Source organism: Cohnella baijiui (assembly GCF_020731285.1).
In the GTDB taxonomy this organism is placed as follows: Bacteria; Bacillota; Bacilli; order Paenibacillales; family Paenibacillaceae; genus Cohnella.
Map to the genome: position 1 here is coordinate 1 of NZ_JAJFOW010000040.1, position 56,207 is coordinate 56,207.

General features: G+C 62.2%; 54 protein-coding genes and 1 pseudogene (1 of these 55 running past the window's edge). 39 read left to right on the plus strand and 16 right to left on the minus strand.

The genetic code is table 11. From position 1 onward, the window contains the following. Positions 1-416: 416 nt before the first annotated feature. Positions 417-821 carry a LysM peptidoglycan-binding domain-containing protein gene (locus LKX83_RS25880; RefSeq protein ID WP_227885739.1) on the minus strand — a complete coding sequence of 135 codons (405 nt, stop codon included), beginning with the start codon at positions 819-821 and terminating at the stop codon, positions 417-419. Between the two features lie 342 nt (positions 822-1,163). On the opposite strand from LKX83_RS25880, the gene LKX83_RS25885 reads away from it, so the two are divergent. The 9 genes from LKX83_RS25885 (at position 1,164) to LKX83_RS25925 (ending at position 11,178) form a co-directional block, all read left to right on the plus strand. Beyond that, positions 1,164-2,210 carry a LacI family DNA-binding transcriptional regulator gene (locus LKX83_RS25885; RefSeq protein ID WP_227885740.1) on the plus strand — a complete coding sequence of 349 codons (1,047 nt, stop codon included), beginning with the start codon at positions 1,164-1,166 and terminating at the stop codon, positions 2,208-2,210. Beyond that, complete coding sequence (locus tag LKX83_RS25890; RefSeq protein ID WP_227885741.1) at positions 2,207-3,679, plus strand: extracellular solute-binding protein; 1,473 nt, start codon at positions 2,207-2,209, stop codon at positions 3,677-3,679. Before LKX83_RS25885 ends, LKX83_RS25890 begins: the two co-directional genes overlap by 4 nt. 100 nt (positions 3,680-3,779) lie before the next feature. Next, positions 3,780-4,655 carry an ABC transporter permease subunit gene (locus LKX83_RS25895; protein WP_227885742.1) on the plus strand — a complete coding sequence of 292 codons (876 nt, stop codon included), beginning with the start codon at positions 3,780-3,782 and terminating at the stop codon, positions 4,653-4,655. A 1-nt stretch (position 4,656) separates the two neighbouring features. Beyond that, a complete protein-coding gene (locus LKX83_RS25900) occupies positions 4,657-5,529 on the plus strand; it encodes a carbohydrate ABC transporter permease (RefSeq protein WP_227885743.1) in 873 nt (290 codons plus the stop codon). A gap of 15 nt (positions 5,530-5,544) precedes the next feature. After that, complete coding sequence (locus tag LKX83_RS25905) at positions 5,545-6,840, plus strand: CehA/McbA family metallohydrolase (protein ID WP_227885744.1); 1,296 nt, start codon at positions 5,545-5,547, stop codon at positions 6,838-6,840. A gap of 203 nt (positions 6,841-7,043) precedes the next feature. Beyond that, on the plus strand, positions 7,044-7,829 hold the full coding sequence (locus LKX83_RS25910; RefSeq protein WP_227885790.1) for an RNA polymerase sigma factor: 786 nt from the start codon (positions 7,044-7,046) through the stop codon (positions 7,827-7,829). A 135-nt stretch (positions 7,830-7,964) separates the two neighbouring features. Continuing rightward, positions 7,965-8,858 carry a hypothetical protein gene (locus LKX83_RS25915; protein WP_227885745.1) on the plus strand — a complete coding sequence of 298 codons (894 nt, stop codon included), beginning with the start codon at positions 7,965-7,967 and terminating at the stop codon, positions 8,856-8,858. A 242-nt stretch (positions 8,859-9,100) separates the two neighbouring features. Continuing rightward, complete coding sequence (locus tag LKX83_RS25920) at positions 9,101-9,775, plus strand: response regulator transcription factor (protein ID WP_227885746.1); 675 nt, start codon at positions 9,101-9,103, stop codon at positions 9,773-9,775. Next, positions 9,772-11,178, plus strand: coding sequence for a HAMP domain-containing sensor histidine kinase (locus tag LKX83_RS25925; RefSeq protein WP_227885747.1), 1,407 nt, complete (start codon positions 9,772-9,774; stop codon positions 11,176-11,178). Before LKX83_RS25920 ends, LKX83_RS25925 begins: the two co-directional genes overlap by 4 nt. A gap of 222 nt (positions 11,179-11,400) precedes the next feature. On the opposite strand, the gene LKX83_RS25930 is transcribed toward LKX83_RS25925, so the two are convergent. After that, positions 11,401-12,342, minus strand: coding sequence for a helix-turn-helix transcriptional regulator (locus LKX83_RS25930; RefSeq protein WP_227885748.1), 942 nt, complete (start codon positions 12,340-12,342; stop codon positions 11,401-11,403). Between the two features lie 90 nt (positions 12,343-12,432). On the opposite strand from LKX83_RS25930, the gene LKX83_RS25935 reads away from it, so the two are divergent. The 4 genes from LKX83_RS25935 to LKX83_RS25950 all read left to right on the plus strand — a co-directional run bounded on the left by LKX83_RS25935 (position 12,433) and on the right by LKX83_RS25950 (position 17,166). After that, on the plus strand, positions 12,433-14,736 hold the full coding sequence (locus LKX83_RS25935; protein WP_227885749.1) for an ATP-binding cassette domain-containing protein: 2,304 nt from the start codon (positions 12,433-12,435) through the stop codon (positions 14,734-14,736). A 71-nt stretch (positions 14,737-14,807) separates the two neighbouring features. Beyond that, positions 14,808-15,728: an ABC transporter ATP-binding protein gene (locus tag LKX83_RS25940; protein ID WP_227885750.1), complete on the plus strand. Its 921-nt coding sequence runs from the start codon at positions 14,808-14,810 to the stop codon at positions 15,726-15,728. Then, the gene (locus tag LKX83_RS25945) at positions 15,725-16,438 is read left to right on the plus strand and encodes an ABC transporter permease (protein ID WP_227885751.1); all 714 of its coding nucleotides are present in this window, start codon (positions 15,725-15,727) and stop codon (positions 16,436-16,438) included. Before LKX83_RS25940 ends, LKX83_RS25945 begins: the two co-directional genes overlap by 4 nt. Before the next feature lie 2 nt (positions 16,439-16,440). Beyond that, positions 16,441-17,166: an ABC transporter permease gene (locus LKX83_RS25950; protein ID WP_227885752.1), complete on the plus strand. Its 726-nt coding sequence runs from the start codon at positions 16,441-16,443 to the stop codon at positions 17,164-17,166. A gap of 120 nt (positions 17,167-17,286) precedes the next feature. Here the strand turns inward: LKX83_RS25950 and LKX83_RS25955 are convergent, their stop codons facing one another. Next, the gene (locus tag LKX83_RS25955; protein ID WP_227885753.1) at positions 17,287-17,697 is read right to left on the minus strand and encodes a hypothetical protein; all 411 of its coding nucleotides are present in this window, start codon (positions 17,695-17,697) and stop codon (positions 17,287-17,289) included. A gap of 196 nt (positions 17,698-17,893) precedes the next feature. On the opposite strand from LKX83_RS25955, the gene LKX83_RS25960 reads away from it, so the two are divergent. From LKX83_RS25960 to ku, 5 genes are all read left to right on the plus strand, one after another. Further along, positions 17,894-18,091, plus strand: coding sequence for a hypothetical protein (locus LKX83_RS25960; protein WP_227885754.1), 198 nt, complete (start codon positions 17,894-17,896; stop codon positions 18,089-18,091). Between the two features lie 323 nt (positions 18,092-18,414). Next, the gene (locus LKX83_RS25965; protein WP_227885755.1) at positions 18,415-19,884 is read left to right on the plus strand and encodes a sensor histidine kinase; all 1,470 of its coding nucleotides are present in this window, start codon (positions 18,415-18,417) and stop codon (positions 19,882-19,884) included. After that, positions 19,881-20,570 (plus strand): response regulator transcription factor, encoded by a 690-nt coding sequence (locus tag LKX83_RS25970; protein ID WP_227885756.1) that lies wholly within the window; start codon positions 19,881-19,883, stop codon positions 20,568-20,570. Before LKX83_RS25965 ends, LKX83_RS25970 begins: the two co-directional genes overlap by 4 nt. A 156-nt stretch (positions 20,571-20,726) precedes the next feature. After that, on the plus strand, positions 20,727-21,101 hold the full coding sequence (locus tag LKX83_RS25975) for an IDEAL domain-containing protein (RefSeq protein ID WP_227885757.1): 375 nt from the start codon (positions 20,727-20,729) through the stop codon (positions 21,099-21,101). A gap of 131 nt (positions 21,102-21,232) precedes the next feature. Further along, positions 21,233-22,066, plus strand: coding sequence for a non-homologous end joining protein Ku (ku, locus tag LKX83_RS25980; RefSeq protein WP_227885758.1), 834 nt, complete (start codon positions 21,233-21,235; stop codon positions 22,064-22,066). A 24-nt stretch (positions 22,067-22,090) separates the two neighbouring features. Here the strand turns inward: ku and LKX83_RS25985 are convergent, their stop codons facing one another. Then, on the minus strand, positions 22,091-22,951 hold the full coding sequence (locus LKX83_RS25985) for a metallophosphoesterase (RefSeq protein ID WP_227885759.1): 861 nt from the start codon (positions 22,949-22,951) through the stop codon (positions 22,091-22,093). 188 nt (positions 22,952-23,139) lie between these two features. Next, positions 23,140-23,352, minus strand: coding sequence for a hypothetical protein (locus tag LKX83_RS25990; RefSeq protein ID WP_227885760.1), 213 nt, complete (start codon positions 23,350-23,352; stop codon positions 23,140-23,142). A gap of 156 nt (positions 23,353-23,508) precedes the next feature. Here LKX83_RS25990 and LKX83_RS25995 point away from each other — a divergent pair, with 156 nt between their 5' ends. The 5 genes from LKX83_RS25995 (at position 23,509) to LKX83_RS26015 (ending at position 28,212) form a co-directional block, all read left to right on the plus strand. Beyond that, a complete protein-coding gene (locus tag LKX83_RS25995) occupies positions 23,509-24,756 on the plus strand; it encodes an MFS transporter (RefSeq protein ID WP_227885761.1) in 1,248 nt (415 codons plus the stop codon). 102 nt (positions 24,757-24,858) lie between these two features. Then, positions 24,859-25,623 (plus strand): enoyl-ACP reductase FabI, encoded by a 765-nt coding sequence (fabI, locus tag LKX83_RS26000; RefSeq protein ID WP_227885791.1) that lies wholly within the window; start codon positions 24,859-24,861, stop codon positions 25,621-25,623. 2 nt (positions 25,624-25,625) lie between these two features. Then, positions 25,626-26,285, plus strand: a complete 660-nt coding sequence (locus LKX83_RS26005) for a pentapeptide repeat-containing protein (RefSeq protein WP_227885762.1) — start codon at positions 25,626-25,628, stop codon at positions 26,283-26,285. Positions 26,286-26,558: 273 nt separating this feature from the next. After that, positions 26,559-26,969, plus strand: coding sequence for a MarR family winged helix-turn-helix transcriptional regulator (locus LKX83_RS26010; RefSeq protein ID WP_227885763.1), 411 nt, complete (start codon positions 26,559-26,561; stop codon positions 26,967-26,969). A gap of 25 nt (positions 26,970-26,994) precedes the next feature. After that, positions 26,995-28,212 carry an MFS transporter gene (locus tag LKX83_RS26015; protein ID WP_227885764.1) on the plus strand — a complete coding sequence of 406 codons (1,218 nt, stop codon included), beginning with the start codon at positions 26,995-26,997 and terminating at the stop codon, positions 28,210-28,212. Positions 28,213-28,246: 34 nt separating this feature from the next. Here LKX83_RS26015 and LKX83_RS26020 read toward each other — a convergent pair whose 3' ends face one another. The 3 genes from LKX83_RS26020 to LKX83_RS26030 all read right to left on the minus strand — a co-directional run bounded on the left by LKX83_RS26020 (position 28,247) and on the right by LKX83_RS26030 (position 32,568). Beyond that, positions 28,247-29,014: a DUF6492 family protein gene (locus LKX83_RS26020; protein WP_227885765.1), complete on the minus strand. Its 768-nt coding sequence runs from the start codon at positions 29,012-29,014 to the stop codon at positions 28,247-28,249. 102 nt (positions 29,015-29,116) lie between these two features. After that, positions 29,117-30,739, minus strand: a complete 1,623-nt coding sequence (locus LKX83_RS26025; protein WP_227885766.1) for a response regulator — start codon at positions 30,737-30,739, stop codon at positions 29,117-29,119. After that, entirely contained in the window at positions 30,736-32,568 is a 1,833-nt protein-coding gene (locus LKX83_RS26030) for a sensor histidine kinase (RefSeq protein ID WP_227885767.1), read from the minus strand. The genes LKX83_RS26025 and LKX83_RS26030 overlap by 4 nt, the downstream gene beginning before the upstream one ends. Positions 32,569-32,757: 189 nt before the next feature. Between LKX83_RS26030 and LKX83_RS26035 the strand changes: the two genes are divergently transcribed. The 6 genes and pseudogenes from LKX83_RS26035 to LKX83_RS26060 form a co-directional block, all read left to right on the plus strand. Beyond that, the gene (locus LKX83_RS26035; protein WP_227885768.1) at positions 32,758-34,191 is read left to right on the plus strand and encodes an extracellular solute-binding protein; all 1,434 of its coding nucleotides are present in this window, start codon (positions 32,758-32,760) and stop codon (positions 34,189-34,191) included. A 67-nt stretch (positions 34,192-34,258) separates the two neighbouring features. After that, positions 34,259-35,176, plus strand: a complete 918-nt coding sequence (locus LKX83_RS26040) for a carbohydrate ABC transporter permease (RefSeq protein WP_227885769.1) — start codon at positions 34,259-34,261, stop codon at positions 35,174-35,176. A 30-nt stretch (positions 35,177-35,206) separates the two neighbouring features. Continuing rightward, complete coding sequence (locus LKX83_RS26045; RefSeq protein WP_227885770.1) at positions 35,207-36,520, plus strand: carbohydrate ABC transporter permease; 1,314 nt, start codon at positions 35,207-35,209, stop codon at positions 36,518-36,520. Between the two features lie 18 nt (positions 36,521-36,538). Next, complete coding sequence (locus tag LKX83_RS26050; protein WP_227885771.1) at positions 36,539-37,303, plus strand: SDR family NAD(P)-dependent oxidoreductase; 765 nt, start codon at positions 36,539-36,541, stop codon at positions 37,301-37,303. Positions 37,304-37,322: 19 nt separating this feature from the next. Continuing rightward, positions 37,323-38,456, plus strand: coding sequence for a galactonate dehydratase (gene dgoD / locus LKX83_RS26055; RefSeq protein WP_227885772.1), 1,134 nt, complete (start codon positions 37,323-37,325; stop codon positions 38,454-38,456). Positions 38,457-38,475: 19 nt separating this feature from the next. Then, a pseudogene (locus tag LKX83_RS26060) lies at positions 38,476-38,697 on the plus strand (LysR substrate-binding domain-containing protein); the annotation flags it as partial. Positions 38,698-38,719: 22 nt separating this feature from the next. Here LKX83_RS26060 and LKX83_RS26065 read toward each other — a convergent pair. The 5 genes from LKX83_RS26065 to LKX83_RS26085 all read right to left on the minus strand — a co-directional run bounded on the left by LKX83_RS26065 (position 38,720) and on the right by LKX83_RS26085 (position 43,791). Next, entirely contained in the window at positions 38,720-39,352 is a 633-nt protein-coding gene (locus LKX83_RS26065; RefSeq protein WP_227885774.1) for a carbohydrate-binding family 9-like protein, read from the minus strand. A gap of 271 nt (positions 39,353-39,623) precedes the next feature. Then, entirely contained in the window at positions 39,624-40,916 is a 1,293-nt protein-coding gene (gene uraA, locus LKX83_RS26070) for a uracil permease (protein WP_227885775.1), read from the minus strand. Between the two features lie 236 nt (positions 40,917-41,152). Next, positions 41,153-42,010 (minus strand): SDR family oxidoreductase, encoded by an 858-nt coding sequence (locus LKX83_RS26075; protein ID WP_227885776.1) that lies wholly within the window; start codon positions 42,008-42,010, stop codon positions 41,153-41,155. Next, complete coding sequence (uxuA, locus tag LKX83_RS26080; protein WP_227885777.1) at positions 42,007-43,092, minus strand: mannonate dehydratase; 1,086 nt, start codon at positions 43,090-43,092, stop codon at positions 42,007-42,009. Before uxuA ends, LKX83_RS26075 begins: the two co-directional genes overlap by 4 nt. Before the next feature lie 21 nt (positions 43,093-43,113). Beyond that, complete coding sequence (locus tag LKX83_RS26085) at positions 43,114-43,791, minus strand: GntR family transcriptional regulator (protein WP_227885778.1); 678 nt, start codon at positions 43,789-43,791, stop codon at positions 43,114-43,116. 93 nt (positions 43,792-43,884) lie between these two features. On the opposite strand from LKX83_RS26085, the gene uxaC reads away from it, so the two are divergent. Then, entirely contained in the window at positions 43,885-45,285 is a 1,401-nt protein-coding gene (gene uxaC / locus LKX83_RS26090) for a glucuronate isomerase (RefSeq protein WP_227885779.1), read from the plus strand. On the opposite strand, the gene LKX83_RS26095 is transcribed toward uxaC, so the two are convergent. Next, positions 45,270-46,208, minus strand: a complete 939-nt coding sequence (locus LKX83_RS26095) for an AraC family transcriptional regulator (protein WP_227885780.1) — start codon at positions 46,206-46,208, stop codon at positions 45,270-45,272. The genes uxaC and LKX83_RS26095 overlap by 16 nt on opposite strands. A 221-nt stretch (positions 46,209-46,429) precedes the next feature. Between LKX83_RS26095 and LKX83_RS26100 the strand changes: the two genes are divergently transcribed. Beyond that, positions 46,430-48,478: an alpha-glucuronidase family glycosyl hydrolase gene (locus LKX83_RS26100; RefSeq protein ID WP_370639136.1), complete on the plus strand. Its 2,049-nt coding sequence runs from the start codon at positions 46,430-46,432 to the stop codon at positions 48,476-48,478. Between the two features lie 69 nt (positions 48,479-48,547). On the opposite strand, the gene LKX83_RS26105 is transcribed toward LKX83_RS26100, so the two are convergent. After that, positions 48,548-49,321 carry an alpha/beta fold hydrolase gene (locus tag LKX83_RS26105; RefSeq protein ID WP_255654898.1) on the minus strand — a complete coding sequence of 258 codons (774 nt, stop codon included), beginning with the start codon at positions 49,319-49,321 and terminating at the stop codon, positions 48,548-48,550. Between LKX83_RS26105 and LKX83_RS26110 the strand changes: the two genes are divergently transcribed. The 8 genes from LKX83_RS26110 (at position 49,301) to LKX83_RS26145 (ending at position 55,610) form a co-directional block, all read left to right on the plus strand. Continuing rightward, positions 49,301-49,831 carry a TetR/AcrR family transcriptional regulator C-terminal domain-containing protein gene (locus tag LKX83_RS26110; RefSeq protein ID WP_227885783.1) on the plus strand — a complete coding sequence of 177 codons (531 nt, stop codon included), beginning with the start codon at positions 49,301-49,303 and terminating at the stop codon, positions 49,829-49,831. The genes LKX83_RS26105 and LKX83_RS26110 overlap by 21 nt on opposite strands. Before the next feature lie 89 nt (positions 49,832-49,920). Beyond that, positions 49,921-50,709 (plus strand): Nif3-like dinuclear metal center hexameric protein, encoded by a 789-nt coding sequence (locus LKX83_RS26115; protein ID WP_227885784.1) that lies wholly within the window; start codon positions 49,921-49,923, stop codon positions 50,707-50,709. A 92-nt stretch (positions 50,710-50,801) separates the two neighbouring features. Beyond that, a complete protein-coding gene (locus LKX83_RS26120) occupies positions 50,802-51,383 on the plus strand; it encodes a hypothetical protein (protein ID WP_227885785.1) in 582 nt (193 codons plus the stop codon). Between the two features lie 121 nt (positions 51,384-51,504). Beyond that, on the plus strand, positions 51,505-52,494 hold the full coding sequence (locus tag LKX83_RS26125; RefSeq protein ID WP_227885786.1) for a Gfo/Idh/MocA family protein: 990 nt from the start codon (positions 51,505-51,507) through the stop codon (positions 52,492-52,494). Positions 52,495-52,561: 67 nt separating this feature from the next. Next, a complete protein-coding gene (locus LKX83_RS26130) occupies positions 52,562-53,026 on the plus strand; it encodes a SulP family inorganic anion transporter (RefSeq protein ID WP_370639137.1) in 465 nt (154 codons plus the stop codon). A 160-nt stretch (positions 53,027-53,186) separates the two neighbouring features. After that, positions 53,187-53,417 (plus strand): FeoA family protein, encoded by a 231-nt coding sequence (locus LKX83_RS26135; protein ID WP_370639135.1) that lies wholly within the window; start codon positions 53,187-53,189, stop codon positions 53,415-53,417. Then, the gene (gene feoB / locus LKX83_RS26140) at positions 53,414-55,417 is read left to right on the plus strand and encodes a ferrous iron transport protein B (RefSeq protein WP_227885787.1); all 2,004 of its coding nucleotides are present in this window, start codon (positions 53,414-53,416) and stop codon (positions 55,415-55,417) included. Before LKX83_RS26135 ends, feoB begins: the two co-directional genes overlap by 4 nt. A 19-nt stretch (positions 55,418-55,436) precedes the next feature. Then, on the plus strand, positions 55,437-55,610 hold the full coding sequence (locus LKX83_RS26145; protein WP_227885788.1) for a FeoB-associated Cys-rich membrane protein: 174 nt from the start codon (positions 55,437-55,439) through the stop codon (positions 55,608-55,610). A 66-nt stretch (positions 55,611-55,676) separates the two neighbouring features. Here LKX83_RS26145 and LKX83_RS26150 read toward each other — a convergent pair whose 3' ends face one another. Beyond that, positions 55,677-56,207, minus strand: the 3' portion of a protein-coding gene (locus LKX83_RS26150; protein ID WP_227885789.1) for an aldo/keto reductase. 447 nt of this gene lie beyond the right edge of the window; the window shows 531 of its 978 coding nt (coding positions 448-978); its start codon lies off the right edge, out of view — the gene reads right to left on this strand; its stop codon occupies positions 55,677-55,679.

Below are 56,207 nucleotides of genomic sequence, written 5' to 3' on the forward strand. Positions count from 1 at the left end.
GGTTTTTCCGATTAACTCCGACCGCCAACGGTACCTCCAGCTCGAGTTATGCGGTCTTTCCGATTAACTCCGACCGCCAACGGTACCTCCAGCTCGAGTTATGCGGTTTTTCCGATTAACTCCGACCGTCAACAGTACCTCCGACGTAAGTTATGCGGTTTTTCCGATTAACTCCGACCGCCAACGGTACCTCCAGCTCGAGTTATGCGGTTTTTCCGATTAACTCCGACCTCCAACGGTACCCCCAGCGCGAGTTATGCGGTTTTCCGATTAACTCCGACCTCCAACGGCACCTCCGACGCGAGTTATGCGGTTTTTCCGATTAACTCCGACCGCCAAAAGTACTTCCGGTTCGATCGAAGCCCTGTCAGCGCCGTCCCGAGGCGTCCGACAGGGCTTCTTGTTTTGGTCCAGGGTCAGCCGTGCGTTGACATGTACCCCGTCGAAGTCGGATGCTGCTGCATCGGCGCCGACATTTCGGAATACGTTTTTTGGCAGAGCATGTGCGAGATGCGCGGGATAAAGACGGTCTCGCCCGCGGTCAGCTGGTTCGGATTCGACAGGTGCGGATTGGCTTCCTCGAGGATGGCGTGAGGGATGTTGTATTTGTGCGATACCGTCGCGAGCGTATCTCCGGCTACGGCTTGATGCTGCGCGAACAGCGCGTCCTCCGATTGTCCGTCCCGGAAGAACGGAAAGCCGAAAGGCGAAAACCAGAAGAAGGGAAACAAGAAGCGGTTCGGGAAAAACGGATGCGGAAACGGGCGGAAGAAGGGACGGGGACCAAACCCGAATCCAGGGAAAAAGCCGCGATTCTCCATTCGTGCTACCTCCAGCAAGGTTCGATTTTCCCTATAGGCTATAACACAGATCGCTTGTTGGTTCCTCTTCGCGGCAAAAATGGGCGCAGGCAAATAAGGGTAAGCGCTTCATTCAATCGGTCTATTCGGCAAAAAGCTAACATAGGGATAACCATCCGATCATTCGCGGTTAATAAAACCGGTTTAATATCGTTCTTGTGCGCGCAAGACGCGAACGGCAACGCCGGGGGGTGAGCGAATCGCTAGGCCGGAGTCTGCTCCATCGTTAAACCGGTTTAACGATGGCGCCGCGCGACGCCTACTACCAACTTCCGAGAGGGAAGCCAAGAAAGGCCTGCGTACATGGCAACGATCGAAGACGTCGCGAAAGCATCCGGCGTATCCAAGGGCACCGTCTCCAACGTGTTCAGCAAAAAGCGCCCGATCAGCCGGGAAGTCGCCGAACGGGTGATGGCGGCGGCCAAAGCGCTCCATTACAAGCCGAATTATTGGGCGCGCAGCCTCGCGAACAAAGAAACCCGGATTATCGGCATCAGCATTCCGGGCGAGAAATTCAAGTTCAGCCAATTCCACCTGTCGCTGCTCAACGGCGTCCTCGGCGTCTGTTACGACCACGGCTACCGGCTGCTCGTAAACACGCTGCCACCGTCCTTCTTGACCCGGCCGGAACATCTGGCCACCGATCCGATCGACGGGGAGATCTTGCTCGATCCCGAATCCGGGGACGCCCGGATCGCGGAACGGCTCACCAGCGACGTCCCCGTCGTCGTGGTCGGCCGCCCGTCGCCCGAGTTCGAGAACCGCGTCGCCTACGTGGACAACGACAACGTCGGCATGACGCTCGAGACAACCCGCTATCTGCTCGGCCTCGGCCACCGCAGCTTCCTGTTCCTGAACGCGCCGGCCCACCGGACCGTCGCGGACGACCGCGCCCGCGGCTTCCTCGCCGCGACGGGCGAGGCCGGCGTCCCGGAGGCGAGCCGCCGCATCGTCTACAAGCCCGATACCGACGGTTCGTCGCGCGACTTCGGGTACGAGACGACGCTTCGTGCGATCCGGGAGTCGCCGGACATCACGGCCGTCATCGCGGATACGGACACGATGGCGCTCGGGGCCTACAAAGCCGCCGAGACGCTCGGCATCCGCATTCCGGACGCCCTGTCCGTCCTCGCGTTCAGCGAAGATTCGGTGTTCGCGCCGGAGTTCGCGCCGCCGCTGACGGGCGTCCGGCTCCACGCCGAGCGACTGGGCCGGGAAGCGGCACTGCTGCTGCTCGAGCGGATGCGCCATGACGACAAGACGGTGAAGCGCACGCTCGTGCCGACCGATATGGTCATCCGCAGCTCGTGCGCCATGCCTACCATTCCGAATGGAGGGAATCCAAAGTGAATCGCAAATCAAGAAACGTCCTGCTGTCCGCTACCGCCATCTCCGCCCTGCTCTTGTCCGCTTGCGGCGGCAACGACGGCGGCTCCAACGCTTCTCCGTCCGCTTCTCCGTCCGCTTCGTCGCCCGCCGAATCCGCCTCCCCTTCGCCTTCCGGCGGGGCGGAGACGCCAGCCGCCGGCGGCAAGCTGACGATTCTTGCCGGCAACGTCGGCGGCAAGACGCCCGAGGGCAATACGCAGTTCGCCAAAGCGATCGGCAGCCTGACCGGTCTCGACGTGACGCTCGACAAGCCTGCCAGCGATTACGACCAAAAGGTGCTGACGGCGCTCAGCTCCGGCGCCAAGTACGATCTGATCGAAGTCAGCGACGTCGCCAAGCTGCGCGCGTTCATCGCGCAGGGCGTCGTCACCGACGTGACGGATTTCGTTCAAGGCTCGAGCCAGTTGTCCGATCCGACGGTCATCCCATCCGGCGAATGGGATCAGCTGAAAGGGCCGGACGGCAAAATTTACGGCGTGTTTTCCAAGTTCCAGGGGGCGACGATGCCCATCGTCCGCAAGGATTGGCTGGACAAGTTGAACCTGCAGGAGCCGAAGACGCTGGATGAGCTGTACAACGTTCTGAAGGCGTTCAAGGACGGCGACCCGGACGGCGACGGCAAACCGAACACGTACGGTCTCAGCACCGCCGGCCTCTACGACATCCAGGGCATCATGAGCTCCGCCGGCCTCAAGTACCGCTACGTCATGAAAGACGGCAAGCGGACGATCCCGTACGCATCGGACGCCGCGATCCCGATGTACGAATGGTTTGCCAAGCTGGTCAAGGAAGGCATCATGGATCCGAACTTCATTACGAACGACACGGCCAAAATGCGCAACCTGTTCCTCACCGACCGCGTCGGCATGATCACCTATTGGGACGCCTGGGTCGGCATGTTCAACAATTTGAAACAGCAGGAAGATCCGAAGACGACCTTCGTCGCCGCCGGCATGGCGAGCATCCCCGGCCCCGACGGGACGATCCTCATGCGCCGCGGGGATCCGGACTTCTGGATCATCCCCACGAATGCGCCGCATCCCGACGCCGCGAAGAAATTTTTGGAGTTCTGGCATACGAAGGAAGGCATTACCCTCGGCAGCCTGGGCGTCGAAGGACTCGACTACACGGTCGACAACGGCACCTATACGCTGACCGAGACCGGCAAGTCGGCGAACATGGACCACGGCGTGCCGTATTGGTACAACACGAACGTCAAGTCGCCGTTCCCGCCGCTGCCGGGCGTGACCGATGCGATGGCGCTGTCCAAGCAATACGCCACGCTGGAGCTGGCGCTGGACACGTGGCCCGACGCGGAGAAGATCGTCACGAACTACGCGCTGAAGGCGATGTCCGGCCAAATGCCGGCCAAGGACGCCGTCGCCAAAATGCAAAAGGAATTGAAGGACGCCAAACTGATCGACGAATAAGACGAGGCGGGATGGAATAAGCCGGGGTTCGAGGGGGGCGCGGTCTGCCGCCGCCCCCCGCATCCGGCTGCGCCCGTCGTCATCGAAAGGAGGGCCACCGATGAGGACGCTCAAGCGAAAAGGGATGTTTTACGCCATGATGATCCCCGTCGCGGCATACTTTGTCCTTTTCGCCTACTATCCGCTGGCGCGGGGGCTTCAAGCCAGCTTCCAAGACTACAAGCTGATGGGGAACAGGCCTTACGTCGGCTTCGACAACTATGCGCTGGTCGCCCACGATCCGACCTTTTGGGACGCACTGCGCAACACGCTCGCCATCGGGGGCGGTATCCTCGCGTTCGGATTTCTCGCGCCGCTGATCGTGGCGCTCTCGCTGAACGAAGTGTGGAATCGAGGCTTCAAAAAGACGGCGCAACTCGTTCTGTACGTGCCGCACCTGCTGTCGTGGGTCGTCATCGGAGGCATCTGCATCTTCCTGCTGTCTCCGGATACCGGTCTCGTGAACCTGCTGCTCGTCAAAGGGCTCGGGATCGGGCCGATCAACTTTATGGCGGAAGAAGGCTGGGCGAGGACGATCATGATCGGTTCGGCGGTATGGAAGGACATGGGCTACAACTGCATTCTGTTTCTGGCCGGCATCGTGGCGATCAATCCGTCGCTGTACGAGGCGGCGCGCATTGACGGGGCGACGCGATGGCAGCAGTTGAAATTCGTGACGCTACCGCAGCTGCTGCCTACGATGAAGGTGATTTTATTGCTGAACACGCTCGGCCTGTTCCGGATTTTCGACCAAATTTTCGTCATGCGCAATCCGGCGATCGCGAGCAAGGTGGACGTGCTTATGATGTACACGTTCCAAAAAGGGATCATGGAAATCCGCATCGGTCCCGCGTCCGCCGCGAGCTTTTTCGTGGTCCTATTTACGCTGCTGCTGACGGTCGTCGTCCGGCGCATGACGCGCTTTGACGAGGTGTGAAATGGGGAGCCAACGATACGAACGCATGGGATGGAAAAACCGGACGTTCGACGCGCTGAACGCGGTCTTCCTCGTGCTGCTGATGTTGACGATGATCGTACCGTTTCTGAACGTCGCCGCGCTGGCCTTCTCTTCCGGGATGGCTTCGATGCGACCGGATATCATCCTGTTTCCGAAATCCTTCAGCATCGAAGGCTTCGCGACGGTCTGGCAGAGCCTCGACCTGAAGCGTCCTTTTCTGAACAGCGTCATCGTGACCGTCGTCGGTACGACGCTGCACGTTCTGTTGTCCAGTCTGGCGGGCTTCGTGCTGATTCAGCCGAGCTTGCCCGGCAAGCGGCTCATGGTCTCGTTTATCCTGCTCACGATGATGATCCCGCAGGATGCGATCATGATTCCGCTCTATTTGGTCAATAAAGACTTGCACTTGCTGAATTCGCTGGGCTCGCTCGTCCTGTCGGGCATGATCTCGGGATTTTCGATCCTGCTCATGCGTAACTACTTTCTCGCCGTCCCCTACGAGATGTCCGAATCCGCGCAGATGGACGGTGCGGGCACGCTGCGGATTTTCGCCTCCATGTACATGCGGCTGGCAAAGACAGGGCTCGCGACGGTCACGCTGTTCGAGTTCGTCAGCCGGTGGAACATGCTGACCGCGCCGGTCCTGTTCATCAACGATCCGGCCAAAAACACGCTGCAGGTCGCGCTCAAGTCGATGATCGTGGACGCCAGCGCGACATCCAGCAATTTTCTCGTCACGACGAACGTACGGATGGCCGGCATCCTGATCTCGATCATTCCGCTGCTTCTGATCTATCCGTTCGTGCAGCGATACTTCATGAAGGGCCTTCTGCTGGGGGCGAACAAAGAATAAGGGAGGCAGACCGCCATGGCGCATACCGAGACACTGACGTTGCGGCGCTTCATCGCCAAATCCGAAGAGAAAACGTATCCCGAGGTGCCCTTCGCGGTCGGGGACGACGTCGAGCGGATCGAGGTTCGCTACGCCTATGCGCGCCCCGACGGCCGGACGGTCGTCGATATCGGGCTTCGCTCCCCGGAGCGGATCGTCGGCTGGAGCGGCGGCGCCCGGTCGTCCTTTTTCGTGGGACTGGACACGGCTACGCCGGGCTATTTGGCCGGTCCGCTTCCGCCAGGGGAATGGCGCATCCTGCTGGGGGCCTACCGCATCCCGGACGAAGGGTGCGAGGTGGAAATCGCCGTCTCCATCGCGCGGACCCGTCCGAGATGGCTGAAGGGCGATCTCCACATGCACGGCGTTCACAGCGACGGCGCTTACGAGATCGCGGACGCGATTCGCGTCTGCAAGGAGAAGGGGCTCGACTTCGCCGCCTTCACGGACCACAACAACGCATCGCAAAACCTCGCCACGCTCGCGGCGGACGATCGGCTCGTGCTTCTGCCTGGCGTGGAACTGACCAGCTACAGCGGACACGCCAATCTGCTCGGCCATCTCGACGCGTTGGACGATTTTCGCGTCCGGACGCCCGAACAGGCGGCCGAGACGCTCCGCCGCGGCCGGGAGAAGGGCGCGCTCGTCTCGCTGAACCACCCGTTCTGTCCCGACTGCCCCTGGGAGCTGGGCTTCGATGTGCCGTATGATGCGATCGAGGTATGGAACGGCCCCTGGCGCGAGCTAAACGAAACCGCCGTGCGGTGGTGGCACGATCAGCTTGCGGCCGGCCGCCGCGTCGTCGCGATCGGCGGCAGCGACACGCATGCGCCGCACCCGCTCGTCGCGCACGGCGTACCGACGACCTACGTGCGGGCGGATGCGGCGTCGAAGGCGGCGATTCTAGACGCGATCCGGCAAGGACGCGTCGTGCTCTCCTTCGCGACGGATGAGACGTTCATCGAGCTGACGGCGGGCGAAGCCGGAATCGGCGATACGCTGAAGACGGGCGAAGAGGCGGAGACGGAGCTGGGCGTGACGGTGCGGGGCGCGGCGGGAGACGTCGTCCGGGTATGGTCCGATCGGGGGCTGGAGGCGGAGTGGACCGCCGAACGTGAGGACGCGCGGATCCTGCGCCTGCCTGCGGACCGGCTGTTTTACCGGGCGGAGTCTTACCGGTATTTGCCTAAGTGGGGGCGGACGATCCTCTCCTGTTTGACCAATCCGATCTATCTCCGCGGCGCCGGCATGAATGACGAAGCTATGTCTTGAATGCGTTCGTTTCCAAAGGCTGACCCGAAGTCCATTCGACGACTTCGGGTCAGCCTATTTTGCTTGGTCCAACCCGGCGAAGAAGATGCTATAGTAGATTCATAGGAGCAAGCGCGACCCTTTTTTGACAAAAAAGCTTTTGGCTGCGATAGATGGGGACCGGGATTGGCATCTATCCAAATGGAGGGATGACGGTGGAGACCATGATACGCGGATGGCATGCGCGAGTATCCGCGCTGGAGGAACGGGAGCGGGGACCGGACGGTGCAGGCGCGGAGCCCGCCGACGGGGCGAGCGAACGGGAGTTGGTCGAGCGCGCGCGTTTTGGCGACCAGGAGGCGTTCGGCGAGCTGGTGCGCCGGCATCGGGCCCAAGCGCTGGGGCTTGCGGGCAAGCTGACGAAAGACGCGCATTTGGCGGAGGACGTCGTGCAGGAAGCGTTGATCCGGGCGTTTCTGCATCTCGGAACGCTGATGGATACGGGGCGTTTCATGCCATGGTTTCAACGCATCGTCCGAAACCAGGCGTATATGAAGCTGCGGAGGGGCGGTCCGCATCGCAAGGAGGTGCCCGTCACCGGGCTGGCGGCCGCCGGCGACCGGCGGCAGGGCGATAGGGAGCCAGCCGACTGGCACGATCTCGACCGCATCTTGTTCCGGCTCATGGATCATGCCTCCGAGGAAGCGAAGCGGCAGTCGAATCCCGAAGCCTGCCTCGCTCGCAAAGAAATGCTGCACGGCATCCACCTGCTGCTTCAATGCCTGAATCCGCGGGAACGGGGCATTTTCGAGGCGCGGTTCTTCGGAGAGCTGTCGCCGGCCGAGATTGCGGCTTTGTTCGACACGACGACGGCAGGGGTATACAATTCGTTGTCCCGCTCGCGGGTCAAGCTGCAGCGCGAACGCATCCGGATCGCCATCCGGGATTATGTGCAAAAGCGCTCGGATCTCGGGCTCCCTTCCAAACGCATTCTCGCGACGCCCCCTTAATCGAAACCGAGAAGGAGTCCGATCATTACGGCACCCACGAATCGAGACTGGACGAAAACGAAAACGACGGCGGCTTACGCGATTCATGGCGCCGTCGGCTACACGGACAAGAAAGGCCTGTCGCTGGTGGACGTCATGGGACTGACCGGCCACGCGTTCCGGCTGAATATCGATCCCAAGGTGGTCCATGCCGCGGGACCGACGTCGTTTCCCGGCGGATACATCCTCCGGCGCAACCTGGCGAACCTGGGCTTCATTTCCAACCTTGCGGATGCCGAAGTGCCGGTATCGCCGGAGCTGGCGGAACGGACGCTCGCGCTCATCCAGCAGACGATCGACCGGGGGACGCCCGCAATCGCCTTCGATCTGTTCATCCCCGAGTTCGGGCTGATCTACGGCTACGACGACGAGCGGCAGCTGTTTCATGCCAAAGACGTCTCGCAGGACGGAACGATCCCGTATGGGCAGTTCGTGCAGTCGCGGATTGGCGTGCTGTTCGCCGTCACGATCTCGGAAAGCCTGCCGCACTCCAAATACGAAATGCTGCGGATGGCGCTTGATATGATTGTCGACCACGCGCGCAGCCGGGAGTGGAACCATATCTTTCACGGCCAATTCGCCATCGGCCTCGCCGGCTACGACGCGTGGATCGACGTCATGCGCAGACGCGAAGCGGATCCGTTCGGCAACTGCTTCAACGTGGAAGTCGCGGCCGACGCGCGCGTTTTCGCGGCGGAATTCCTGCGACGGCTGACCGTGCAATGGAACGGCGCGAACTTCGTCGAGCGCACGGTCCGGGAACGGGCGGCGGAGGCGATGGCGCATTACGGGGTCGTCGCCGAAGCGTTTCGCGGCTTGGAGGCGCTGTTTCCCTATCCCCGGGGCGGCACGCCGCAGGATCCCGAATCCGCTGACCGGGCGATTGCCTTGCTGACGGAAGCCCGGGCGGCGGAGGAGCGGGGTATCGAGGCGCTGGAGCGGCTGCTGGATTTTATGAAGGCCTATTACTCCGAAATATGGGTTCATTGAAACCACGCATTCGGACCAAATCCGGGAGGGTTGTCGAACCCCCTCTCGCCGTGCCGCATCAACCGCACCGCGACCTGCATACGCTGGTTCCGGGGAGGCGAAGCATTTTTATTTTCGCAATCCGGAGGGCAACCTGCTGGAAGCGGCATGGTCCGCAAATTTAAACGAAATTTAACTTTTCCTTCTCAAAACCGCTCGTCTATGATAGGGACAATTGCGTAAATGCGAGGCGGTGCGATTTTGTGAAGAAACGCGTGCTCTATATCGAAGACGATCCGGAGATCGGGCAATGGGTGCATGACGAGTTGGAGCGCAGGGGCTATGCGGTCGAATGGCTGCTGTCGGGCGAAGAAGCGGCGGAGCGGGTCGGTCAGGCGGACCTCGTCGTGCTCGACGTCATGCTCCCGGGGCTGGACGGCTACACGGTCGGCCAGCGGCTGAAGAAGGAGGCGCCGGGCGTTCCCGTCCTGATGCTTTCCGCCCGGACGTCGGTGGACGACAAGCTGCAGGGGCTGAAGTTCGCGGACGACTATTTGACCAAGCCGTTTCATCCGGACGAGTTGGCTGCCAGGCTCGAAGTGCTGCTGCGCAGATACGGCCGGCATGAAGGCCGGACGATCCGGCTGGAGCATCTCGAGGTGTCTCCGGAGCTGCAGACGGTCGTCGACGGCCAGACCGGCGAGGAAATATTATTGACGCCGAAGCAGCTGCAGATTCTGCTTTACTTCGTCCGCAACCCCAATCGGATCTTGACCAAGGAGCAAATCTACGAAGCCGTATGGGGGGATCCGTACCTCGAGGGCGATAAGTCGGTCATGGTGCATATCCGGTATTTAAGGGAAAAAATCGAGCGCGATCCGGGCAATCCGACGATCATCGAGACGATCCGCGGCATCGGCTATCGGGTGAAGCAATGAGGCGCCGGCCGCGCCGCTTCGGCTTGAAGCACTCCTTGCTGAACAAGTACCTCTTAATCGTCCTTTGCGCGATCGTGCTTTTGCCTTTCGCGTTTCCGCTCATCGGCATCCTCCTCTCGGTGCAGAACTGGCGCTCTGACATCGCGTCGGACAGCCGTTACCGCGACGGCGCGAAGCTTATGCAAATGTGGCATGGGGAAGCGGCCAAGCTCGGAGGGGCGGCTCCCGGGGAGATCGACACGGCGCTTCGGCGGCTGCAGGCAGACTACCCGAAGCTAGGGATGTTCTGGGTGGACGGCGCCGGCCAGACGCGGCTGAAGCTGCCGGTCGATCTGGACGTGCCCGATTCGTGGGACCCGTCTTATACCGTGCAATTCATGAAAGAGCGGACCGGAGGCCCGATCTTCACCGTCGTGGCCTTCATCGGCAGCGGCCGAAACGAGGGCTTCATGGTCATGCAGCTCCCCCGGACCGAAATGGACCCCGTCGTCGTGGCGGCCCAACGGAATTACGGGACGATCTACCTTCTCGGCATCCTGCTCATGCTGGGCCTGTTTCTGGCCGTGTCCCTCGTATTTTTTCTGCGCATCCGAAGGCGGCTCGTCCGCCTGCAATGCGCGATGGCGTGGCCGACCGACGGCGGCGTCCCGAGGACCGTCGCCGCGGACCGCGACGACGAGATCGGGCGGCTAGAGCAGGCGTTTAACGAGATGATCCGCAAGCTTGAGGCGAGCCGCGCGCGGGAGGCCGCGGAGACCGAGCTGCGCCAGGACCTGATCGCCAAGCTGTCCCACGATTTGCGGACGCCGTTGACGACCATTCGAGGTCATGCCTACAGCTTGCGGCAGGAAGAGCTAAGCGATCGGGGACGGGAGTCGCTCGACTTGATCGACCGCAAGATCGGCTATCTCGGCCAGTTGATCGACAATCTATTCTCCTACTCGCTGCTGTCGTCCGGCCGTTATCCGCATCGTCCGCAGCGGCTGGACATCGTCAGGCTCGCCCGCACGCACTTCGCGGGCTGGTATCCCGTGTTCGAGCAGGAAGGGTTCGAGGTCGATACGGAGCTGCCCGATTCGGCGGTTTACTGGGAGGTCGACCCCGAGCGGATGGAGCGGGTGCTGGACAATTACCTGCAAAACGTGCTGCGGCACGCGCGCGACGGCCGTTACGTCGCGCTGCGAGTATCGGCTGAAGCGGACGGCGCGATCGAAATCGCGGACCGCGGTCCCGGGATGCAAGGACCGACGGCTTCGAGGGGAGCGGGCATGGGGCTGTCGATCGCCGCGCTCATGCTCAAGGACATGCAGCTGCGCGCAGACGTGCGGAGCGGACCGTCCGGCACGACGGTGCGGATCGTGCGCCGACCGGGCTTGCCTGCATCCGTTCCGCAGGGCGATTAGCGGCTGCAAGAGGAACGCGGGAGTAGGGTCGAAGGCGGAAGCTCCCACAGTGCGGTACATGATGCATGCGGCAGCAAGTCGAAAGCGGCAGCCTTCGGGCTGCCGTTTTTTGCCAAGAGGGTGTCCCTCGCCAGATCGGGATCGGCAAAATTGCGGAATGATAAGCACCTTTATCGCGGTGCAGGTGGGATTCCAGCCTACGGCGCTCCGCCTACCCCTTGCTTAAGAGTAATGCCGCAACCGCTCACGGGCTTCGCTGCGGATATATTCGATCGCCTCGCACGGCTCGATCACTTTGCCCGACGTTCCCAGGCGGAAAAAGAAGTCGGAGGCGAACGGCAACTCGCTCCTGTCGATTTCGACATCGACGTAGCCGTGCTCCCGGCCGGTCATCACAATGTAAGGCTCCAGCCAAGGCTGGCTGCGGCATTGCCGCACGCCTTCCCGGTTCAGCTCCGCGTACAGCCGCACGGGATCTTTCGGCTCGGATGCCGCCAGGCGCTGCAGCCAGTCGTCCAGCTGGAACTGCCGCACGAACGTTTCTGACGTTCGCTCCAATGCCGCGATCCGGTCGGTCCGAAACAGCCGGGTCTCGCCGGAAGTCCGTTCGAAAGCGGGCATATACCAGAAGCCCCCGTACGCATACACGCCGATAGGTTCGACCTCCCTCCTCGTATTTTCATTCTTTGAGACATATTCGATCTGTAATACTCGCTGTTCCGCGGCCGCCTCGATAATGTGGGACAAGTAAGGGGACGAGACGGTTCTTTTGGGATGCCAGAACGATAACACTGAACCGAGACGGTCCACTTTGCGCCGCGAGTCGGCGGGCAGACTGGCGTACAGCTTCCTAGAGACGGAGTTGATGTTGATATTGAAGGGCAGCGACGAGTAATGCCGGAGCGATTGGAAAGCGAAAAAAATGGCGAATGCTTCGTGTTCGTCGAACACGATCGGCGGCAGCATTCTATTGTTCAGCACCCGATAGCCGCCTCCGCGGCCGGGCTCGGTGTACAACGGCACGCCCATCCCGCCGATTTCCGACAAGTAGCGGTGCGCCGTCCGGACGGAGAAGCCGAATTCGTCGGCAACGTCCTGCGCGGTAAAGCTGCGCTTCGTATTGACGTACATGATGAGGTCGAACAACAGCCTTGCTTTGGACAAGGAAAAAATCCTCCCTTCGTTAAAACATGACGATGATTGACATGGTTTAAATGTATAGTAGTTTTTGAGGACTTTCAATCGGCAAGGAGGATGACGACCATAAGAACGAGTGATTTTATTCGCATGATCGGAGCAAGAGAGAAAAACTTGAAAAACGTCAGCGTCGCGATTCCAAAAAAGAAAATTACGGTATTCGCAGGCGTATCTGGCTCCGGGAAGTCGGCGCTCGTGTTCGATACGATCGCGGCGGAGGCGCAGCGGCAATTGAACGAATCGTATTCCAGCTTCGTTCGGAACCGGCTGCCGCACTACGGGCAGCCCGAAGTGGACTCGATTGACCATTTGGCAGCGGCGATCGTCATCAATCAGAAAAGAATCGGCGGCAACGGCCGTTCAACGGTCGGAACGGCAACCGATATTTACGCCATGCTGCGCCTGTTGTTTTCGCGGTTCGGCCGCCCGTTCGTTGGATACTCGGACATATTTTCGTTCAACAACCCTCAGGGGATGTGCCCGGAATGCGAAGGACTCGGCAAGGTGAAGATCGTTCATCCGAAGCGGCTGCTCGACAAGGAGAAGTCGCTCAACGAAGGCGCCATCGAATTCCCTACCTTCCGGCCCGGCGATTTCAGGTGGAAGAGGTATGTATGCACCGGTTTGTTCGACAACGACAAGAAGATCAAAAATTACACGGAGGACGAACTGGACACTTTGCTGTACAAGACAGGTTTTAAGCCTCCGAATCCGACGAAGGGTTGGCCGCCGACATCGTACTACGAAGGGGTCGTTCCGAGAATCAAGCGAACCTTTCTGAACCAGGACTCCCGGGGCGTAGCGCGGTACAAGGACGCCATCGATCGAGTGGCGACCGAAGAGACGTGTCCCCTATGCGGCGGCGGCAGGCTGCAGCAAGCGGTGTTAGCGTGCAAAATCAACGGAAAAAGCATCGCAGACTGCGCAGGCATGCCGATCGGCGAGCTGTCGCGATTCGTTCAAGACGTGCAGGAACCGGCGGCACTGACGGTCACAGAAGCGATGGCGAAGCGGCTGCGCGATATCGTCTCCGTCGGGCTCGGCTACTTGACATTGAATCGGGACACCGCCAGCTTGTCGGGCGGCGAGTCGCAGCGGATCAAGCTGGTTCGTCAGCTCGGCAACAGTCTGACGGACATGATTTATATTTTCGATGAACCGAGCATCGGGCTTCACCCACACGATGTCGGCAATATCAATCGGCTCATGCGGGAGCTGCGGGATAAAGGAAACACGGTGTTGATTGTGGAGCACGACCCGGATGTCATTCGCATTGCGGATCATATTGTGGAGATGGGACCGGAGGCAGGGGCAGGCGGCGGACGGATCGTATACGAAGGAACGTTGTCCGGGTTGCTGTCGGCACATACGCGGACTTCCGAATATGTGAAGCGGACGCCCGAATTCAAGACTGAGCCGCGCTCGCCCGACGGATGGATCGAGGCGAAAGGCGTGCGCCGGAACAACTTGAAGGGGATCGACGTTCGCTTTCCGCTCAGTGTAATGACGGTCGTCACCGGTGTCGCGGGATCAGGGAAGAGCACTTTGGTTCATGACGTGCTTGCGAGCTGTCGGCCCGATGCCGTCTATATCGATCAAGGCGCGATCGGAGCGTCGGTTCGTTCCAATATTGCCACGTACAGCGGCATGTTCGACGCCGTTCGCCGAATGTTTGCTGCGACCAATCGGACGAACGATTCGTTGTTCAGCTTTAATTCGCAGGGAGCTTGTCCCGAGTGCAAAGGATTGGGAGAGGTCTACATCGACTTGGCGTTCATGGACACGGTATCGAGCGAGTGCGAGCGGTGCCGGGGGAGGCGGTTCACGGACGAAGTTCTCACTTATACGCTTCGCGGCAAAAATATAAGCGAAGTGTTAGCCATGACGGTGGACGAGGCGGTGTCCTTTTTGGCGGAAGAGGAGATTGAGTCTGTGCTGCTGAGAATACAGGAAACGGGAATCGGTTATTTGACGCTGGGGCAGCCGCTCAGCACGCTTTCGGGCGGCGAATTGCAGCGCTTCAAGCTGGCGATGGAGCTCGCAAGCGGCGGCGGAGGAAAGCTGTATGTGTTGGATGAGCCGACGACGGGACTACACATGTCGGATGTCGAACGGCTGATCCGCATCTTGAATCGTCTTGTGGATCAAGGAAGCACGTTGATTGTCATCGAACATAATTTGGACGTCATCCACCAGGCGGACTGGATCGTCGATCTCGGCCCCGGTGCGGGGGAAGAAGGGGGACGGTTGCTATACGAAGGAGTGCCGAAGCATATCGTTCGTTGCAGCGAATCTGTGACGGGGAAATATATGAATGGGGAGAGGGAAAAATATATTTTCGAAAAATCCTCGTTTTTTTAAACGAATCATAAACGCCGGCCGACCGCGGCTTTAACCTTTGCCCGTTAGGATGAAGGCAGAGGTGATCTGACATGTCCAATCAAGCATGGATTTTGGAAACGCGAGGGCTGACCAAGCGGCTCGGGGGAAAAAACGTCGTGAACGAGGTTAACCTCGCGATCGGGAAAGGGGAAATTTACGGCTTCCTGGGACCGAACGGCGCCGGCAAAACGACGACGATCCGGATGCTGCTCGGCCTCGCCAAGCCGACCAAAGGGAGCGTCCATCTGTTCGGGCGGGACATCCGCAAGGAGCGGATTCCGATCCTGCGGAAGGTCGGCTCGCTGGTGGAATATCCGTCGTACTACGGACATTTGACCGCGAAAGAAAACTTGGAGGTGGTGAGACGGCTGCTCGGCGTCCCGCGGTCGCGAATCGACGACGTGCTGTCCGTCGTGCGCCTGACGAAAGAGGCGGATCGGGCCGTCAAAGGGTACTCGCTCGGCATGAAGCAGCGGCTCGGCATCGCGACCGCCTTGCTCGGACAGCCCGAGCTGCTCGTGCTGGACGAGCCGACCAACGGTCTCGATCCCGCGGGCATCCAGGAGATTCGCGAGCTCATCAAGAGCTTGCCCGCCACCCAAGGCGTGACGATCCTCATCTCCAGCCACCTGCTGTCCGAGGTCGAGCAGATGGCGACCCGAGTGGGCATTATCGACAAGGGGAACCTCATCTACCAGGACGGCATCCGGATGCTGCGCGAGCGCGCCAAGAGCCGCATTCGCTTCGGCGTGAGCGAACCCGAGGCTGCCTGGCGGCTGCTGCTCTCCCACGGCTACGAGGCCGCCTGGGACCGTCACCAGCTTACCGTGGAGCGCGCGGACGACCGGACGGTGGCAGCCATCGTCACGCAGCTCGTCCGCCAAAACCATCAGGTGTACCGGGTGGAGGAAGAGACCGCGTCGCTCGAGCGCATTTTCCTGGAGATGACGGGGACGGAGGGCAGCCTATGATGCTCCGGCTGCTTTCCGTCGAGCTGCTGAAAATCCGTAAAAAGCTGCTCTGGCTGCTCGTCGTGATCGGACCGCTTGGCGTCGTGAGCCTCCAGGCCGTCAACTTCGGCCTGCGTTATGATTACTTGTCCAAGCTTTATGCGGACGGTCTGTGGAGCGGCCTCATTCTTAACGTCTCGAACCTCGCGCTGTCAGCGCTGTTCATCGGACTCGCGATCGTCGCGTCGATGTCGGCAGGCATCGAGCATCAGACGAACGCCTGGAAGATGACGCTGGCGCTGCCGGTGTCGAAGGGGCAGGTGTTCGGCGCGAAGTTTCTGCTGAACGTCCTTCTGCTGTTCGTCTCGTCCAGTCTGCTTGTGCCGTTCACGCTCGCACTCGGATGGGCGCTCGGCTTCGACGGACCGATTCCCATCGCGGAGCTGCTCCGGACGGCGTATTATCCGCTGCTCGCCGCCATGCCATTCGTCGCGGTGCAATGCGGGCTGTCGGTCCACCTGGCCAATCAGGCGCTGCCGATGACGATCGGTATCGTCGGCATGATCGCCGCCATGTTCGGCTCCTGGTTTCCGGACTGGGTGCCATGGAAGTGGCCGAGTCTGCTCAATGCCTCGCATGAGCCGCTCCTCTCCGTCGGACTGGGGCTGGTACTCGGCGCCGTCGTCTTCTTAGTCGGGATGACCGTATTTGCGCGAAAGGATGTGACGTAGCGATGCTCAAGATGATTCGCTCGGAATGGATCAAGATCAGGCGCTCCGTCGTCTGGCTGCTATCGGGAGTCAGCCCGATCATCGCGCTCGCGATCGGGACGTTCGGCTACCGCCCGAAAGGCGGCTTCCCGTGGGAAGAGATGCTGTCGCTCCTGTCGGCCCTCCACGCCATGCTCTTCCTGCCGCTTCTGGCCGGCGTCTATGCGGCGCTGCTCTGCCGGTACGAGCATGCGGCCGGCGGATGGAAACAGATGCTCGCGATGCCGGTATCCCGGACGCAGGTGTATTTCGCGAAGTTCGTCATTCTGATGCTGCTGCTCGCCGTGACGCAGGCGCTTCTCTTGATCGTCCTGCTGATCATCGGAGCCACGCACGGCATCGGCTCCCCGATCCCTTGGGGAACGCTGTTCGCCTCGTTTGCGGGAGGATGGCTCGCTTGCCTGCCCTTGGCAGCCCTGCAGTTGTTCGTCTCCGTCGCCTTTCAGAGCTTTGCGGCGCCGCTGGCCGTCAACGTCATCCTCACGATTCCGAACGTGCTGGTGGTGAACTCGGAGCGCTTCGGGCCTTATTATCCTTGGGCGCAGCCGATGCTGGCGATGCTGCCGCGGACGGACTACGGCTTCGGCGCGTTTCACCTGTCCATGGAAACGCTGGCGGCCGTTGTACTGGGAAGTTTTTGCGTCTTCTTCGCGGCGGGCTGGGCGTACTTTACGAACAAACCGGTCTAACGTCGCGCTTTCATTTTGGCCGCATCCATCAGGAAACGGAGCCGCGCCCCGCGCAGGCTCCGTTTCGCCGTTCGCCCTGATCGTTTCCGTTTGTCCCTGCCCGGGTTCAGACCTCGTGCCTTACTTCAAGCCGCCGAACAGAGGCATGATCGACTTCACCATGTTCATCCCCATCTTGATGACGGGCATCGCTTTTTGCATAAAGCCGAACAGGTCGGTCAGGGTACTCAGTCCGAAGCCGCCGAAGCCGCGGATGCCGCCCTCCGCCGCGGCGCCTTCCGCGGCCGCCGCACCGCCTTCCGCCGAGACGGCGGGGAGGAGCCCGGCGATCTTCGCCCGGCGCGTGCGCAGCGGTTCGGCCGGATGCATCCGGCCTTCGCCTTGCCTGCCGGCGAGCACCAATTGTCCGTCCTCCATGCCTTCGATCCAGCCCACATAGTAACGTCCGTCGTACAGCTCGACGCAGACAGGTTGCCCGGCAAGCCGTTTGGCTTGCGTTCGCGCCTGGGACGTCCGGGGAACTGTCTTCATACCGATCACCTCGCCTTCGGGATAGTACAGTGTATTCGCCGCCGTGCACGGCGCTTGTACGTTCACACAGTCGATAAATGTCTCGCTCCAAGCCTGGAGCTGGGATCCGTTCCTTTGTCGGGATTGCCATTCATTCCGCGAGATGTTAAAATATCATCCTTAGAAGACGTACCTTTATCACGAGGAGCCAACGTTCATGAACGAGAAGACGCCGATCGAAAAGCAAGTCCACGTCGTTAAGCGCGAATTTCCGAATCTGCCGCTGAACCATCATTCCCGCGTATTCGTCTCCCAGAAGGAAAACGGAGAGTCGGTCGAGTGGTTCCAGGATGCCTGGGGCGGCTTCGTCCTGGTGAAGCACTACCTCTCCTCCGGCACCATCGAGTACATCTAAGGCAGACTGTCCCGGCCCCGAGCCGGCGCTACCGCACAGCCCCCGAGTCCGAACGACTCGGGGGCTTTCGCATGTCCGTCGATGGGTCTGCGCAGCTTTTTTTCGGCCCGCTTCACAAAAAGTTGAGAATTGCCCGATACACTGAAGAAAGATCGCCGACGAACCCGGCGAAACGGGCGGAGCGAAAGCGTCTCCCGCATTTGTTGCTCCCGGCCGGAGCAAATGGTACGATACGCGCGAGGAACCCGTCGCGACGGGCGCGCCAACGACTACGCGGGAGAGGGCGGAGAATTCCGCCCTCCCGGGAAACGGAGCAATCGCCCATGTCCATCCGAACCAAGCTGCTGCTTTCCTATGCGGCGATGCTGATCGTCCCGCTCATCCTCATGCTGACTACCGCGCTGCTGCTCGTCGTGGCGTTCCGGGGCGATTTGCGCAACGTCGCGCATCTATACGAAACCCAAGTCGAAGGCTTCGAGGAAGGGGACTTCCAACGGCTCGTACACCAGACGATCCTGCGGAATCCCGGACTGCTCCGGGATCAACGCTATCTGGACGAACTATCCAATGAAATGAAGGACCAGGATACGTTTCTCGTCGTCCGCGTGGACGACAGGAACGTCTACGCTTCCGCGGGCATCCGCCCGCATGCGGCCGTTCTCGAGAGCTTGCCGACTTATCGGCACGTTACTTACCAGCACACCGAACATGCCAAGCCGTTTCAGAACGAGCTGTACACGACCTACCAGTACGATCTGCTGACCGCGGAAGGCCAGCCGGCGAGCCTGTTTGTGCTGACCCGCGTCGATCCGCTTGTCCATCTCGCGCGCCAGTCGTTTCCATATTTGTTCACGAGCTTTCTCGTCATTCTCGTGTTGACGCATGCGCTGCTGACCTACTTCATGTCCAAGCGCATCATCCGGCCTTTGCGCGAGCTGCGCAGAGCCGCCGGGGAGATCAAAGACGGCCAGCTGTCGCGCCGCGTCCGGGTGGATGGCAAGGATGAGATCGGGCAGCTCGGCATGGCGTTCGAGGAAATGCGGGTCAGGCTTCAGCAGTCGCTCGAAATCCAAAAGCAGTACGAAGCCAACCGCAAGGAGCTCGTGGCCAATATTTCCCACGACCTCAAGACGCCGATCACGGCCATTCGCGGCTATGTGGACGGTATTCTCGAGGGTGTCGCCGATTCGCCGGAGAAGAGCGAAGCATACATCCGGACGATCGCCGCCAAGGCGGCCCAGATGGACCACCTGATCGACGAGCTGTTTCTATACTCCAAGCTGGATTTGAACCGGCTGCCGTTCGCGTTCGAGCCGGTTCCTGTAGGCGCGTTTCTCGCGGATTGGGCGGAGGAGCTCGCCTTCGAGCTGGAGAAGAAGCGGGTGAAGCTCGAGGCCAAGCTCGACTTGGACGAGGACTTGGTCGTGTCGGTGGACCGGGATTCCTTCCGCCGCGTGCTGACCAACGTGATTCAGAACAGCTTGAAGTACATGGACAAGTCGGAGAGGGAAATTCGTCTCGAGGCGTCTCGACAAGGCGAAGACATCGTCCTCGCGATCGAGGACAACGGCAGCGGCATCAGCGCCGAGGCGCTGCCTTTCATATTCGACCGGTTCTACCGGGCGGACCAGTCCCGCAACGCCGATACCGGCGGGAGCGGGCTGGGACTCGCGATCGCCAAGCAGATCATGGAGGGGCATGGGGGCGACATTCGCGCCGACAGCACGCTCGGCGTCGGCACGCGCATTACGCTCCTCCTGCCCATTCTTCTAGAAGGGACGGATGACAAGTGAGCAAATCCATTCTCCTCGTCGAAGACGAGCCGAGTATCGCCAAGTTGCAAAGGGATTACTTGGAAGCCAGCGGCTTCCGCACCGAGATCGCCGTGGACGGGGAGAAGGGACTCGAGTCGGGCTTATCCGGCCGCTTCGATCTGATCGTCCTGGACGTCATGCTGCCGAAGCTGAACGGCTTTGAGGTTTGCCGGCAGATTCGCGAGCAGCTCGATTTGCCAATCCTGATGGTGACGGCCAAGCGGGAGGACGTGGACGTGATCCGGGGACTCGGACTCGGCGCCGACGACTACATCCTCAAGCCTTTTAAGCCCGCCGAGCTCGTCGCACGGGTCAAGGCGCACATCGCCCGCTACGAGCGGCTCAAAGGCCGCAGCGGCGCGACAAGCGAGATCGAGATCCGAGAGCTGCGGCTCGACCCCGATACGCGTAGGGTGTTCATCCGGGACGTAGAGGTATCCCTGACGACCAAGGAGTTCGACCTGCTCCATTTTCTAGCGCTGCATCCCGACCGGGTATTCAGCAAAGACCAGCTGTTCGAGCGGATCTGGGGCATCGACGCGATGGGCGACACGCAGACGGTGACCGTGCACGTGCGCAAGCTTCGCGAGAAAATCGAAGCCGATCCCGCGAGTCCGTCGATGATCGAAACCGTGTGGGGAGCAGGCTACCGCCTGCGGGCCTGAACCGCCATGGGCGCCGCGCATCGGACGGAGCCGTCCGGCGAGGAAGAAGAGCTGATTCGGCTGCTCGCTGCCAGCGCAAGAACGATTTGACATCGTATACTGTAATCAATATAATTACAGTATATCCTCATTTCTGCGAAACGGCGGTGATTCGTCATGAACTTCGAGATCGGCGATTGGGTGATGGGCCATACGGGTGAAGGCGAGCTGGTGCAAGGTTTTGTGGAGCGCGTGAACGTGCTGCAGGGGACGCTGGGCATCCATGTCGTCGCCTCGGATCACGAAGCCGCGGTGGGCAGAGCGATCGACGTTCGCGAGCGCGGCACGAAGAAGATGCCAGAGTTCGCTTACGATCGCGCCGAACCGATTCTCGGTCTTATCGATCTGGCGCTGGCGACGCGCGACGAGTCGTGGTTCCAGGAGTTGACGGGCAGGCTGCTGCAAATCCGAAGCGGTGCCGGAAGCGTCGCGGACGAAGATGAAGTTCCAGGCCCGATCCGGAACCGGTTGGGCACCTGCTCTCTGCGTTGAGTCGTTATGGTTCGTGTGCGGAGCGTTCCTCTTGGGAGGGACGCTTTTTTTTGCTTCTGCGGCGAACCTCGTATCGAATCTCTCTATCTTGGAAATGATAGGGAATAAAGAGATGCGAGGGAGGAGTCGTTATGCAAGCGTTTTGGAAAGGAACCGTGCAGATCGCGAAGCTGCAAATTCCGATCAAGCTTTACGCCGCGACCGAGGAGAAAACCGTTTCTTTTAAGCAAGTGCACGGAGCGTGCGGCCATGGAATCACGTATCAAAAGTACTGTTCGCATTGCGAGACGGCGGTCGAGCCGCAGGACGTCCGGAAGGCGTACGAGCTGGGAGGCGGCAAATACGTCGAACTGGAGGAAGACGAATTGAGCGCGCTGGCGCCCGCTTCCGACAAGACGTTCTACGTCGAACATTTCGTGCGCACCGCGGACATCGAGCCCTATTATATGAAAAGACACTACTTCGTCGGCATGGACGAAGTGGGCGGGCAAGCGTTCCGCGTGCTGCACGGGGGCTTATACAAACTGAAGCGAACGGGAATCGGCTACCTGACGCTGCGTTCGGTGCGGCAGCTGGCCGCCGTGTGGGCGACGAAGGACGGCCTGATGCTGACGACGCTGCATTACGCGGACGAAGTGCGTCCCGCGCGGGCGCTCGGCGGAGGGGCGACCGAGCCGCTTCCGAACGCCGCGCTCACGGACGCCTTCTCCGAGCTCGTGGCCGGCATGACCGTTCCTTTCGAGCCGAACGACTATCCCAACGTGCATCTCGAATCGGTCCGCCGGTTGATCGACGCCAAAATCGCCCGACAAATTCCGAACGGTCCCGGGCACCGGCAGCCTGCGGCAAACACCGAACATTTGGGGGATTGGATGAGCGCGCTCGAGCGGAGTCTCGCCGAGATCGGCCAAGAGACGGGGGCAAAGCCCGGCAAGAAGACAAAGCCGACCCGCGCCGCCAAGTAATCGGACGGGGCTGCGTTGCCGCGGCTATCGGGAACGCCTGAGGGTGAACACCGCGATTTCGGGCACGCTGCCGAGGCGCAGCCGCATGCGTGTCGTCCCGATGCCCCGGTTGACGTAAAGCCGATACGGCCTGTCGGGGTCGAATCGTCCCTGGAGCGTATAAAGGCCGGCGACGTATTGGCGTCCCATCTTCGTCCGGACGAGCGCGCCGAGTATCGGCAGATGGACCTGCCCGCCGTGGCTGTGGCCCGACAGCTGCAGATCGACCGGAAAGTGCGTAAATCCGGTGGCAGGATCCGGCTCATGCGCGAGCAGTACGTTGAAATCCTCCGCTTGCAGTTTGGGGAGCACCGTCCTGAATTTCGGCCGGCCCAATATATAGTCGTCGAGGCCCGCCAGCACGATCGACTCCCCGCTCGGCAGATGGACGCGCTCAAGGTCGTTGATTAGCACGCGAAAACCGGCGCGCGTCAGGATCGGTCCGACGGAGCGCGTCAAACGGTTGTAGCCGAAATCGTGATTGCCGTAAACCGCAAACTTGCCGATCTTGGCTTCGAGCCGCGACAAGACGTCGGACGTGTTCGGATTTTCCTCGACGTTGCGCCTGCGCGAATCGAACAAATCGCCGTTAAACACGAGCAGATCCGGCTCCAGGGCGTTCAGCTTGGCAATCAGGGCCTCCAGGCGATCCATCGGAAAGTCCGGGCTGACGTGCGTATCGCTGAACTGGACGATCCGTTTGCCGTCGAAGCCTTCGGGCACGTGCGGCGAAGCGATCTCAAGCCGGGTGATCGAAAGTCTCCGCGGCTCCACAAGCGTCCCGTAAAGGCCGGCCGCGACGGCGGCCGCCGCCAGGACCGTACCGGCGAGAAGAACTGCCACCATTTCCGTTCCCAGCTCCTCTCTCTCTGTCTCTAGCATACCAAATGTTGGCATCGCGCACAAAGCGCGCCAACCGTTGGTATAGTCTATGCGGCTCCCGGGCCGCTCGCGAACGGAGAGGAAGGGGAGAAGAGCGACGCAAAGGGCCGCCCCTCTCGGGACAGCCCTTCGATGTCGCGAAAATGATGTTACTACTTGTTCAGAAGCACGCGAACTGCTTGGTAGAGGATCACGACCGAAAACCCGGCGATGGCGATCAAACCGATCGCGTCGACGATATCGGCCAACGTGGAAGAGACCGCGTCGCCGAACGGTGCCCGAACGAGCACCACGCCGGTGACCAGGCCGGCTGCCGCATGCACCAGCTTCTTATACAGGAGGACCCCTCCCTTCGCAAGTGACATGCTATAGCATGTGCGGCGTACGGCCGATCGGTGTGGACGAGTGACTCCGAACATTGGCGTTTGGGACGCCGGCCCGGGAGAGCGGCACCTGTGGCCATACAGGATAAAAAGGGTAATTCTAGACCATAGTAGCAGCTGAAAGGAAGGTGCCGTCGCATGCCTCAAAGCTCGCTCCTGCGGGATTCTCGCCATCGCAAGCTCCTGTTCAGCGCGGGGCTCAGCTGGCTGTTCGACGCCATGGACGTCGGGATGGTCTCGTTCGTCGTCGCGGCTTTGTCGGTGGAGTGGGCGCTCGGCTCCCACCAGATCGGCTTGCTCACCGCGCTCAACTCCGTCGGCATGGCCATGGGTGCCGCAGTGGCCGGCTCGCTGGCCGATCGCTACGGCCGGCGCTCCGTGCTGCTCTGGACGCTGCTCGTCTTTTCCTTGGCCAGCGGATTGTCGGCGCTCGCGACCAGCTTCGCGATGCTCTGCGCGCTGCGCTTCGCGGCGGGCTTCGGCCTCGGCGGGGAGCTCCCGGTCGCTTCGACGCTCGTCTCCGAATCCGTGCCCGCCGGCGTGCGCGGCCGGGCCGTCGTATTGCTGGAGAGCTTTTGGGCGGGCGGATGGATCCTGGCCGCCGTCATCGCCTACTTCGTCATACCGGATTACGGGTGGCGAACCGCCTTTGCCATCGGCGCGCTTCCGTGCCTGTACGCGCTGTACCTCCGCAGGGCCATTCAGGATTCGCCCCGCTATCGAGACGCCGCGACCCGCGATGTCCGCCCGAAGCTTGGGGCTCGGATCGCCTCGGTATGGTCCCCGGATCACCGCAAGTCGACGCTTGCGCTATGGGTGTTGTGGTTTACCGTAGTCTTTTCCTATTATGGCATGTTCCTATGGCTCCCGACGCTGATGGTGATGAAGGGCTTCGCGCTCGTGAAAAGCTTCCAGTACGTGCTCGTCATGACGCTCGCGCAGCTCCCGGGCTACTTCACCGCCGCGTATCTCATCGAACGGTACGGGCGCAAGTTCGTGCTCGTATGCTATTTGCTGCTGACGGCGGCCTGCGCTGTCTGGTTCGGCAGCGCCGGCTCTCCCGCCATGCTGATGACCGCGGGGGCCTGTCTGTCTTTTTTCAACCTGGGCGCCTGGGGCGCGATGTACGCCTATACCCCCGAGCTGTATCCGACCGCCGTGCGCTCCACGGGCGTCGGTCTAGCCGCCGCATTCGGCCGAGTGGGGGGCATTATCGGCCCTTTTCTCGTCGGCGACCTCGTCTCGCGCGGGACGGACGTCAAAGCCGTCTTCGCCGTATTCTTCGTCGCCATCCTGCTCGGCGCGCTCGCGATCGCCTTTCTCGGCCGGGAGACGAAAGGGATCGATCCCGACGCGCCGGCGCGTTGGCGGGCCAGCGGAACGTGATCGGGATGAGACAGGGAGGGTACGCTACCCATCGTCGGGCGGTTCCGATATAATAGAGGTTCATGGCATTATTCGCTGGAGGGAATCATCGTGTCGAATTTCATGAGCAACAAGACGATCGTCGTCATGGGCGTCGCCAACGAGCGCAGCATCGCTTGGGGCATCGCCAAGTCCTTGCACCGCGAGGGCGCGAAGCTGATCTTTACTTACCGCAAGGAACGTTCGCTGGACAAGCTGACCAAGCTGCTCGCGGAACATGAGATTTCGCCGCTCCTGACGGTGTCGTGCGACGTCTCGAGCGACGACAGCGTCGCGGAGGCGTTCGCCCGCATCGGGGCCGAAGCCGGTCCGATCCATGGCGTCGTCCATTCGGTCGCCTTCGCAGACAAGGACGATCTGCAGGGCGAATTCGTAGATACGACTAGAGAAGGCTATGTGCTGGCGCAGGACTCGAGCGCCTATTCGCTCGTCGCGGTCGCCCGCGAAGCCCGGAAGATCATGTCCGAGGGCGGGAGCATCGTCACCCAGACGTATATCGGCGCAGAGCGCGTCGTCCGCAACTACAACGTCATGGGCGTCGCCAAAGCCGCGCTCGAAGCGAGCATGCGCTACCTGGCGGAAGATCTCGGCAAGAGCGGCATCCGCGTCAACGCCGTCTCCGCCGGTCCGATCCGGACGCTCGCCGCGAAAGGCGTGTCCGGCTTCAACGACATCATGTCCACGATCGAGGAACGGGCGCCGCTGCGCCGCAACGTCGACCAGGGCGAAGTCGGCGACGCGACGATGTTTTTGCTGAGCGACCTGTCCCGCGGCGTAACCGGCGAGGTGCTGCACGTCGACGCCGGCTACCACATCATGGGGCTGTAAAGATGGCGAGCCGATCCGACGAGTCGAAGACCGCTCCCGAGGCGCCCAAGCTGCCCCCCGATCTGCCGTCGCTACCGCTGCCCGCGCACATTCCGTCCGAAGAGACTTATCGCCGGGGCATCCTGTCGGACGGCAGCATCGAGGACCAATCCGCCCGACGCGTCGCGTTCGACGAGATTGTCTTCCGGGGCGTCGCGTTCGCGCGCAACGCCTTCGAGCATCTGGAGCTGACCGACGTCGTTTTCGACAAATGCGATTTGTCCAACGCGGACTTTTCCCGGGTGAACGTACACCGGGCGGTGTTCCGCGACTGCAAGATCATGGGGCTCGATCTGTCGGAGGCGACGCTGCGCAACGTCCTGTTCGAGCGCTGCGCGGGGGACTACGCGAACTTCCGGTTTGCCGACATGAAGCGGGTCGCCTTCGAGGACTGCGCGATCCGCGAATCGGACTTTTACGATGCCCAGTTCGACAAAGTCGCGTTCCGCAGGTCGGACCTGGACCGCGCGCAGCTGTCGGGCACGAAGCTCGCTGGCGTGGACCTCAGCGACTGCGAATTCGTCCAGCTCGGCGTCGAGGCGGACAACTTGCGCGGTTGCATCATTTCGGCCGGGCAGGCGGCCGTCTTCGCCAATTTGTTCGGACTGATAATTAAAGATTAACTTTCGTTACCGGTAGGAGATCTGTCCTACAAATTTTCAGACGCAAATGGAAGATGGGGCCATCCTGAAGTCATCGCATGACTTTGCGGAGGCCTCTTTTTCATGCTGGGAAACCGTTGCACATTGACAGAAGTAGTTGTCAATCATATAGTTAATATAACAACTAATTACACGAACGACGGAGAAAAGAGGCGAAACGCGATCACGGATTCGACGAACTCCGATAGCCTGGAACGGTCGATAGGCTTTGTTATGGGGCGAACATACCGCAAATTGACGAATACTTTTCAGCACCGATTACGGTCCTACGGCATCACGCCCGACCAGTGGTCGATCCTTTATCATGTCGGCCAAGCGGAAGGGCTCATGCAAAAGGACATCGCCGAGCGCGCCGGCAAAGACCGGCCGACGACGACGCGCATCCTGGACCATCTTACGGAGAAAGGGTGGGCCTACAAGCAAGCGGACGCGCAGGACCGCCGATCCTTCCTCGTCTTCGCGACCGAAGAGGGCAAGCGGCTGCTGGCGGAGACGACCCCGATCGAGACCGCCTTCATCGCGGAGGTGTCGAGCTGCATGGCCGACGAAGAATACGAAGGGCTTCTCGCGCTGATTCGGCGCATCGACGACAAGCTCGAGCGGATGCGGGAAGCCGAACCCGATTCCGATCGGGAGACAACCTAGAGAGAGAACAGGAGAGAGCAACCGTATGGCATTATCCGAACCGAATACGCGATTATGGACGAGACCGTTCGTCGCATTGACGATCAGCTCGTTTTTGCTGTTTTTGAACTTGCAGATGTTATTGTCTTCCTTCCCGGCCTACGTAAAAGATACGTTTCACGTTGGCGATCTGACGGTCAGTCTCGTCACGAGCCTGTTCGCCCTGGCGGCGATCGCGACCCGGTTCGCCACGGCGGCGCTGATGCGCCGTTTCAGCCGGACAGGGCTGCTGTATCTGGGCCTCGCGATCGCCGGCCTCGTCACCGGACTGTACGTTGCCGCCGATTCGATCGGCTCGCTGCTGCTCATGCGCGTCGGTTACGGCATCGGCTTCGGAATGGCGAGCACGATCATCCCGACGCTCGTGTCCCAGATCATCCCGATCGGCCGGATGGGAGAGGGGATCGGGTATTTCGGGCTGTCGACGAGTCTCGCCATGTCGGTCGGACCGATGATCGGCCTGAACGTCATGAAGCAAGCCGGATTTCCTCCACTCGCCTATGCGGGTACGGCGGCGGTGTTGCTCGCGATTCCGACGCTGCTGCTGAGCCGCGCCGTTCCGCCGGCGCCCGCGAGGCCGAAGCCAAGCGCCGGTGAAGAGGGCGCCGCCCACCCTTTCAACGTCAAATTAGCGTTCCCCGCGCTGCTGAACGTGCTTCTGGCCGTGACCTACAGCGGCCTGCTCAGCTTCATCGCGCTGTTCGGCGCGTCGGTCCATCTCGAGCAGGTCGGCTTGTTTTTCCTCTTCAACGCCGTCACGATCGTCGTGATCCGGCCGATCTCCGGTCGCGTCTTCGACCGGCACGGCCATGCCGCCGTCCTTGTTCCGGCCGCGCTATGCGTCTTGGCGAGCCTGCTCGTCCTGTCCTACACGACGACGACGGCGACGCTGATCGTCTCCGCCCTGCTCTACGGTCTCGGATTCGGCGCGATCCAGCCGACGATCCAGGCGTGGATGCTGCGCGCCTCGGCGCCGGAGCAGCACGGGATGGCGAACAGCATGTTTTACAACTCGACGGATCTCGGCGTCGCGGCGGGCGCCATGATGCTGGGCGGAATCGCCTCGATGACCGGCTACGCGCAACTGTACCGTTATTCGGCGGGCTTCATGGTATTGTTCCTTTTCCTGTACGGGCTCGTCCGCTGGATCTCTGCCGGCAGGGTCAGACGGGAAGCGGAGGCGATCGCGGCCGTTCAAGATTAGCCATACGAAAGCCATGCGAAAAAAGGGTACGCGATCACTTCGCGTACCCTTTGCGTTGGTGAAAAGAGAGGGAGCGGTAAGACTTGGCCAGTTTGCGGATCCGAGCGTCGGAGAGGGAGCCGAAGCGCGTAAGCAGGCTTTTGTTCAGCGCGCTTTTCATGACGACCCGCCCCGGATGGCGGGCGTACAGATAGTTGCCGTACGTCTCGTACTCGGAGAAGCCGAACTGCTTTTTCTTGTTGATGCTCCGGATGATCGCTTTGTACCAGCGGGTGCCGTGCCTCGCTTCGATGCGGCGCTTCATCGCGGAAACTTGAGCTTTGTCGAACAGCATGTAGTGCGACACGAAGGAACGGCGCGCCTTAGCCCGCTCGCCCATCAGCTTGCGGTAGGTGACGAAGTATTCGGGCTGGCTCCAGGAGCGCCTGTAAAAGGTCGTCTTGCCTTCGGAAAGAAAGCGGTGCGGACGGATAAAGACCGTGTCGGCGTCGACGACGAGATAATGCCGTTGGGAGACGACGGAAGTGCCGCCCAGCTTGAGGAGCTGCTGGTACAGCCAACCGGAGCGCTCCCAGCGTTTGGAGCTGTATCGGATGTCCCGCTTCGTGATCGGCAGCACGCGGCGCTCGTTGACGAACGTGCAGCCTTTGCGTTTGCAAACGTTGCGGATGCGCTCGCTTTCCGGCGAGACGACGTAAATCCGGCCGATCGGATGCTGCACGTGCCGGCGGACGGCGTCGATCACGTGAGGAAGCGTGCCCAAGTCTTTGTCGATCGCGGGGATCAACACGTCGATCTTCACCTGTCGTCAACTCCCGTATGAGGTTCGGAACAGCCTGAACTATGTTATGGCGCCGAGGCGGCGCCCGTTCGCCCGTTCCGCTCCGGTAGCGGGCCGATGCGGTTAAAGATCGTCTTGCGCAGCGCTTTCCCCCCGATAGGCGGATGGGCTCATGCCCGTCCGTTTCTTGAATACGTTGCAGAAGTAATTTTGGTCTTCGTATCCGACGAGCCGCGCGATGCGGGAGATCTTGAGCGCGGTCGTCAGCAGCAGCGCTTTGGAGCGCTCGATGCGAAGTCCCGTGACGTACCCGCCGAAGCTTACGCCGACGAGCTGCTTGAAGCGTTTGGCAAAATAGTTCGGATGGATAAAATAGGCGTCCGCGACCCATTGCAGCGACAAATCCTCGGCGTAGTGCCCGTCCGCATACTGCTTCACCGCCGCGACGACCCGGTCGCCGGAGCAGTCGTCCTCGCGGTCGGGCGCGGTCGGCCGAAGCGACCGCAGCGCGGCGCGAAGCGGCCCCTCCGTCTCGGACCAATGCCTCATCCGGGCCAACTCCCCGGATCGATCGCCGTACGCGGCCGCGGGCAGGGCGGTACCCAGGCGCGCCGCCTGGCGGCGGATCAGCCGCCACGTCTCCGCGTAGGCGTCGGCGAGCTGGCGAAAGCGCGCGCCGGGCCGGGCCGCGATCGCGCGGAAGACGGCGAGCGCCTGCTCGGCGAAGTCGTCCGGCTGATCTTCCTCGAGCAGGAGCTGCAGGGTCCGCTCCGCTTCTTCGCCCAGCGGGGAAGGACCGGATTCGTCTCCGCTAACGACGGCTTCTTCATGAACGTAGACGCGGCCTTCCCCCCGGAGCAGGCGGTCGAGCAGCGCCTCCTTGGCCTGACCGTACGAGTCGCGCAGATGCGATATCCTTGCGCCCGCGCCGCCTATGCCGACGGAGGCCTCGATCTCCAGCCGCTCTCCGATCCATCGGAGCGCTTCGTCCAGCCGGACGACGGCTGCTTCGTACGATGCAGAATCGTCAAAGCCCAAAAACGTCACGATCTCGTCGGCATCGTAGGCGTGCTTAAACACGAGCGCGTCTCCCGCGAACGGAGCGAATGCGTGCTGCAGCACGTTTTGCACGGCGAACCGGGCGAGCGGGAGGGCGTCTTCGCCGAACCGCGGGCCCGGCGCTGTATCAGCGAGCCGGAGGGCAGCCGCGGCGTAAAAGGAGCGGCCCAGCAGATGAGCCGGCAACCGGCTCCAGCTGCTGTCCGGCGCGAGGATGCGCTGAGTCAGCAGATGGTCCGTCGCCTTGGCGTCGCTCTCGCCCGCCAGGCGGGTCCACTCTTCCAGCTCGCCGAGCCTGGCGGACGCTTCCCGCTCCTGGCGGACCTCCTGACCGAGCTCGGCCAGGAGGTCTTGGAGCTTGCGTGCATCGACGGGTTTGAGGAGGTAATCTTTCACCTGATTCCGCATGGCTTCCCGAACGTAATCGAACTCGTTGAAGCCGCTGATGATGACGAACTTCAAGTGGGGGTAGGCCCGCCGGGCTTCGCCGATCAGTTGAAGCCCATCCATGCCGGGCATCCGCACGTCGGTCAGCACGACGTCCGGCTCGCAGCGCGACAGCTGCTCCAGCGCCTCGATGCCGTTGCCGGCTTCGGCGACCAGACGGACGTCCGAAGCGCGCCAGTCGATTTTGCTGATGAGTCCTTGGCGAAGCAGCGGTTCGTCTTCGACGATCATGATCTTCATCGCGGATCCTCCTTGCCGGATAGGGGTATCGAGAAGTCGATGCGCGTGCCTTTGCCGGGGGCGCTGACGATTGCCAGGCGCGGATCGCGTCCGTAGGTCATCTGTATGCGCTTGCATACATTCGAAAGACCGATACCTGAGCCGCTTCCGGCGCGCCGGTCGGCGACGGCCTCGGAAGGCGCGGCGAGCCTTATGCGGAGATGACGGAGCGCTTCGGCTCCGATGCCGACGCCGTCGTCTTCGACGGTGAAGACCAGCTCGCCTTCTTCGCCGGACCGGATCCGGATCCTCGCTTCTTTGCGACCCAGCTTTGGTTCCAGTCCGTGGATGACGGCGTTTTCCACGATCGGCTGCAGCAAAAACTTGGGCATCGTCCGCCGCTCGATGCCGGGTTCGGCCTCGACCTCGTACCGGAAGTCTCCGGCGAACCGGATGACGCAGATCGAAAGGTATTGGTGCAGGTGATCGATTTCTTCCCGGATCGTGGCGAAGCGGCCGCCGTTCAGATTGTAGCGGAGCATGCCGCCGAGCGCCTGGCAAATATGAACGACGCGGGTCTCCCCGTTCATCGCGGAGAGGCTGTCGATCGTGCTGAGCGTGTTGTACAGGAAGTGCGGATTGATCTGGGACTGAAGCGCCTTGATTTCCGCTTCCTTCTGCAGCAGCTCGGCTTCGTAGACTTTCGTGATGAGCTGGCGGATTTCGGCCGTCATCTTGTTGAAGCTGTGCTGGATGGTGGAGAACTCGTTGCGCCCCTTGACGTCGATGAAGGCGTCGAAGTCGCCCATCTCCACCTGCTTCATCTTCTTGTTCAGCACCCGCAGCGGGCGGGTGACGCCGGCGGAGATGAAAGAGGAGAGCAGCATGGCGACCACGATCGCGGCCAAGCCGATCGCGAAAAGCGTGTTGCGGAAACGGTCGACTTTGTCGTAGATGCGGTTCAGCGGCGCTTTTCCGAGGACGACCCAATCCGCGACGCCGAGCCGGCGATAGAGGCCGATGAAGGCATCCCCGCCCTGCCCTGCCTCGAAGCGGTTCGGGGACGACGGCGTTGCCGCGGCCCGCCGATACCCGAGGAAGAGCGGATCGTTCGCCATAGACGATCCGATGAGCGCCTCCTCCTCCGCGAAGACGACGCGCCCGTCCCCGTCTACGATGCAGTACGCGTTGGCGGCTTCCCCGTGCAGGCCAGCGAACGCCTGGCGGATGACGGCGGGGTCGAGGTCGATTTTCAAATAGCCGACGGGGTGCTGTTCGTTCGGCGTGATGCGCTTGAGCTGCTGCGCGAAGCTGATCGTCCGCATGGGCGTCAGCGAATCGCGCGGAATGGCGACGGACGGCGTCCAGACCGGCGAGCCGTCACGCGCTTCCGCAAGCCGGGTGACACGCGCCAGCTCCTCGTTCACGACGGTGCGGATCCGCTGATTGTAATAGTACATGCTGGAGATTTGGTCTTGATCCGAAGTGACGATTGTGAGATTGGAAAGGGTCGGGTTCTGCAGGCGTTGGACTTCGAGTTTGTTGCGGTAATACTGTTTGTCCTCGAAGGAGACGGGGTCGTCCAAGTACTTTTGAAGCGATACGTCGGTGAAATAGCTGAGACCGATGCTGCGGATCGTCTCGAGTTGCAGCGCGAGGGTGTCCGCCGATTGGCCGACAAGCCGTTCCAGGCTCTGGACGGTAGACGTCTTGAGCTCCTCCCGCATGATCCGGTAATAGAAATAGCCCATAATGACGGCGGTCAGGCTGACGACCAGAAAAAAAGAAAGCATGAGACGGGTGCGGAACTTCGTACCGTAGCTGCCGAAGCGATGACCCAGGTTGCCCAAGCGCTCACCTCCTCTTGCCGTAAGTGGAGTATTCGACGGTGCGCGCGGCATTCCTCTCGCGAAGAGGCCGGAGCGCGACTTGGCTAAGAAATTGCTAACAGGAGGTTAGAAAATTCCATAGAAAGCGCTGTCATTTCCGGTCTACACTGAGGGAGTATCGAACGATCTCTCATCAAGGGAGGGTTAACCATGACAGCGACCTACGGAACGATCGGCAAAAGGACGCTGGCGGCGTTCGTCGCCGCCTCGCTGCTGGCGCTGGCTTCGGCTTGCGGCGGAAGCGGCGGCTCGAACGACGCCGGCCCAAGCGAGGGCAGCGCTTCGTCCGTGCAGCCCAGCGCATCCGCGGACGGCTCGACCGGCGAATCGGGCGGCACGGTCGAAATTACGGTATGGGATCAACCGACGCCGGAGGATCCGACCAAATCGCTCAAAGAACAGCTCTTCGCGGACTTCGACAAAGCCAATCCGAACATCAAGGTGACGCACGAAGCGATGCCCCAAGGCACGAACGACCGCGAAGTGTTCGTGACGGCGATGGCCGGCGGCAACGGCCCCGACGCCTATCACATGGCTCATTTTCCGATCATCGGGGACTGGGTCGGACAGGGTCTCGCGCTCGACCTGACGCCCTACTGGGAAGGGTATGCAGATAGCGGCCAGTTCATCGACTCGTCGATGGCCGCCGCCCGGATCGACGGCAAAGTGTACGGCGTGCCGAACGACATGTATGTCACGGGGCTTTTTTGGAACAAGAAGCTGTTCAAGGCCGCGGGTCTCGATCCGAACAAGCCGCCGTCGAATTGGGACGAGCTCGTCAGCATGGGCAAACAGTTGACCGATTCGGCCAAAAAACAGTATGGCATCACGCTGCTCGGCATGGAGTGGGCGGACTGGTGGTTCGAGTACTACGTCTGGCAGGCCGGGGGAGACCTGACCGAGCTGCAGACCGACGGAACGGTCAAGCTGACGTTTACGAGCGAGCCGGCCGTGACGGCGCTGCAATTCTACAAAGACCTCAAGTGGAAACACAAAATCGTGCAGAACAACGTGCTGCAAAGCTACCAGGACAACATGAACGACATCTATCAGGGGCGCGCGGCGATGTCCAACGGCGCTTCCGGCAGCTTCGGGGATTTCGCGGCGAACGGCCTCGACCTGAACGACATCGGGTTCGCGCCGTATCCCGTCGGTACGTCGGGCAAAGGTCCGGGCCAGATCGGCGGCGCCTACTGGATTCTCAATCCGAAGTCGTCCAAGGCGAAGCAGGACGCCGCCTGGAAATACGTCACGTACATGGTGTCCAAGGAAACGAAGGACCGGATGCTGCAGTTCCAGTCGGACAACGGCATTTTCCCGAACCTGCTGTCGGTGCGCAAGGACGTCGATCCGTCGCAATTCACGCAGAACGTTCCGCAAGATCTGGTCGAAGGCGTGAACAAAGCGGCATCCGACACGCATCTCGAATATTACCTGAAGGAACGGCTGACGCCTTATGTGGTGAAGGCCGTGCAGAAGGCGCTGACCGACCAGAACGCCGATCCGGCAACGCTGCTCCAGGCGGCGCAGGACGCCGCGCAGAAGGAAGTCGTCGACGCCTACAACGCTTCGGCGAAAAAGTAAATCCGGAAGGAAGGAGGCGCCGCGCTAGCCGCGCCGCTTCCCTCCGTTCGAGAAAGGATGCCGGCTCATGCGAACGGTGACCGTAACCCGGCCCCGGGCGAATCCGCGCCGGGCGCCCGCGCTTCGCGCAAGATCGCGAGGCGTGCTGCTGTCGGCGCTGTTCCTGGCGCCCGCCGTCGTCTCCTTCGTGCTGTTCAAGTATTATCCGCTGCTCCAAGCGGTCTACATGAGCTTTTTCGACTACAAGGTGATCCACCCGCCCGGCCGGTTCGTCGGGCTCGACAACTACGGCTATCTGTTCCGCTCGACCGAGTTTTGGAACGCGCTCGGCAATACGTTCGCCTTTTTCCTGATTTATTTCGTTCTGACCTTCTGGGTGCCGATCGTACAGGCGATTTTGCTGAACGAGGTCAAGTTCGGGAACAAGACGATCCGCGTCCTGTATTTGGTGCCGACGGCGGTGCCGGCCGTCGCCGGCTTTCTGCTCTGGAAATGGCTGTACAACCCGGACTACGGCCTCCTCAACTACTTGCTGGAATTCGTGAACCTCGGGCCGTACGGCTGGCTGAACGACCCCGCGATGGCCAAATGGGCGATCGTTCTGCCCGCCTTTTTCGGGACGGGAATGAGCGTGCTCATCTATTACTCGGCGATCCAGGGCGTTCCGGCGGAAAACGTCGAGGCCGCGAAGATCGACGGCGCGGGGCCTTGGCGCCGGATGCGCTCGATCATCCTGCCGAGCATGAAGTTCGTGATCGGCATCCAGTTCATCGCTTTCATCTCGGGCGTCTTCCTGACGTTCGACCCGATGTACATCATGACGGGCGGGGGACCGGCCAATTCCACCCGGACGCTGTCGATGCTCGTGTTCGACAGTTCCTTCAAGGAATTCCGGTTCGGCGTGGCGGGCGCCATATCTTTCGTCATGTTCGCCATCATCGCCTTGATCACGTATTTACAGATCCGCCTCTCGCGGACGGAATGAATGCCGGCGTCCGGCGGAAAGGAGCCAGCCATGGCAAGCAATCGCATCCGGGAGCGCGGTGCGGGCTCCGTGCGCGCCGTCTCCTATTCGGTCGCCCTGCTGTTTATCGTCGCCTCGATCGTCCCTATCGTCTGGATGATCAGCTCGTCCATGAAGGACAACATCTCCATCTACCGGTTTCCCCCGACGTGGGTGCCGACCATACCCAAAGCGGTGACGATCACGCTGGACTACGACGGCACCGAGCTGCAGTCGGAGGAGCAGTTCGAGCTGGAGGCGATGAAGGCGATCTGGTTCACCTGGAAAAAAATGCAGAACGACGCCATCGGCTCGCTCGGCGTAACGGGCGTCAAGGACGGCGTCACGATCTTCAAGGCGGAGATGCCGTCGTACCACTTTACCGCCGGCCGCCCGCAGATCGTGCCGACGCAGCTGTTCACGGACGCGACGATGCGGCTCAAGCTGTCGATGATCCGCGAGCAAAAGCTGACCCGCTTCGACTGGACGCCGGACGGCGGCGCGTACGACGGCCCCTCTTCGCCGGGAACCGATCTGCCCGACACCTCGGCCGGCGTCCTGGCGACGGTGAACGGCGCGAACTACTTGGACGGCCGCGTGCTCGCCGTGACCGAGCGCGCCGATTGGACGCGGCTCTTCGACAACTACATCGTGCTCTGGCAGATGGCCGGCGGCAAAGACGCGGCGTACAATTTTCCCAAATTTCTGCTGAACAGCACGATCGTCACCTTCGGCACGATTGTAAGCCACATGCTGATCGGAGGCATGGCCGGCTACGCGCTCGCCCATCTCGTTCGCGGGCGCGCCTCCGGGTTGTGGACGCTGTTCTTCGTGGCGACAATCATGATTCCCGAAATTGCCATCCTGGTGCCGCTGTATCTAACGATGGATAAGCTGCATCTGGTCAACACGCTGTGGGGCATCGTCCTGCCGCATACCGCCTGGGGCATCGTGATTTTCCTGTTCAAAGGGTTTTTTGAGCAGCTGCCCGGGGAGCTGCTGCAAGCGGCGAGGATCGACGGAGCCAGGGAGCTCGCGATCTACTGGCGGATCATCGTGCCGATGGCGGCGCCGATCTTCACGGTCGTTTCGGTCATGACGTTCATCAGCGTCTGGAACGAATTCCTGTGGCCGCTCGTCGTCGCGCGCAAGCCGGACGTCTGGACATTCACCGTCGCCCTGAACGATTTTCAGAACCGCCAGAGCATGGGGGCGAACGTCATGATGTCCAGCCTCATCGTCGCGACGATACCGCTTATGATCATTATCATTTCGTGCCAGCGCCTGATCGAGAAGGGCGTTTCCTTCACCGGGCTCAAAGGCTGAAGAAAGGCGGAATCCGATATGGAACGCAAGGTGGCGCTCGTGACGGGCGCGGGGCGGGGCATCGGCAAAGGCATCGCGCTTGCCTTGGCGCGAGCCGGCTACGATGTCGCCGTACATTACCGGTCGAGCGGGGAGATGGCGGCGGACGTCGTGCGGCAGATCGAAGCGGGCGGCGGCAGAGCCGTCCCGATCCGCGCCGATATTTCGGCGATGTCGGGCGTCGACGAGCTGTTCGCGGGATTCACGTCGGCATTCGGACGTCTGGACGTCCACGTCAACAATTCGGGCATTACGAGGATGGCGCCGTTTCTGGAGACGACGCCCGAGCTGTTCGAGGAGGTCGTGAACACCGACCTTCGCGGGCTGTTCTTCTGCTCGCAGCGCGCCGCCCGCCTGATGAAGGCGAACGGGACGCGGGGCGTCATCGTGAACATCAGCTCGAACCATACCCTCGGCACTTGGTCGAACGCGACCGTTTACGCGGCGGCCAAAGCCGGCGTCAACAAGCTGACGATGAACATGGCGCTCGATCTCGCGCCGGAGGGCATCCGCGTCGTCGGGATCGCGCCGGGCTACACGTTGATCGAGCGCGCGAGCGGGGAAGAGGCGAGAAAGGCGGTCGAGCGGGTGTCGTCCCGCATTCCGATGCGGCGATTCGCCACGCCGGACGAAGTCGGCGAGGCGTGCGTTTATCTGGCCTCGCCGCAGGCGGGCTATATCACGGGCACGACGCTGTACATGGACGGGGGCGCGCTGCTCCCGGTGTTGGCCGACCAACGATGAAGGAAGAGGGAGAGGGCGCATGAAGATTACGGAGATGACGCTGTACCACGTCCGGCCGCGATGGCAATTCCTGAAAGTCGAGACGGACGAGGGAATCGTCGGCTGGGGCGAGCCGATCGTGGAAGGGCGCGCGCAGACGGTAGCCGCGGCGATCGGCGAGCTGAAGCGCTATTTGATCGGCCAAGATCCGCTCCGGATCGAGCACCACTGGCAGGTGATGTACCGCGGGACGTTCTACCGGGGCGGGCCGGTGCTCGTCAGCGCGATCAGCGGAATCGAGCAGGCGCTGTGGGACATCAAGGGCAAATACTACGGCATGCCGGTGTACGAAATGCTGGGCGGCAGATGCCGGGACAAAATCCGGATGTACAGCCATTGCGGCGGTGCGACGCCGGAGGAAATGGCCGCGAACGCCGCGGGCAAGGCGGCAGCCGGCTTCACGGCGATCAAGATCGGGGTCGACGCTCCCGTGCGCCACGTCGACACGCTGAAATTCGTCGAGAGCCAGGTCGCGAAATTGGCGGCGATCCGCGAGACGGTCGGCGGGGAGCTGGACGTCGCGATCGACTTCCACGGACGCGTCAGCCCGGCGATGGCGATCCGGCTCGCGGATGCTTTCGAGCCGTATTATCCGATGTTTATCGAGGAGCCTTGCTTGCCGGAGAACGTCGACGCGTTGGTCCGCGTCGCCCGATCCACCTCGATCCCGATCGCGACGGGGGAGCGGCTGTTCACGCGCTGGGGATTCCGGGAAGCGCTGGAGAAGCAGGCGGTCGCGATCGTGCAGCCGGACCTGTGCCACGCGGGCGGCATATTCGAGGCGAAGAAGATCGCCGCGATGGCCGAGGTGTATTACGGCTCGGTGGCGCCGCACAATCCGCTCGGTCCGATTTCGCTGGCGTCCTGCCTCCAACTGGACGCCTGCACGCCGAATTTCCTCATCCAGGAGCATCCATCGATGGCGGAGCGGTGGGATCTCGGGGAAGGCTACCTGCAAACGCCGTTCGAGATCCGGGACGGATACGTGGACGTGCCGAAGGGACCGGGCCTGGGGGTCGAGATCAACGAGGAGGCGCTGCGCGAACGGGCTTATCCCGGGGAATGGGACACGCCGCTCCTCTTCCACGAAGACGGTTCGTTCGCGGAGTGGTGATTGAGTTTCGGCATGGCGATCATTGGTCGGAGCCGGGCTCGGCATCGCGATGCTGCCCGGGACCGTCTGCCGGCTGCTGTCCCCGGACCGCATCCGCGCGATTCCGCTGACCGATCAGGTCATCCCGTGGCGTCTCGCGTTGGCTTGGCGGCGGGAAGGGTATCTGTCGTTCGCCGCCCGGGCCTGGGTCGACTTCACGCGCGAAGCGTTCGGCCGGGAGGCGTTCGGCCAGCCGGAATAAGTTGATTTGCCAGGCGGGGTGGTCAGTCAGCGAACACCAAGCGACCGAACGCTTGCGGCAGATGAAAGTTCGGCCGTCCGGTCGGCGACCAGGCCGAAAACGCCGGCGGCTCGCCTGGAATCCGGTCGATGCGATACAGGTTCATCCGCCATTCGTCGCCGGCCTTCGGCGGGAGATGCGGCGCGGATACGAACTCCGAGAGCGGGATGGCCGCTTCGTAATCGGTAAGGAGCCGCTCCTCGTCGCGCCGCACGGCGCTGACGACCCGGTTGTCGAGGCTGGCGTAGGGGAGGATGTTGCCTTGCAGATCGTTGAAGATCGCGTAATGCAGGACGGCGTTCAGCGGATTGATCTCGAATTCCAGATAGCGCCGCAAATCGCCGTCGGGGCTGACGAACAGCTCGACCACGTCTTCCTCGTACAGCCGATCGTTAAATTGCGTGTACGTCGCCTGGACCTCCCGGTCCTCGCAGCGGAAGGCGGCGTACAGCCAGCGGTCGTCCCAAAGCAGCTTGACGCGCGTGCTCTGCGCGGGGGCGCCGCCCGAAGACGTCTCGACGAGATGGGCTTCCTCGGCTCCGGCCCAGGCGGATTTCTCCAGGTCCCCGTCGATGACGAGGGGAGCGGGGGTTTTGCGGATGGTATACGTATTCATTTCGGATCTCCAATCGGACTGCCGGATCCGCCAATGCCCGCCGAAAAGAGGAGCATGGCATCGCTTGGCAAGCCTGTTTTTCCTCATCTTACCACGGCTTGAACCGGCCGCCTATGCTGGCCTTTGCCGCAGGTCGATGCCTGACGAAGAGGGCACGGCGGCGCGGAGCCTTGCGTCAATAAAAGGGCGATCCCGCAGGTCGGCAAAGACCTGGCGGGATCGCCCCTTCGTTAGGCGCGCATAAGGCGGTTGTTCGAATCGGCCGCGCGGATCAGTGATCCGCCGCTTCCTTGTCGTTCGAAATGCCGGCGACTTCGAACAGCTTGAACAGCAAGCTCAGCACGATCGCCACGACGGTGGCGAGCGCCATGCCCGACAACGAGAAATCGCCGATCGTAATTTTGACGCCGGACAAGCCGGTCACGAGAACGACCGTCGTCAGGAACAGGTTGGTCGGCTTGCTGTAGTCGACCTTGGATTCGACGAGCATGCGCAGGCCGGAGGCCGCGATGACGCCGAACAGCAGCAGGGAGACGCCGCCCATGACCGCGGGCGGGATCGCGGCGACGAGCGCGGCGAATTTGCCGAAGAAGGACAGCACGATCGCGATGACGGCCGCGCCGCCGATGACGAACGTCGAGTAGACGCGCGTGATGGCGAGGACGCCGATGTTTTCGCCGTACGTCGTGTTCGGCGTCGCGCCGACGAAGCCCGAGACGAGCGTGGAAAGGCCGTTGCTGAACAGCGAGCGATGCAGGCCGGGGTCCTTGGACAGGTCCTTGCCGACGATGTTGCCGGTGACGATCAGGTGGCCGACGTGCTCGACGATGACGACGAGCGCCGCCGGGATGAGCGTCAGGATGGCGGATGCCTCGAACGTCGGGAAGGTGAAGGTCGGGTGGGTCAGCCAGCCGGCCTCTTGGACCTTATCGAAATCGGTCATGCCCATCAGCCAGGCGAGGACGTAGCCGAACACGATGCCGAACAGGATCGGGATAATGCGCATGAAGCCGCGGAACAACACGGAGCCGAGCACGGTGACGAGCAGCGTGGCGGTCGACACGATGATCGTGTTCGTATCCGGCGACCAGTCCGCCTTGCCGCCGCTGATCCAGCCGGACATCCCCGCCGCGACCGGGATCAGCTCCAGGCCGATGACGGCGACGATGGCGCCCATCGCGGCCGGCGGGAAGACGACATGGATCCAGCCCGTGCCCGCGAGCTTCACGATCCAGGCGACGATAATAAAGACGGCGCCGGCCGCGATAAAGCCGCCGAGCGCGGCCGCGTAGCCCGCGCCAGGCATCGCGTGCGCTTCGATGATGGCGGTGACCGGCGCGATGAAGGCAAAGCTGGAGCCGAGGTAGGCGGGAATTTTGCCTTTGCAGATCAAGATGTAGAGCAGGGTGCCGATGCCGTTCATCAGCAGACAGATGGCCGGATCGACGCCGAGCAGGTTCGGGACGAGCACCGTCGAGCCGAACATGGCGAAGAGGTGTTGCAGGCTCAGCATGACGCTTTGGCCGAGCGGGGGGCGTTCTTGCACGCCGATTTCACGTCTCATGGGGGGTGTATTCCTCCGATAAATGGGGTGATCGTCCTAAATTCCTTTGTTGATTCTACAGAGTTCGCGAAGGTTTGGCAAGCGCTTCCGGCCGGTTTTTTTGCGCCGCCCGACGTCCTTGCCGGCCGCGCCGCTCGCCATCCCGCGCATCCCCTTTCTGCGGAACGGCAAACAGCCGCCGAGGGGCCTCGGCGGCTGGAGCGGGATTGGGATCGGTAAATCGCGAGCCGGACGCGTCAAACGCCCGAAAAAGCCATGAATCCGCCGTCGACCGGCACGACGGTGCCGGTGACGAAGCCGGACGTCGTCTCGTCGACGAGCCAAAGCAGCGTCCCGAGCAGATCCTCCGGCTGTCCGAACCGGCGCATCGGGGTGTGCGAGATGATTTTGCCGGACCGCTCGGTGAGCGTGCCGTCTTCGTTTTTCAGCAGCTTGCGGTTTTGCTCGGTCAGGAAAAAGCCCGGCGCGATCGCGTTCACGCGGATGCCGGCTTCGGCCAGATGCACGGCAAGCCATTGCGTGAAGTTGTCGATCGCCGCCTTGGCGGCGCTGTAAGCCGGGACCTTCGTCATCGGCGACGGCGCGCTCATCGAAGAGACGTTCAGGACGACGGCGCCCGGGCGGCCCAGCATCGTCCGCGCGAAGATCTGGGTCGGGATGAGCGTCCCCACGAAGTTGAGGTCGAGCACGTGCCGGAAGCCCGTCACGCTCAGATCGAAGAAGGTCGTCACGTCCGGCTGTCCGACGTCTTCGGGCCGGAAAATCTCGTTCGTCGTATTGGCGCTCGGGTGGTTGCCTCCGGCGCCGTTCAGCAGAATGTCGCACGGACCCAGGCGTTCGCCGACGATACGGGCCGCCGACTCGACGCTCTCGGCGTTCGTGACGTCGCAGGCGACGGCGATCGCCGTGCCGCCGGCGGCTTCGATCTCTTGGACGACCTGGAGTCCCTTGTCGACCGTCCGGTTCAGGATGGCGACCTTGACGCCCTGGCGGGCGAGCTCGATCGCCATGACGCGGCAGAGCACCCCGGAGCCGCCGGTGACGACGGCGACCTTGCCGGCAAGCGCGGGATGGATCGGCAGGGCGGACGTCATGGCGCCACCTGCTTTCCATGGGCGGACAAGCGCGCTGCGCCGTCCCAGACGCCCCACAGATACATGATGCCGAGCGCCCGGTCGTACAGCCCGTAGCCCGGCCGGCAAACTTCGCCCCACAGATGGCGCCCGTGATCCGGCCGCGCGTAGCCTGTATAGCCGATGTCGTGGTACGCCTGAACGATGCCGGCGATGTCGACGGTGCCGTCGGCCGTCCGGTGCGACGTTTCGATGAAGTCGCCGTTGTCGTAGACGCGCACGTTCCGGATATGGGCGAACGGGATGCGGTCCTTGAATTCGTGAATCATCGAGACGATGTCGTTGTCCGGGTTGGCGCCGAGCGAGCCGCTGCACAGCGTGATGCCGTTGTACGGGCTGTCGTGCAGCTTCAGGAAGCGCCGCAGGTTCGCCTGGCTCGTGATGATGCGCGGCAAGCCGAAGACGGGCCACGGCGGATCGTCCGGATGGATGGCCATCCGGATGCCGTGCTTGGCGGCGACCGGGACGATCTCGTTCAGGAAGTAGGCGAGATGGTCCCACAGATGTTCCTCGGTGATGCCTTTATAAGCTTCGAAGAGCGAGGTCAGATGCGCGAGCCGCTCCGGCTCCCAGCCGGGCATCGTCAGCTCCGAATTGGCGTTGATGCGGCGGACGAGCTCGAGCGGATCGATGTCGTGGATTTTGCTCTTTTCGTAAAATAGCGCCGTCGAGCCGTCCTCCATCTCTTTGTGGAGGTCCGTCCGCAGCCAGTCGAAGATGGGCATGAAGTTGTAGCAAATCACCTTGACGCCGACTTGCGCCAGCTTCTCGATCGTCCGCTTGTAGTTTTCGATATAGCGCGTGCGACTCGGCAGCCCCAGCTTGATATCCTCGTGCACGTTGACGCTTTCGACGACGTCGATGTTCAGCCCCGCGCGCGCCGCCTGGTCGCGGACGTGCACCATTTTCTCCATCGGCCATTCCTCGCCCGCCGGCACGTCGTGCAGCGACCATACGATGCCCGTTACGCCGGGGATCTGGCGGATCTGATCGAGCGAGACGGTGTCGTTCGTCTCCCCGAACCAGCGAAAGCCCATCTGCATCCTCGTTCTCCTCCTCGGTTCTCATTGAAAATAGTGCGGGTACTTCATCTTCAGCATCGACAAATCCGTAATGCTGAGCGTCAGATGCTCCTTCATCACCCGGTCGGCCGTCTCGGCGTCCCGGTCGCGTATGGCCTGCGCCATCCGCTCGTGCTGGGCGTACAGATGGCTCCAGGCATGATCGGTGACGAGCCGCAGCAGCCGGCTGCGGTTCAGATGCACGTTCATGCTTTGAAGCACCGCCCAGGTGTTCAGCTTGCGGCACCCTTCGAAGATCGTCCGGTGGAACGCCTCGTCCAGCTCGAACATGCGCTTGTCGTCCTGGCGCGCCATGCTCTCGCGCTGGGCGCGGAGATTGTCCTCGAGCGCGACCAGCCGCTCCGCGGGGAACGACTCGCACGCGAGGCGGATGACGGCCCGCTCCAGCTGCTCGCGCATGAAGCGCGCCTCTTCGACCAGCTCCGAGTCGATGAGCGAGACGAACGTCCCCCGCTGCGGCAGCACCTGCACCAGTCCTTCCTGGGCGAGCCGGACGAAGCTTTCGCGGACCGGCGTGCGGCTGACGCCGAACGAGAGCGAAGCTTCCTTTTCCGACAGCGCCGTGCCGGGGGGCAGGTCCAGGCTGAGAATCCGGTCCCGGAGCTGCGCATAGACGGTCTCTCGGGCGGAACGCGAAGGAGGCATGCGAAATTGATCCATCGGATTCACCTCCAGGATTCCATACTACCATACTTGTATGGTAGTATGGAACACATCAGATCTTATCATTTTTTAATAAGGAGGAGGATGTCGATGTCCATCTTCGATACGGAACATCTGCTGCTGACGACGAAGAGCGCCCGCATCTTGTATCACGATTACGCGGCGGCCATGCCGATCATCGATTACCACAACCATCTGGATCCGCAAAAAATCGCGGACGGCCATCGGTTTCTCAACCTGACGGAGCTGTGGCTGAACGGGGATCATTACAAATGGAGAGCGCTGCGCTGGCTAGGCGTAGACGAGGCCTTCATTACGGGCGAGGCTTCGGATAAGGAGAAGTTTCTGGCGTGGGCTCGCGCGGTACCGGCGATGGCCGGCAATCCGCTCTATCATTGGACGCATCTGGAGCTGGACCGTCACTTCGGCATCCGCGAGCGGCTATCCGCGGACAACGCCGAGGAGATATGGGCGCGGTGCAACGAGCAGCTGGCGGACCCCGCACTTCACGCCTCCGGCTTGCTCGGCAAGTTTGACGTGAGAGCGGCCTGCACGACGGACGACCCGGCGGATCCGCTGACGGCGCACCGCCGCATCCAGGAAGATGGGAAGGTAAGCGCGAAGGTCGCGCCGACGTTCCGGCCCGATCGGATCCTCGACATCGCCAGGGCGGACTTCCAGAGTTATATGAAAGAACTAGGCGGGGCAGCGGAGGTGGACATCGCCGCGCTGCCGCAATTGCTCGAGGCGGTCGAACGGCGCGTGGCGCACTTCCACGACCGCGGCTGCCGGCTTTCGGATCACGGCTTCGGCGAGCTGCCCTTCGAACCGGCGGGCGAAGCGGACGCCACGGCGATCTTTGCGCGCGCGCTGCGGGGAGAGCGGGTGACGGAGACCGAGGCGAAGCAGTATCAGACGTTCGTGCTGCTGCGTCTTTCCGAGCTGTACCATGCTCGCGGCTGGGCGATGCAGCTGCATATCGGCGCCATCCGCAACAACAACGCGCGCATGTCGTCGAGGCTTGGCAAGGACGCGGGCTACGACTCGATCCTCGACTTTCATCTGGCCCGTTCGCTGAACGGCCTGCTGAACGCGATGGACGAGGCGGACCGGCTGCCCAAGACGATCGTCTACACGCTTTACCCGGCGCAGTACGACATGATCGCGACGACGATCGGCAACTTTCAGGGCGGCGGGGTGCGCGGCAAGCTTCAGCTCGGCTCGGCTTGGTGGTTCCACGATCAGAAGGACGGGATGCGGCAGCAGATTCGATCGCTCGCGAACATCGGCCTCGTCAGCGCGTTCGTCGGCATGCTGACGGACTCCCGCAGCTTCATGTCCTTTCCCCGGCACGAATATTTCCGCCGCGTGCTGTGCGGCTTGTTCGGCACCTGGATCGAGGAGGGCGAGCTGCCCGCCGACTACGCATACGTCGGCGAGATCGTCCGCGACATCTGCTACCGCAATGCAGAGGCTTACTTCGGACTCTGATCCGGGAGCCCGTCCGGTCGGCCGCCGGTTAGCCGTCGGTAATCGCGGGGAGCGAGGCCCGTCCAGCGCTTGAACTGGCGGCTGAAATGCGCGATGTCCCGGTAGCCGAGGATGGCGGCGATCGTCTGCACGGTGTGCTTGGGATCGGCGAGCAGCTGCTTGGCTTCGTGCAGGACGAGCTCCGACCAGTAGGCGCGCGGAGAGACGCCGTACACCTCCCGGAACGTGCGGCTCGCGTGGGAGGCGCTGATGCCGATCTCATCCGCGATCCGCTCGATGCCGTAATGCGATTCGCCCGCCTGCCCGTGATGGAAATGCTGGCTTGCCAGCGCCTGGAGCCGGCCGGCGATCGCGTGGGCCATCGAGACTTTGCCGTCCTCGGGCGGCGAGAGATGGGCGCTCTCCGCAGAAAGCGCTTCCCAAAGTTGGGCGAACAGCTCGAAGACGCACGACTGCAGCCTCAGGCGGCCCGCGATAGAGCCCGCTTCGGCCGCCCCGGCGAGCTCCATCATCCGGCGCAGCGCCGGCGCGACCTTGGCGGCGACGGCGCCGTCCGCCGGGAAGAGCACTTGCTCCAGCCGGTTCAGCAGGGCGAGAAACAGCCGGTCGTCGAGATCGAAGTGGAGGCAAAAGTAGGTGAAGGGTGCGCCGTCGCCGCTGCGGCTGTCGTGCGATTCGCCCGGCTTCAGGAGGAGCAGGTCGCCGGGCTGCTGGGCGTAGGCGACGCCGTTCACGGTCATCGTCTGCCTGCCTTCGAGCAAGTAGTTGATCTCGTATTGGGGATGCTCGTGGGTCGGATAGGACCATGTCCCGGGAACGCGCCGCATATGAATGCCAAACAGGTTCAAGGTCGTCTTGACGTCAGGAAAGACCGTTTCGTGATCGGTCCGTTCGAAGCCCGCGGGCGGGCGGGGAGCGGTCATGCGCGGATTCTCCTTTCGGCTTCGCCTTGTGCGAATCGGATGGATCCAGTATACGCTGATCGCGCGATTTGGGTAAATACCCGCCCGGTTTGGCTATGGTTCGCCGTGTTTGGTTCGTGCTAGGATGAACCCGAATGGACGCTTGCGACCGTTTTCAAAAAGAATGGATCAATCGGAGATGGGGGAACGACATCGTGACGGCTCATGACACCTTTAGCAAGATGGCGGGTTACGACGCTTGGCTTCGCCGCGGCAGGCTGCCGGAAGCGGCGCTGCGGGCGGCCGCAGAGCCCTGGACCCGCGCCGTCTGCGCCGCGGAGGGCGAATTGCGCGTCGAGACGGCGGCCGCCGAGCTGACGGAAGCCCTGGCAGGCTTGCTTGGCGAGCGACCCGCGCGATTGCGGTCGGCCGGGGATGCGCCCTGCATCGTGCTCGGCACGTTCGCCGGCTGCGCGGAGGCGGGCGCGGCATTCGCGGCGCCGGAGCAGGCCGCGGTCGGCGGCGAAGGCTACCGCATCCGCGCGGACGCGGACGGCCGCCGGGTCGTGGTCGCCGGGACGACGGGAATCGGCGTCCTTTACGGCACATACCATGTGCTGCGGTTGATCGGCGCCGGCGTTCCGCTTGCCGGGACGGACCTCTGCGAAAATCCGGCCAACGGGCTGCGAATGATCAACCAATGGGACAACGCGGACGGCAGTATCGAGCGCGGCTACGCTGGACGTTCGATCTTTTTCCGGGAGGGCGAAATCGTAGATGATTTGTCACGCGTTCGCGACTATGCGCGCCTGCTGGCTTCGGTCGGCGTCAACGCGATCTCGATCAACAATGTGAACGTGCACCTCCCGGAGACGCTGTTCATGACGGAGCGCCATCTGCCGCGGGTCTCGGGCCTTGCGGACCTGTTCCGCGCGTACGGGATCAAGCTGTTTCTGAGCGCGAACTACGCGGCGCCGATCGAGATCGGCGGCCTGGACACGGCCGATCCGCTCGATCCCGGCGTGCGGGATTGGTGGAAGGCGAAGACGGAGGAGATTTACCGCAGCGTGCCGGACTTCGGCGGCTATCTCGTCAAAGCGGACTCCGAGTTCCGCCCCGGTCCGTTGACCTACGGCCGCGACCATGCGGACGGCGCGAACATGCTGGCCGAGGCGCTGCGCCCTTACGGCGGCATCGTCGTCTGGCGCTGCTTCGTCTACAATTGCAGGCAGGACTGGCGAGACCGCAAGACGGATCGCGCGCGGGCGGCATACGACCACTTCACCCCGCTGGACGGCCGCTTCCTGGACAACGTCGTCCTGCAGGTGAAGAACGGGCCGATGGATTTCCAGGTGCGCGAGCCTGTATCGCCGCTGTTCGGGGCGATGGAACGCACCAACATGACGATCGAATTCCAGGCGACCCAGGAGTACACCGGCCAGCAGAGGCATCTCTGCTATCTGGTGCCGCAATGGAAGGAAGCGCTCGATTTCGATACGCACGCTCAAGGTCCGGGCTCGACGGTTAAGCGCGTCGTGGACCGCACCCTTTTCGGCGGCAGTCACGGAGGATTTGCCGCGGTGTCCAACATCGGGGACGACGCCAACTGGACGGGGCATACGCTCGCCCAAGCGAATCTGTACGGGTTCGGCCGTCTCGCCTGGAACCCGGAGCTCTCCGCCGAGGAGATCGCCGAGGAATGGGTCAAGCTCACGTTCGGCGCGGACGAGCTCGTCGTGCGCACCGTGCTCGCCATGCTGATGGATTCCTGGAGCATCTACGAGTCGTATACGGCGCCGCTCGGCGTCGGCTGGATGGTCAAGCCGAACCACCACTACGGGCCCGACGTAGACGGCTACGAATATTCAATGTGGGGGACATACCACTTCGCGGACCGCGATGGCATCGGCGTCGACCGGACGCGGGCGACCGGCACCGGATACGCCGGCCAGTACCGCGACCCGAACGCGTCGCGGTACGAGTCGCTGGACGAAACGCCCGACGAGCTGGTGCTGTTCTTCCATCACGTGCCCTATTCGCATGTGCTGAAGTCCGGCAAGACGGTCATCCAGCATATTTACGACACCCGCTTCGAAGGGGCGGAACGCGCCGAGGCGCTGATCGCCGCTTGGCGCTCGCTCGAGAGCCGGGTGGATGCGGCCCGTTTCGCGCAGGTGAAGGCGCGGCTCGAAGAGCAGGCGGCGCATGCCCGGGAATGGCGCGACGTGTTGAATACGTACTTTTGGCGCAAGAGCGGCATCCCGGACGCCGCCGGACGAACCATCAATTAAGGCGAACAAAGCGCCCACAAGCCGGGCGCTTTTCTTTCGGCGCATCGCGTCGGCTTCGGCTGCTCCCGTTCAATATGCGTCCGGCGAAGAAGCGAAAAACCGGCGCAGCTCCCGCGCGACGATCTTCGGCTTGCCGCCTCGATTGGCGTTGCCGGTAGCGCCGTGGCCGAGCGAGGGAAACGTCACGCGCCGAACGCGCGGCAGCGATTTTTCCAAGGCGTCCAGCGCCGTTCTCAAATATGCCGGGCTCTTGCCGCCGCCCAGCAAAAGCACCTCGGGCCGCATCGCCCGGAAACGCTCCAGTTCATCGCTCATCTCGGCTACGAGCCGGAAGTCGTCACTCAGCGTAGGCGCGAGCATGTGGAAGGTAACGTCGCCGTCTTTCGCCTTTTTGTCCTCGCTCGCCATCATCATCTCCGTCAGCCGCTTGAGCATCCAGCGGGGCAGCGCGTTGAAGACGGATGGCCCCAGTTGCGCCCCTAGCATTCCGGTGACGAGCGCCGAGGACAGCTTGCCTTCGGCGAGCTCTTGCTGGAAGCGGGGAAGGAAGTCCATCGAAACCGAGCCCTTCACTGGCAAAGGAGGCTCGAAGATGGCCGTTTTGCGGATGGATGGGACGACAAGCGACGCCTGAAGCGCGACGAGCGCTCCTGAACTGACTCCCATCACATAAGGAGCTCCGGTCTCGGCAAGAAGCGCCTCCACGTCTTCGACCTCGTTTTGGACGGCGTATGACGCGGCGAACGAGCCGCTCAGTCCCCGGCCGCGCCGGTCGGGCAAATAAACGCGGAAGTCGTCGGCCAGCGCTTCGGCGAGCTGAAGGTGGCTTTGCGACGACTCCATGGCGCCGTGCAGCACGACTTGGCCGAAAACATATGCGGGAAGCTTCGCCTGCCCGATCCGGAGCTTTCCTGGGAAGCGCAGGTGCTTTCCTTCGCGCGGGAGTACCGGACCGTCCTGCTATCGGTGCGGGACGCGGCCGAAATTTTGCTGGAGACGCCGCCGCTCCTGCCGAAGCGTCTCTTGTTTATGGAGTCGATGCTCCGAAATCTCGTGGAGGCCGGATTTCCGCCCGAAGAAATCGTGATGGCCGCCATGCTGGTCAACGATTACGTGCTGTCTTTCGTCAAAAACGAAACGCGGGACTTCAATCCGCCTGAGGAGGAGACGGGTCCGCCGAACGACTTTTTCGGCCGTTTGTCTCCCGAGCAATATCCGACGCTTTTCCGTTTAGCGCCTTATCTGATGCAGATCAATACGGAGGAGCATTTCGAGTACGGTTTGCAAATGCTGCTCGGCAGCCTCCGGCAAAGGCTGAAGGATAAGCCGTCCGGGACAAGTTCGAACGACTGAACGGCGGCGGCAAAAATAGACCGGCATACGTCCAACCGAACCGGTTAAGTCAGGTTCACGGAGCGCCATAGAGGGGGGGGGGGGGGGGGATGATCTTGCGGATTTGCGAGGTGATCGAACGGTTGTGGCAGCCCGCGGCGGAACGGCCGGCCGAGACGGTGGACGGACTTGCGGCAGGCGAGCCCGATACGGAGGTGCGCGGCATCGCCGTGGCGTTCACGGCGTCTCAGTGCGTCCTCGAACAGGCGCGCGAACGGGGCGCCAACCTATTGATCGTCCATGAAGGCGTCTACTACCGTCATGCGGGTCGGGCGGCGCGGGAGGATGACGTCAGCCGGATCAAGCGGGAAGCGATCGTCGCATCAGGCGTCGCCGTCTACCGGTTTCACGACGGCATCCACCGTTACCGGCCGGACGGGATCACGCTCGCGCTGGCGAAGGCGCTCGGCTGGGCGTCGCGGATCGTGGAGCATCGTCCGGCCGCCGCGTTGCTCACTCTGCCTATGCAGTCGGCGGCCGAGGTGGCGAGCCACGTCAAAGCGCGTCTTGGCTTGCCTTTCGTGCGCCTCGCGGGCGACCCGGCGACATCATGCGTGCGGGTCGGCCTCCTCGCGGGCTATCGCGGCGGGGGAGAGCTCGCGATCCCGCTGTACGAGGAAGGGGTCGACCTCCTCATTGCGGGCGAGGGACCGGAGTGGGAGACGCCCGAATACGTGCGCGACGCCGTCGCCCAAGGCCGGCCCAAAGCGCTCCTTCTGCTCGGTCACGCCGCGAGCGAGGAACCGGGCATGGCCGCGCTGGCCGAAGAGCTGAGACGTGTCTATCCGCAGGTGCCGGTCCTGTTCTTGTCCGATCCGCCGATATTTCAATCGCTGTAGCGTACGGGATGGACGTCCGCCCATGCGCATTCGCCCTTTCCGCATATGGTGACAGGAGGAAGTCCCTATCGCCGCGGAAGGAGTGGATGTAGATGGCGGCCAAACGGAAGAGACCGGCGAACGCGTACGTTACGGGCGCGTTGTTGCAGCGGGTGGCGGGGGTCATGCTGCCCTTTTACCAAGCGGTGGCGAGCAGCGAGACGTTCGCGCGCAAGTGGAGCCGGGCGCTGCTATCGCTGGACCTGGACCGCATGCTGAAGCTGCTGCGCGCGGTCTCGCGGGGCGCGCGCAAGGAGCGGCTCGGGATCGGGACGAACGCGATCGGATACTTCGTCTCGTTCCCCGCGGCCAAGCCGATCTGGCAATATACGGATGGGGTAACGATCCCGCCGGGCACGGTGCAATACACGTTCGAGACGCGCATTCACCGCGCGATCGCCCGGGCCGTACTGCCGCTCTACCGGGAGCTGGCGCGCAACCGCTGCTTCGCGGCCGCGCTCGCGGGCGCGATTCGCAGCGGCGACCGGCGGGCGGCGAACGCGATGACGCGCGGCCTCGTTGGGACGGCAGCACTCGCTCGCGTCGAGATCGAGTCGTCGGGGCTTGCGCTGACTTTCCGATACAAGTCGACGCAGTATCCGTACCGTCATCTGTTTTTTCGCGACGTTCCTTAATCCGGGGGCCGGCGGAAGGCGAACAGCCCGAAGCCGGCCTTCGGCGTTCCCGTGCGCACGGCCCGTCCTTTTTGTGATATAACAAGAAGAAACGTTATTATCGCGCAAGGAGACATCGCTTATGATACGATTCGGCTTCATCGGCACGAACTGGATTACCGACCGTCTGCTCGAGGCGGCGAAGGAGACGGACGGCTTCGCTGCGGTCGCCGTTTATTCGCGAACCCGCGAGAAAGGGGAAGCGTTCGCCGCGAAGCACGGCATTCCGCACGTCTTCGACGACCTGGCGGCGATGGCGTCGAGCGGCACGGTCGACGCCGTCTATCTCGCGAGCCCGAATGCCCTCCATGCGGAGCAGGCGGAACTCTGCATGCGGCACGGCCTGCACGTGTTGTGCGAGAAGCCGCTCGCCTCGAACGCGGCGGAGGTGCGGCGGATGACGGCGGCGGCCCGGGAACACGGCGTCCTGCTCATGGAGGCAATGAAGTCGACATTCATGCCGAACTTCCAGGCGATCCAGGCGAATTTGCCGAAGATCGGCCGGGTCCGCCGCTTCGTCGGCAACTACGGTCAATACTCGTCCCGCTACGACGCTTACCGGGCGGGCACCGTCCTGAACGCGTTCGATCCAGCGCTTTCCAACGGCGCCCTCATGGATTTGGGAATCTATTGCATTTATCCCGCGATCGTACTGTTTGGAATCCCCGAGGCCGTTCAGGCCAACGGCCATCTCCTCGCGTCAGGCGTGGACGGCGAGGGCAGCCTTCTCCTGCGCTATCCGGAGATGGAGGGGGTCGTCATGTACTCCAAAATCTCGAATTCGGCGATGCCGAGCGAGATTCAAGGAGAGGATGGCAGCATTCGGATCGACCAGATCAGCCAGCCGGACAAGGTGTTGCTCCGTTATCGGGACGGACGGGAGGAGGACCTCTCCGTTTCGCAATCGGAGAACACGATGCGGTACGAGCTGCAAGCCTTCATCGACCTGATCCGCACGGGGAGGCGGGAGTCCGAGGTGAACACGCACGCACGCTCGCTCGCGGTGATGGAAGTAATGGACGAGGCGCGCCGGCAGATGGGTCTGGTCTATCCGGCCGATCAAGCGCGCTAAGCCCCTGTGGCCCGAAGAGGGAAAGCCCGGACTCGGTCCGGGCTTTCTGCGTCTGTTCGCCGCGACGATCCTGACCGGCATCCTGCAATTGCTGATGGGCGTCTTCAAGCTCGGCAAGTGGATGCGGTACGTGCCGCATTCCGTCATTACCGGCTTTATCAACGCCCTCGCCATTCTGATTTTGCTGTCGCAGCTGCGCTACTTCCAGGGACAAACTTGGGGCATGTACGCGATGGTGGCGTGCACGCTTGCCGTCATTTATTTGCTGCCGGAGCTGACGAAGGCGATTCCTTCGCCGCTCGTGGCCGTCGCGCTCATGACGATCGCAGCGGCGACGCTGCCTTACCATGGGCAGACGGTCGGCGACCTGGCGCAGATCGTGCCGACGCTGCCGGCGTTCGGCCTGCCGGACATCCCGATGACGCTCGGGACGCTCTGGCTCATCCTGCTGACCTCGATCTCGCTCGCGATCGTCGCCACCGTGCGGGCGTTTCGCTCGGACAAATCGCGCTCGGTTCAATCCGAAGCGTAAAGCGTAAAAATGAACGCCGGCGCGGCTTGCGCCGGCTTTTGCCGTCGTTGCAGCATTTGGATGGGCCGAACGTTCAAGAAACCGTTGCGCAAAGGGCCGTATTGACCTACAATACAACAATAAGAGTGATAATCATTTTCAAAGAACGGTGTGAACGCGCATGATGCCATTGACACAATTGCAGCGAGGCTCCAGAGGCAAAGTCACGGACATGGCTTCGGTAAGCTTTATGGTGCGCAGAAGGCTGAGCGATCTGGGCGTGACGGAAGGCTCGATCGTTTCGGTCCGCAAGATGCTGCCCTTCGGAGGGCCCTGCACCATCGAGTCCAACGGACAATGGATCGCGATTCGCCGCAAGGAAGCGCAAGCGGTGAGAGTTCTCGCCCTATGATCTCCGTTGCACTCCTGGGGAATCCCAACACCGGCAAGACCTCGCTGTTCAATGCGCTCACGCGCTCTTACGAATATGTCGGCAACTGGGCCGGCGTCACGGTCGAGAAGAAGGTTGGCGTGCTCCTGGACAAGAAGGGAGAGCTCGTCGACCTGCCCGGCGTTTATTCGCTTAGTCCGCTGTCCCGCGACGAAGCGGTGACCAGCGAATACCTGCTGCAAACCGCGCCGGACGTCGTCCTTAACGTCGTGGATGCATCGCAAATCGAACGCAACCTGCATCTGACGCTGCAGCTGGCGGATTACGGTCGCCCGCTTGTCGTCGCCCTGAACATGACGGACGTCGCCGAAGGCCGCGGGGTTCAAATCGACCCGGCAGAGCTGGCGCGCCAGCTCGGGGCGGCGGTCATCCCCGTCGTCGCGAGAACGGAAAAGGGCTGTCGGGAGCTGCTTCGGGAGATCGCCCGCACCGGCGAGCGAACGGTCCCTGTACGCACCGCCTACGCGGCTCCGCTGGAGGAGGCGATCGCCGAGCTGGAAGCCCGGATCCCGGCTGACGCCGGGCCGGGACGTTGGCTTGCGCTGCAGTTTTTGGAGGGCAACGAGGCGGTCGTGCAGCGGCTTCGAAAGGTGCTGCCCGCGGCGTGGCTCGACGCGTTTTTCCGGTCGACCGAAGCGGCGGTGCTAGCCCGGACGGAGTGCCGGGATTTGCAGCAGTACATTCGGCAGCAGCGTTCGGATCGCATCGCCAATATCCTGTCCGCCTGCTGTCGGCGCGTTTCCTCGTCCTCCAGCACGTTTTCCGAGAAATTGGACGCGATCGTGACCCACAAGTGGCTTGGCATTCCGATCTTTTTGCTGTTTATGTTCCTGACGTTCAAGCTGACGTTCGACTGGTTCGGCACGCCGATCTCGGATCGGCTGGACGCGCTGCTCAGCGGTCCGGTCTCAGATGGGCTGCAAAGGCTGCTTCAACAGCTCGGAGCGGCGGACTTCATCCAGGCGGTCATCCTGAACGGCATCGTGGCCGGGGTCGGCGGGGTGCTCGTCTTCGTCCCGCAGATCTTTATGCTTTTCCTGATCATCTCGTTTATCGAGGACTCCGGATACATGGCCCGGATCGCAACCGTCATGGATAAGCTGATGGAAGGCGCGGGACTGAACGGTAAAACCTTTATCCCGATGATCATCGGGTTCGGCTGTAACGTGCCCGGCATCATGGCGGCCCGCACGATTGAACAGCCCCGCGAGCGGTTGCTGACGATTTTGCTTACGCCGCTGATGTCCTGCTCGGCCAGGCTGTCGGTGTACAGTTTGTTCGTGGGCGTCTTTTTCCAATCGCACAAAGCGATCATCGTCCTCTCCTTGTACGTCCTGGGCGTCGTCGTGGCTCTGACGCTCGCCAAGCTGTTCTCCTGCACACTGGCGCGCGGCGAGGAGACGATTTTCGTCGTCGAGCTGCCGCCGTATCGGTTTCCCCAGTGGAAGACGCTCGCGCGGAGCACTTGGGAGAAAGGCAAAGGATTCGTTCGGAAAGCGGGAACGTTCATTTTCGGAGGATCGGTGCTCATCTGGCTGCTAAGCTATACGGGTTTCCGCGGCTGGAACGTGCCGATCGACCACAGCTTCATGCGCTCGATCGGCGACCTCATCGCGCCGCTGTTGCAGCCGCTCGGCTTCGGGAACTGGCAGGCCGGCGCCGCGCTCATTACCGGTTTTTTGGCCAAAGAAGTCGTCGTCTCCACGATGGGGATTATCTACGCGACCTCCGGAGATGCCGGTCTTCAGCAGGCGCTTGGGACGTATTTCAGCCCACTGCAGGCTTACAGCTTCATGGTCTTTATCCTTCTTTACGTTCCCTGCCTCGCAACGGTCGGCGTCATTCGCAAGGAAACGAATTCGGCGAAGTGGACGTGGTTTTCGGTCGGGTACGCGCTGATCGTCGCTTATCTGCTATCCATTTTGATTTATCGGATCGGGTTGCTGTTAGGATTCCATTAACGGGAAAGGCGTGATCGCCATGGCATTCAACATCGTAGTGGGGCTGCTGATCTTCGGCTACGCGGGGTGGACGCTGGTCCGGTATATCCGCAAGACGAGACAAGGCAAATGCGCCGCGTGCTCGCTCAGCGAAACCTGCCAAACCGGTTGTTCCTCGGTCGGACCTATCAAGCGGCAGACCGATTCGCGTTAGTCCGTTCATGCCCGCAAAATAAGAACACCCCCTGATTCCGTAACCGGATCAGGGGGTGTCGTGCGTTCAGGGCAGGCGGTAGACGGCGAAGGGTTCGCCATACCGGAACGGATCGCTGGCCAGCCGCAGCGCCTCGAGCGTAGATTCGTCCAGCTTCAGCTCGGCGCTCTGCAGGTTGGCCGACAGCTGCTCGCTCTTCGTCGCTCCGACGATGACCGTCGAGACGGCGGGCTGCTGCATCAGCCAAGCGACCGAGAGCACAGCCGGGTCGAACCCGGCCGTTTCCGCGATACGTAGAACCTCCTCGCCGAGAGAGAGCGTACGTTTTTCGAGGAAGCGCTGGAACCCGGGATCCGTATCTGCCCGGGAGCCTGCAGGCGCCTTGTCGTCCATCCCGGCATATTTGCCGGTGAGGATGCCCCCTGCGAGCGGGAAGTACGGAATGATGCCGACGCCTTGGTCGAGGCACATCGGCACGAGCTCCGCTTCCGGCGTCCGATCTGCGAGCGAATAGCTGGTCTGCGTGGAGACGAAGCGGTTCAGCCCGAGCCGCTCGCTCATACCGATCGCCTTCATCAGCTCCCAAGCCGCATAGTT

What these genes read in the sequence shown, in the direction of transcription:
- uxuA (WP_227885777.1), bottom strand. Translation starts at nt 43,092, where the DNA reads ATGCAGATGGGCTTTCGCTGGTTCGGGGAGACGAACGACACCGTCTCG.
- LKX83_RS26065 (WP_227885774.1), bottom strand. Translation starts at nt 39,352, where the DNA reads ATGAATACGTATACCATCCGCAAAACCCCCGCTCCCCTCGTCATCGAC.
- LKX83_RS25950 (WP_227885752.1), top strand. Translation starts at nt 16,441, where the DNA reads ATGCTCAAGATGATTCGCTCGGAATGGATCAAGATCAGGCGCTCCGTC.
- LKX83_RS26115 (WP_227885784.1), top strand. Translation starts at nt 49,921, where the DNA reads ATGATCTTGCGGATTTGCGAGGTGATCGAACGGTTGTGGCAGCCCGCG.
- LKX83_RS26040 (WP_227885769.1), top strand. Translation starts at nt 34,259, where the DNA reads ATGCGAACGGTGACCGTAACCCGGCCCCGGGCGAATCCGCGCCGGGCG.
- LKX83_RS25900 (WP_227885743.1), top strand. Translation starts at nt 4,657, where the DNA reads ATGGGGAGCCAACGATACGAACGCATGGGATGGAAAAACCGGACGTTC.
- LKX83_RS26035 (WP_227885768.1), top strand. Translation starts at nt 32,758, where the DNA reads ATGACAGCGACCTACGGAACGATCGGCAAAAGGACGCTGGCGGCGTTC.
- LKX83_RS26100 (WP_370639136.1), top strand. Translation starts at nt 46,430, where the DNA reads ATGGCGGGTTACGACGCTTGGCTTCGCCGCGGCAGGCTGCCGGAAGCG.
- LKX83_RS26025 (WP_227885766.1), bottom strand. Translation starts at nt 30,739, where the DNA reads ATGAAGATCATGATCGTCGAAGACGAACCGCTGCTTCGCCAAGGACTC.
- feoB (WP_227885787.1), top strand. Translation starts at nt 53,414, where the DNA reads ATGATCTCCGTTGCACTCCTGGGGAATCCCAACACCGGCAAGACCTCG.
- LKX83_RS25895 (WP_227885742.1), top strand. Translation starts at nt 3,780, where the DNA reads ATGAGGACGCTCAAGCGAAAAGGGATGTTTTACGCCATGATGATCCCC.
- LKX83_RS25905 (WP_227885744.1), top strand. Translation starts at nt 5,545, where the DNA reads ATGGCGCATACCGAGACACTGACGTTGCGGCGCTTCATCGCCAAATCC.
- LKX83_RS26005 (WP_227885762.1), top strand. Translation starts at nt 25,626, where the DNA reads ATGGCGAGCCGATCCGACGAGTCGAAGACCGCTCCCGAGGCGCCCAAG.
- LKX83_RS26085 (WP_227885778.1), bottom strand. Translation starts at nt 43,791, where the DNA reads ATGGATCAATTTCGCATGCCTCCTTCGCGTTCCGCCCGAGAGACCGTC.
- ku (WP_227885758.1), top strand. Translation starts at nt 21,233, where the DNA reads ATGCAAGCGTTTTGGAAAGGAACCGTGCAGATCGCGAAGCTGCAAATT.
- dgoD (WP_227885772.1), top strand. Translation starts at nt 37,323, where the DNA reads ATGAAGATTACGGAGATGACGCTGTACCACGTCCGGCCGCGATGGCAA.
- LKX83_RS26135 (WP_370639135.1), top strand. Translation starts at nt 53,187, where the DNA reads ATGATGCCATTGACACAATTGCAGCGAGGCTCCAGAGGCAAAGTCACG.
- uraA (WP_227885775.1), bottom strand. Translation starts at nt 40,916, where the DNA reads ATGAGACGTGAAATCGGCGTGCAAGAACGCCCCCCGCTCGGCCAAAGC.
- LKX83_RS25955 (WP_227885753.1), bottom strand. Translation starts at nt 17,697, where the DNA reads ATGAAGACAGTTCCCCGGACGTCCCAGGCGCGAACGCAAGCCAAACGG.
- LKX83_RS26095 (WP_227885780.1), bottom strand. Translation starts at nt 46,208, where the DNA reads ATGACCGCTCCCCGCCCGCCCGCGGGCTTCGAACGGACCGATCACGAA.
- LKX83_RS25990 (WP_227885760.1), bottom strand. Translation starts at nt 23,352, where the DNA reads ATGTCACTTGCGAAGGGAGGGGTCCTCCTGTATAAGAAGCTGGTGCAT.
- LKX83_RS25935 (WP_227885749.1), top strand. Translation starts at nt 12,433, where the DNA reads ATGACGACCATAAGAACGAGTGATTTTATTCGCATGATCGGAGCAAGA.
- LKX83_RS26105 (WP_255654898.1), bottom strand. Translation starts at nt 49,321, where the DNA reads ATGGAGTCGTCGCAAAGCCACCTTCAGCTCGCCGAAGCGCTGGCCGAC.
- LKX83_RS25985 (WP_227885759.1), bottom strand. Translation starts at nt 22,951, where the DNA reads ATGGTGGCAGTTCTTCTCGCCGGTACGGTCCTGGCGGCGGCCGCCGTC.
- LKX83_RS25915 (WP_227885745.1), top strand. Translation starts at nt 7,965, where the DNA reads ATGGGACTGACCGGCCACGCGTTCCGGCTGAATATCGATCCCAAGGTG.
- fabI (WP_227885791.1), top strand. Translation starts at nt 24,859, where the DNA reads ATGAGCAACAAGACGATCGTCGTCATGGGCGTCGCCAACGAGCGCAGC.
- LKX83_RS25880 (WP_227885739.1), bottom strand. Translation starts at nt 821, where the DNA reads ATGGAGAATCGCGGCTTTTTCCCTGGATTCGGGTTTGGTCCCCGTCCC.
- LKX83_RS25910 (WP_227885790.1), top strand. Translation starts at nt 7,044, where the DNA reads ATGATACGCGGATGGCATGCGCGAGTATCCGCGCTGGAGGAACGGGAG.
- uxaC (WP_227885779.1), top strand. Translation starts at nt 43,885, where the DNA reads ATGTCCATCTTCGATACGGAACATCTGCTGCTGACGACGAAGAGCGCC.
- LKX83_RS25940 (WP_227885750.1), top strand. Translation starts at nt 14,808, where the DNA reads ATGTCCAATCAAGCATGGATTTTGGAAACGCGAGGGCTGACCAAGCGG.
- LKX83_RS26125 (WP_227885786.1), top strand. Translation starts at nt 51,505, where the DNA reads ATGATACGATTCGGCTTCATCGGCACGAACTGGATTACCGACCGTCTG.
- LKX83_RS26015 (WP_227885764.1), top strand. Translation starts at nt 26,995, where the DNA reads ATGGCATTATCCGAACCGAATACGCGATTATGGACGAGACCGTTCGTC.
- LKX83_RS25965 (WP_227885755.1), top strand. Translation starts at nt 18,415, where the DNA reads ATGTCCATCCGAACCAAGCTGCTGCTTTCCTATGCGGCGATGCTGATC.
- LKX83_RS25885 (WP_227885740.1), top strand. Translation starts at nt 1,164, where the DNA reads ATGGCAACGATCGAAGACGTCGCGAAAGCATCCGGCGTATCCAAGGGC.
- LKX83_RS26120 (WP_227885785.1), top strand. Translation starts at nt 50,802, where the DNA reads ATGGCGGCCAAACGGAAGAGACCGGCGAACGCGTACGTTACGGGCGCG.
- LKX83_RS26050 (WP_227885771.1), top strand. Translation starts at nt 36,539, where the DNA reads ATGGAACGCAAGGTGGCGCTCGTGACGGGCGCGGGGCGGGGCATCGGC.
- LKX83_RS26075 (WP_227885776.1), bottom strand. Translation starts at nt 42,010, where the DNA reads ATGACGTCCGCCCTGCCGATCCATCCCGCGCTTGCCGGCAAGGTCGCC.
- LKX83_RS25925 (WP_227885747.1), top strand. Translation starts at nt 9,772, where the DNA reads ATGAGGCGCCGGCCGCGCCGCTTCGGCTTGAAGCACTCCTTGCTGAAC.
- LKX83_RS25995 (WP_227885761.1), top strand. Translation starts at nt 23,509, where the DNA reads ATGCCTCAAAGCTCGCTCCTGCGGGATTCTCGCCATCGCAAGCTCCTG.
- LKX83_RS25975 (WP_227885757.1), top strand. Translation starts at nt 20,727, where the DNA reads ATGAACTTCGAGATCGGCGATTGGGTGATGGGCCATACGGGTGAAGGC.
- LKX83_RS26145 (WP_227885788.1), top strand. Translation starts at nt 55,437, where the DNA reads ATGGCATTCAACATCGTAGTGGGGCTGCTGATCTTCGGCTACGCGGGG.
- LKX83_RS25960 (WP_227885754.1), top strand. Translation starts at nt 17,894, where the DNA reads ATGAACGAGAAGACGCCGATCGAAAAGCAAGTCCACGTCGTTAAGCGC.
- LKX83_RS26045 (WP_227885770.1), top strand. Translation starts at nt 35,207, where the DNA reads ATGGCAAGCAATCGCATCCGGGAGCGCGGTGCGGGCTCCGTGCGCGCC.
- LKX83_RS25945 (WP_227885751.1), top strand. Translation starts at nt 15,725, where the DNA reads ATGATGCTCCGGCTGCTTTCCGTCGAGCTGCTGAAAATCCGTAAAAAG.